A 55,713-nucleotide genomic window follows, 5' to 3' on the forward strand; every position below is an offset into this window, starting at 1 on the left:
AACTTCCTGACTTCCTCAAGCTCTTCCTCCGGAATATCGGCTATCTTCTTGTTCTTGGTCTTGTAGGTGAGCAACTTGAGGAGTGCGAGCCTTCCGAGGGCTGTCCTTGTGCTTATCTCACCGTTTTTCCAGTCGCGCCAGATTGCGTTCGCTATGCCGTAGAACTCGGGTATGCTGTCCAGTCCGGGGTCGCCGACGTCTATGACCTCCTTTCCTAGGTACTTGTAGCGCTTCTCCTTCTCCTCCTTCGAGAACTCCTTGGTCTTGCCCTTTATGTATTCGTGCACCATACCTATCACCTCCAGACTAATTTTAGCATAACTTTTTATTAACCTTTCGTTATCAAATCTCTTGACCCGGGAGAAGGGTTTCAAGGAGGAGTCTTAGGGGTTTATTGTCCACAGTCTCAAGGGACGTCATTACCTCCTCTATCGGCACCTTACCTCGCCTATACGAAACGTAGAGGTAGAGGGCATAGGCTGCAACCTTTGGATCCCCTTCCTTAGTGGCCTCCATGGCATTGGCCAGAAGAGGATCCTCCAGGAGCCTATCGGCAAGAGAGAGAAGCCCATCCAAGTCGTCATTTTCAAGTGCGTTTTCCAAAGGGGTGTAGAACTCCTTGATAAGCTTTTTAGCAGCTCTTCCCCTTTCACTAAGATCAAAAGTCTCCACTTTCTTGTTTCGGTTTAGGTAATAAACGACCACCATAAGGGCAAATCCCAGCGCCAGAACCGAGTATATGCCGATTGAAAGTCCTGAGAGTCCTCCGATGGTTCCCCCGTATTGAACCCTGATGTAATAGAGGATCACCAGCCCGCCGATAATCCAGGCTAGAGCGATCCAAACGTAAGTCATGGGAAAATGACTCCCAACTTCCGCGGGAGGCTTTTTTCTGCTCTCCTCATTAAGAAGGCTCTGTTCGGCTATGTCAACAAGAGCCTGAAGTCGCTTTTTCCTGAGCTGAATCTGGTCAAGCACACCCTTAAGGCCACTCCCGCTTGCTTCCAAGGTCACTCCCCCGTTCGTAAATGACCACGTTACTCATCCAATAAACTTTTCTGAGATGACAGAACCCGGTAGAACACGAACGCCCCTGGAATTATGTACACGTACTGGGTGAGGAATTTGTAAAGAAAGGCAACTCCAACGGCTTTCCCACTAATATCAAGTGCAAGCACGATGCCAAGCTCGTTTCCACCGACTCCCCCGGGCGTTCCAATCATCCCCAGAACAGTGGAATACAGGACGGCAACAAATGCACTGGTCAGCTTGAATTCCCATCCAAAAGCTCTTCCAGTTGAGATTAAAGCCAGAGACGAAAAGAAAACTTGGACGAGAGTTGAGATAAAAGCCGCCGGGAGGTTACCCTTTTTGGCCAGCTTCCAACCCGAATAGAATTCCTCTATGAACTTTTCCTGCCTCAGGAGTTCGAAGGGTTTGGCGATAACCCTGTAAAGGGAGTCCTCATGAAAAATCGCCCACAGAAACAGAACTACAACGGGAACAGCATACCATGATCCATTCAACAGAAGAACAAAAAGTCCGGGTAAGAGCTCAAAGACAGCGACCATGGCGGAAGTCCCAATTGAACGAACCCACCCAATCCCAAGGTATTTGCACTTGATGAGTGTCCCAAGGGCGGAGTTTACCGATATTGAAACGTAGCTGCCCATCAGGTTCAGGAGGAGCAGTTTTTTAAAGGACACTCCCGCGTGGCCCAGAATGAAATACCAAGAGGCAGTGTACAGGAGAAAGGCAAAAATTCCCGCGGCGAATGCAACCAGCAGATACCAGGGTTCCTCAAAGTGAAAATTGGAACTGCCGGTTTCATCCCCGATCCGGTAGAGAAAAAAGAGCACAATGAGAAGAGTTATCAAAAGGGAAAAGACCTTTCGTTTTCTCAATATTTACTCCCCCGATTCCAAAAGCTCCCTAACGTACTTGGGCATCTGGAAGAGTGTCTCATGCCTCTCCGGATCGTAGTAGTATAGTTTGAGCCCCTTTGCCCTTTCGAGATCTACCTTTCTAAAATCTACGTCACCTTTTACACCAACTAGGAAACTCCAGGGTGAGGCATAGCCTATCACTGGAAAGCTAAAGTAATAGACCCTGTCAAATACTTTTTTCATTGCCCTGTACGCATCTATGAGCTCGCTGGTGAAGAGATAAACGCTTCCCGCCTGGGTTATGTACAGACCTGGGTCGTTCAGTTTCTCGTAGGCATCACGGTAGAAGTCCTCGGAGAACAGAAGCTTTGCGGGACCAACGGGATCCGTGGAGTCCACGATTATCACGTCGAATCTCTCTCCAGTTTCCTTTAGATACTTGACCCCATCGCCGATTATGAGCTCGGCCCTGGGTTCTTCCTTTTTTATGAGCCTCTCAAGGAGGTCCTTTGCAACGTCGAGGTACAGGTAAGAGGCTTCAACAACCCCCTCGTCTATCTCAACCATTACGGCCCTTTCAACTTCTCCATGCTTCAAGACTTCTCTCAAAGTTCCCCCATCGCCCCCGCCTATAACCAGAACCCTACTTGGTTTTGGGTGAGCAAGCATTACGGGGTGAACCAAGACCTCGTGATAACTCTCTTCACCCACCTCCACGAGCTGGACAGTGCCGTCCAAAACTAAAAGCTTTCCAAAGCCCTCGGTTTCGTATATTTCAAGCCTCTGATACTGCGTTTGAGTTTCAAAGAGCCTCCTCTTAACCTTAAAACCGACACCGTATCCACGGGGGTACCATTCAATGAAAGCGTTATCTTCAGCGTTGAATCCCATAGCCACCACCACTAAAACAGGGGAGGTTGATGTTTTAAACCTAATGGCAACGGTCGGGACAAAAGTTATAAACCTCTACTATTGGGTATCAACCATGAGCATAAACATCGTCAGAAAAGAACTATTCAAGAAGGTAACCTACCTGGCGAGAGAGATAGAGGAGGGAATGAACTACGGAGTTCCTCATCTCGTCGGAGAGATAGAAGCAGGGGAGCTCCCTCAAGTTGAGCTCAGCGTTGTCGTTTTCAACGGGAGCTATCACAGGTTTCTCTTAAAAGATGAGGATGAGAGAAAGCTCTACTTCATGCTTCCCGTCGATTCCTCAAATCCAAGACGTGTTTTTATGGAAATATGGACGTTTCTTAACGGAAAAACCGATGGAAGTGTTCTAATACCTGGAACAAAAATCAGGGGTATTCTCAAGAGCGAACTTTCCAGGAGGGGATTTGAGACAATATGGATGAACGTCTACGAAGAGGGAGGCATAGGCTACGTGGAAGTACTTGCAGTAAAGGAAAACGCCAGATACCGCATGACCTTTGAGAAGACGGGGAATGAATTCACCCTTCTTGAAATTGAAAAAATATGAGTCAGTAAGGGAACATAACGACCGCCGCCACTACGGCAGCTGGCTTATCCTTAACCGTTATCTCGGCTGAAGCAACCCTGAATTCCTTGAGCTTCCAGCCCCTGACTCTAAATCCCTCTTCGACCATTTTCCTGACCATTTCCTCTGCCTCTTCCTTGGTGCAGTAGCCGGAATACTCGTAGATCAGGCCGCCTTCGTTCCCCTCGCTTATACCTACTCCAAGGGCCGCGCTGATGGTCATTCCAGGTTCGTCGCTCTCGATGTGGGCATAGACCGTCGGAAGGAGCATTCCTATGGGAACATCGTGAACTTTCTCCATCCACTCGATGTGGGCTGGAATTACGCTACTGAGCTTGACGAGGTTGACGTTACCTATCCCGAGCTTGAGAAGTGCGTTATCGAAAGCGTTAAGCTTTGTTCCCCCTTCAGCGGCTGCAGCACCTATGAAAGCCCTCTTAGGAGTCATCCAGCTCATCTTCACCACCTATCTCACTTTTGAACTACTCCTCACGAGGTCAATTGGTTAATAAACGTTTCGGAAAACATTGGGGGACAGAGAGGAAAGACCCACCAGAACGAAGGTTTAATCACGCAGGAAGGAGCTATCAATCGACACAAAAAGGTGGAAGGGAACCTACCTTACTATAACGTTGAGTTTTCTGAGCTTTATGGGGATGCTGTACTCTCTGGACACGTCCCGGATAACACGCAGAATAGTTTCCTTTGCATCGTTCTTGAGTTTTTCTTCATCAACGCCCAAGAAAGACCCAAAGAGACCAACACCTTCCTCCTTAAGGAAGGACACCTCGATGCTTACATAAACTGTGTTGTCTTTAACGTCCCAGCTTAGTTTGAGCCACTTAAACGTCACGCGGGAAATTAGTTTAAGCTCCGTGTGAAGCCTCGCCTTCAGGGTTTCCATGGCGGGTTCTATCCTACTCCTCAGGAGAGTCTGCTCACTCTCCTTCTTCTTCTCTTCGGTAAGGAAAGTGAGTTCATCGATACCGGCCTGTTTCAGGAGTTTTTCAACCTCTTTCTCTAGCTCCTTTTTCTTTTCTATTATCTGGGCCGCCTTGGCAGATTTTGGTTTAATTTGCACTGAAGGTGCTACCTTTTCAATGGTCTCCACTTCAATGTTGTGCACGGTTATATACCTGTTGAGAGTCTTTCCGAGCTCTTTGGAGTGTCTCGTAATAATACTCCTTATGAGATTTTCGACGCGGTCATTCGGTAAGTCCGTTTCAACCACGAGCTTCGCGTTCACCTCAAACTCTCTGCGGCCCTTGATGTCAAAGCTGGCAGCTGTAACGTTGATTCCAGCTTCCCGGATCTCCCCGATTACAGTCCTAGCCATCGCTCTGAAATAGGGCCACACATCTTCAAGAACGGAAAGGGTTATCCTGCCATCCTCGTCCACTTTTCCCGTCTTCTTCCTGTCTCTCTCCACTATCTGCTGGGGAGCAACTTCCTTCCCGTCTAGGATTACTTTTATATCCCGAAGTATAGGCTTTGTATCGGCCACCCTGAGTATAATCGGGGCGTGTTTGCTTATAGCGTGGAGCATTCTTTTCTCCGCAACTTCCCGCATCTGCCCTTCACTGTGTCCGTACATGTGGACGTTTAGATACAGAACACCTCCACTCACCTCTCCCGAGAATACAATCTTAGTCAGCTGAAGTGTTCTAACCCTATTGGCTTCAGATATCAGGTGCTTGGCGTACTCCCTGAGGGCATCGTTTAAGAAGTCTCCATTCGGAATCTCGTTTACTATTTCAACCTCTTCTACAGTTCCCGCGCTTACTGCTTTTTGGGTGGACTCTGGTTTTTTCTCTTCTGGGGACTTAGCCGGTCTCTGAACTGTCTGGGGAGCTACCTGGGCACCTTCTTGAGGAGAGTGTTTGGATTCCGGGTGGGAGAACAGATCAGCTATCGGAACTTTGGGGGTTTCGGCGTATGCCTCAAGGTTGTCGGCTATCGACAGCTTTACACCTATTTCGTCGAGGGCGTAGAAATCAACTATTACAGGCCCCTTAAGGAGTTCTTTGAGGAGCGAAAGTGCTTCCTCTCCAGAGATGTTCTTTCCAGAACCGACTTTCTGGCCCTCAATAGCCAGAATCTTTGAGCGATCCATCAGAATCTCCATGTAGTACCCCTGACCACTTTTTTTGCCGAAAAGCTTGACGAAGGCCCCCTCTGTCGTTGAGAGGATATTTTGAATCTCACTGAGCAAATCCTCCGATGATGTTATCACAATGTTTTCCTTAAGGGGAGTTAAGCTGGGCAGCTTCATATTCCCACCAGCTTGTTGTTTCTCATTCTGATTAGCAGCGACACCTATATATATCCGTTAATCCTAGACTCAAGCGACGCAAAGAGCTCCGGGTTTGAGTTAAGCAACGTACCTATTTAAACGTTGTTGATCATGGGTGGTGATTATGAGGATACTGATACTCGGTGGGGGCAGCATTGGTCGTCAGATAGCCGAGGCCCTCAAAGGGGAGTTTGAGATAACCATAATAGAGAAGGATGAAATACGTGCCAAATCTCTTTCCGAGGTAGGGTTCAACGTTGTACAGGGTGACTTCTCATACACGGCCACGCTCCTCAAAGCAGGCCTCGAGAAGGCTGACGCGGTTGTTATAACGACAAGAAACGTTGAGACTGTTAAAAAGGCGGTCTATATAATCCGGAGTAACAATTCCAACGTTCCAATAATAACACTTCTTCCCGATGATATGCCCAAAGAAACGCTAGAAGATATAATCCTCGAGGAGTTCGAAAAGGAGGCCAGAATAGACTACGGCATTTACCCGCAGAGGGCAATAACCGACGCATTTTTGAGAACCATACTAGATCTTGGAGAAAAGAAAAACGCCACCCTTTTGTTCAGAAAACTTCAAGAGCTGAAAAAAAGCGGGGACTCGCTCCTGATAATAACCCACGACAACCCGGATCCAGACTCACTCTCATCCGCGCTGGCCCTCTCCATGATCGCCCAGAACGCAGGATTAAAGACCACAATAGGCTACGGCGGGGAAATAACACACCACGAGAATCAGGCCTTCGTTAACCTTCTTGGAATCAATATAAGACGCCTTTCAAAGGGTTCCTACGAGCTCAGAAGACATCAGTTCATAGCCATTGTTGATGCTCAGCCAAACGGAAACATAACAGTCCTTGACAAGGAGGATCTTGACAGGGTAAAGGTGATAATAGACCACCACCAGATATTCCAGCACCTGTACGACTACCTGCCGGATGACGTTTTCATTGACATAAGGCCAGAAGTCAACTCATCAGCGGCGATATTAACGGAGTACATAAAATCCCTGAACATAGTCCCGCCCGAGAACGTTGCCACCGCCCTTTTCTACGGGATATACACAGACACAAAGAAGTTCTCAAAGCTTAGCCACGTGGATCTCAAGGCCATCGAGTTTCTCGCGGGCAAAGTCAACTACGAGATTCTGGACAGAATTGAACACCCGGATATTTCCACCGAGACAGCGGAGATACTGGCCAGGGCAATACTGAACAGAAGAACTTACAAAAACCTCCTCATTTCAAACGTTGGGTTCATAAACAACAGGGACGCCGTAGCGGAATCAGCAGACTTTCTTTTGAGACTAGAGGGGATAAGCACGGTTTTGGTATTCGGAATCGTCGACGATTACATAGAGATATCCGCCAGAACCCGGGACGTGAGGGTGAACATTGGGGCGGTTATGAAGGAAGCCTTCAGTGACATAGGGAGCGGAGGAGGACACCCAACCATGGGTGGTGCAAGAATCCCCCTCGGGATTTTCAAGCTGGCTAAGGACAAAAACTCCCTCCTACGGCTCGTTGAGGAGGCAATAACGGAAAAGTTCCTCGAAGCCCTGGGAATCAAAGAAAGCTGATGTGGGCCCGAGTGATCCCCCGCCTTCATGGTAAGCTTTTCTACTCTCTCCGGCGGTCCGGAGCTCGGGCCCTATGCGCCCGGCATCGTCGCACCCGCTCATCGCTGGCACAAGCCCGCTCCCGGGCCCGGGCCACCGGGCGCGACCGTCGTTGAAAATTTATCAGGGTGATATTTAAGGCTTTCAGCTCTAATAACCATTAGGAATATTCCTGTGGTTACTTCATGCCGAAAAGTATATAAGATGATGAACAGACCTGCTCATGCTCATCTGGAGGTGACGCTCATGGTTGAGAAAGTCAGGAACATAGTCGTTGAGGAGATGGTAAGGACTCCTGTTGAGATGCAGAAGGTCGAGCTCGTCGAGAGAAAGGGGATAGGCCACCCGGACAGCATTGCCGATGGCATTGCCGAGGCAGTAAGCAGAGCCCTCAGCAGGGAGTACATCAAGAGGTACGGCATAATCCTCCACCACAACACCGACCAGGTTGAAGTGGTTGGCGGAAGGGCCTATCCAAGGTTCGGCGGCGGTGAGGTCATAAAGCCTATCTACATCCTCCTCTCCGGAAGGGCCGTCGAGATGGTGGACAAGGAGTTCTTCCCGGTTCACGAGATAGCCATAAAGGCTGCAAAGGACTACCTCAGGAAAGCAGTCAGGCACCTCGACCTTGAGCACCACGTGGTCATAGACTCCCGCATCGGGCAGGGAAGCGTTGACCTCGTCGGTGTCTTTAACAAGGCCAAGGAGAACCCGATTCCGCTCGCCAACGACACTTCCTTTGGAGTTGGCTACGCCCCGCTCAGCGAGACCGAGAGGATTGTCCTCGAGACGGAAAAGCTCCTCAACAGCGACGAGTTCAAGAAGAAGTGGCCGGCAGTTGGAGAGGACATCAAGGTCATGGGTCTCAGGAAGGGGGACGAGATAGACCTCACCATCGCTGCGGCCATAGTGGACAGTGAAGTGGACAACCCGGACGACTACATGGCCGTCAAGGAGGCCATCTACGAAGCTGCCAAGGAAGTCGTTGAGTCCCACACCCAGAGGCCGACCAAGATCTACGTCAACACCGCCGACGACCCGAAGAACGACATCTACTACATCACCGTCACGGGAACGAGCGCAGAGGCCGGAGACGACGGTTCCGTCGGAAGAGGCAACCGCGTCAATGGCTTAATCACCCCGAACAGGCACATGAGCATGGAGGCTGCAGCCGGTAAGAACCCGGTCAGCCACGTTGGAAAGATCTACAACCTCCTCGCAATGCTGATAGCCAACGACATAGCCGAGCAGGTCGAGGGTGTGGAGGAGGTCTACGTCAGGATCCTGAGCCAGATCGGCAAGCCGATTGATGAACCACTCGTTGCAAGCGTTCAGATAATACCAAAGAAGGGCTACTCACTCGAGGTCATCGAGAGGCCGGCCTACGAGATAGCGGATGCATGGCTGGCAGACATAACCAAGATCCAGAAGATGATCCTCGAGGATAAGCTCAACGTCTTCTGAACTCTCAGCCTTTTTCTTCTATTATCGCCATTATTTTCCTGTGGAGTTGCTTTATCAGTTCCCTCCTGTCCTCCATGAGAACGACGTCGCTTGAGCCTATCGTTTCGAGATTGAATGCAAAGGGGCTGGGGAGCTCATGCCTTTCAAAGACCACCTTAACCTTTCCTTCCCTCACCCAGTTCAGAAAGAGCTCGGCGTTTTCCACGTCCATCTTGTCCTCCATTATCTCGCGGTAGACTTCCTTTAGGAGCGGAAAGTCCGGATAGTTCTCCTTCAGGACTTTGAGAAGGGAAACCGCTATTACCTGCTGTCTTCCCAATCTTTTGCTCCTTCCAACATAGCGTCTCAGTATCAGGAACCCGCGGTTGGCAACGTGGCGAAAACGCCTCTTCAAAAGCTCCGTGTTGTCCAGAGCCCTCTTGAGAACCTCACGGAGGTCTTCAATCCGGAAGAGCTCTCTTATCTCGGCCTCCGAAAGCCTGGCCTCCTTTGGAACCCTAAGGAGGAAGCCGTTGTCGTTTATGGCTATCCCAACGTTTACCCCTTTCCATCTGCCCACTGCGTAGGCAAAAGCCCTGCTTAAGGCGTCGTTGGCCTTCCTGCCAATGAGCGTGTGGAAGAAGTACTCGTAGGTGTTCTCCTTCTCAACCTCTTCAACCAGAACGGTTTCGTCATCCGGAACAATCGAATACTTCGCCTGCTCGCGGAAATAAGCAACTATTGCCCTCGCCGCTTTCTCATCTATGCCGTATTTTCGCATAAGTCTTTTTATCACGTCTTTTCTGTTAAGGATTCCCTTGAGCTCCCTCCTAAAACGCTGTATGTCGAGAGCTAAATCAAAGCTTAAAGGCAGCATCTCTGAGAACCAGGCGGGAATGGTTGGCTTGGCACCCTCTCTGGGAACCACGTATATCTTGTTTCCTCTACTCTTGACGAACTCGTAGGTTCTCCCAGCTAAAACGAAGATATCCCCCGGCATCAGCCTCTCGGCAAACTCCTCCTCAACGGTTCCAATCATCTGCTTGTCCATCGTGTAAACCCTGATCTTTGCTTCGTCTGGAATGGTTCCCACGTTCATGTAATAAATAGCCTTCGTCATCTTACCTCTTCTTCCAAACTTACCGCCCTCAAGCCAGATTTTGGCATAAACCTTCCTGTCCTCAAGACCCTCATAACCTCCAGAGAGATACTTGAGGATCGACATGAAGTCCTCGAAAGGCAGCTCGTGATACGGGTAGGCACGCCCCACCAGGCGATAGGCCTCATCAACGTCCCACACCTTGTAAAGCGCCATTCCAACGATGTGCTGAGCCAGGACATCGAGGGGGTTTTTGGGTATCTTAACCCTATCGAGCCTTCTGTTGCGGGCGTTGTGGGCTAAAACAGTAACTTCAACCAGATCGTCTCTATCCAGAGCCAAAATTACCCCCTTACTTACCTCGTGAAGCCTATGGCCGGCCCTTCCAATCCTCTGCAAAGCGCGATTGACGCTCTTTGGAGAACCAATGAGAACCACCAAATCTATTGTGCCGATGTCAATCCCTAACTCCAGGCTTGTTGAGCTGATTACCGCCCGGAGCTCCCCACGCTTCAGCTTCTCCTCAACATCCAGCCTAACTTCCCTAGATAGCGAGGAGTGGTGTGCCTCTATAAGCCCCTCAAACTCGGGAAAACGCTTTTTTAGGTTAAACGCGACCCTCTCGGCACCGCTTCTGGTGTTGGTGAAGATCAAAGTTGTCCTATGCTTTTTGATAAGCTCGGCCAGGCGGTTGTAGAGTGCATCGCTGAGTACATCCGAGGGGGTGTATATTAAGTCGTCCACAACGCTCTCAACACTTATCTCGGTCTGCTTGGCAAAGCTCACGTCAACTATAAGGCCTGACCTTGGCTCCCCGTTATCGTTGAAACCGAAAACGAACTTTGCTATCTCCTCAAGGGGGTGTATAGTAGCGCTCAGACCAATTCTAACGAACTCCCTGTCAGCCATCTCCTGGAGCCTCTCTATCGTGAGGGCAAGATGGGAACCGCGCTTGTTCTCGGCCAGGGCGTGGACTTCGTCAATGATAACGTACTTAACCGTCTTAAGCCTCTCACTGAATTTTGGAGCGTTTAAAGCTATCGCCAGACTTTCAGGAGTGGTTATAAGGATGTGCGGCGGCTTTTTAACCATCTTGCTCTTTTCATAGCTTGAAGTGTCGCTCGTCCTTATGCCGACGCGGATTTCAGGCAACTCGTAGCCGAGTTCCCTCGCGACCTCCGTTATCTCTGCCAGTGGGCCCTCAAGGTTCCTTTTGATGTCGTTGTTCAACGCTCTAAGCGGTGAGACGTAGAGGACGTAAATTTTGTCCTCAAGCTTTCCCTCATTCCCGAGGAGAATAAGCTCGTTTATTGCCGCCAGAAAAGCGGATAAAGTTTTTCCAGAACCGGTGGGTGAGGAAATCAAGACGTTCTCTCCCTTGTGTATCTCAAGGACGGCGTAGCGCTGGGGCGGTGTAAAGCTCCCGAACTTCCGCTTAAACCACACCTTTACGGGTTCGGTGAGAATGGACAATATCTCTTCGTCGCTGTACTCCCTTTCAGCCCAGCGTATCATGGTTCCCACTCCTTAGGTTCGATTAAAAACTTTTTGGTATCCAAAATCAAACCCGGCTGATTTTCCTCATAGCCTCTAGGAGTTTTCCCAGTTCCCCAAAGTCAAGGACCTCTCCACCAGCGGGAACCAGAATTCTAAGATTAAGGACATCGGTCTTTTTCAAAAACGGGGAAACAATCTCCCTCGTTACATCGTTCCCGTAGGCCCACGGGCTGAAAGCCGGAAGAACGACCAAATCCCGTCCCTTTAAAAAAGCGGGCACCTTTACGGCAGCACCCACCTCGTCCCTCAGCCTTATTGAAGGGTGTTCATGGCCGATGATGAAGCGCTCGCCCTCAACCAGTTTGTGTCCGTGTACAACTTTCCACCCTTTAAGATCCAGCTCGTCTACGATTTCAACGCCAAGCTCTCTGAGCCACAAAACCCCCACATCATGGTTTCCCCTGACGAGGATTACCTCATCGACCAATCCATCAATCCCCTCGAAAAATGCCCTAAGCTCGGCCTTTTCCCTCCTAATGGGAACGAACGAGTGCTTGAGGTCGCCATCTATTATGAGCCTTTTGGGTCTTTCCCTCTCAAGGACGGCCTTGAGAGAGGAAATAAGATTTCCCAAAAGCTTCGGCACGTAATGGCCCTCACTTACCAGGGCCTCCTCAAAACCCACGTGAAGATCAGCTACCAGCAGATTCTTTCCCACCATCAGGGCCTTTTCGGGGAGAAATTTAAAGACAGACAAGGGTGGCACCCTCACTCAAGGACTAGCTCCACCCAGTTTTCCCTGCCGAGTTTGTAAACCCTGACCAGGCCCTTTTCTTCGAGCCTCTTGAACATCCTCCAGGCGGTGGTCTTGGGAATCCCCAGAGCAGCCCTGACCTTGGACTGGGGCGCTTTACCCCCGTTTTCCACAAGGTAAATAAGGGCACCCTTTTCGTCATCGTTGAGGTCTTCCATGGATTCTATCTTCTCCCTGAACTTTCTCAGTGCCTCAGGGGCAGCCGTTTCCATTGAAGTTCCTGATTTCTTATCCCTGCTCAGGTAGGCGTATAGGCCCCCAAGGATCACCAGGCCGATTATCACAGCGGCCACAAGCTTTCCACCAATTCCAGAACCAGTACCTCCCGGGGAGGGGGTAGTAGAGCTTCCACCACCTCCACTTCCTGGAATAATAGAAGATGTCGTTGAGGACGATGTTACTGACCCCGTGCTGGTTTTTGCCTGGAGCACGTAAGAGACGCTGATGTTTCCGGGGGGCATCACCAGAAGGTTGTCCTGTATCTTCAGGGGAACTTCGCTGAGGTCAGTTATTATGGCATCCTCAGGGAGGATTATATAAACCTGAACAGGGCTCTCAAGGGACAGAGTCCAGACGGCACCTTCCTTAGTCGTTATATCCGGGGTGAAATACGAGATTTGAACAACCGAGACGTTTCCAAAGTAAATTGTCGCGTTTGAACCGGAGATCTCGTAGGGAAGGAGTTCGCCGTTTTCATCAACCGCTATGAAGCCCTCAACGTGCTGACCGAGCAGAGGGACGTCGAGAACTACGGTGTAGTTTGCGGTCAAGACTGTCTCGTTGACCAGTACGTAACCATCCTCGTAGACGGTCAGAGAAAGGGATGAAACAGTCTGACCCTTAACCGGAACCGGTGCCATTAGCAAGCCCGCGATGATCATGACCAAGACTGACAAAGACAGCCTCATGTGACCGTCCATTTTATCACCTCTAGTATTCATAAAAACTTGTCCCTTAAAAAGGTTTATTCAGGGAATTTAGCTTAAATAAAAAGGCAAAAACAAACAAAAGAGATCACGGACGCTTTCCGTGCTTTTCGTGTCCATCCCACATTCCAGACCACTGGCTGCTCCAGTTAATCACAAAACTCTGGTTCTGTTCTCCGGGGTTCCCCGGCCTCCAGACGGGCCAGCGCATTTCGTCCTTCTTGTGAATCCACCTGAGGTGGGCGGCTACGAGCTTGAGTCTCGGCGTGGCCTCCTTTATTATCTTGACGGCCTCCAGGTACTTGCCCTCTCTGACGAGCTGGGTTACGTTCTCCCTGAGCTGAACCAGCTGCTGCCTGAGCTCCTCAACAAGGGTCGCGTTTATTCCCTGGACGTTTCTAAGCCTCTCAAGGGCCCTAATCTCCATCTCTACCCTGAAGGTAAAGGCACTGGCTATGGAATTGCCTTTGACCTTAAGGAACTCCTTTCCAAGCTCTCTCAGGGCCTCATCCAGTTGCTTCTTCAGCTCCCTGGCCTTCTCAAGGTCCTCCGTGAGTGCGGTGCTGTTGCCGCTCATGGCGTCTTCCACCACTTTCCTGTAGGCTTCTCTGGTCTCGTTGTAGAGCTCCTCAACTTCCGTAACGTTTATTCCCCTCATCTTGGCAGCATTGATGATCAGCTCTGCGTGCCTGAAGTAGCCGTTCATCCTGAGGGCCTCGACCTTGGCGATGGTCTCGTTGCTGGGTCCCTTTCTCTCCGTCTCGTTGGTTTCTACAGAGGTTTCTTCTTTTATGACGATCTTGTAAGACCTCATTGCTTTAATAGCCGTCTCAAGGGCCCCTTTGTAGTCCCCGCTGTTGTAGAGGCTCCAGGCTTCCTTTCTGAGTTCCTCTGCCCTGTTAAACTGTTCCATGGTCTCATTGGTCAGGTTGCTCACGTTTGCAATGAGTCCACTGGTGTAGTTTGCCAGCCTGTCAACTATCTTCAGGAGGTTCTCTGCAGCCTTCTGAAGTCCAGTTGCATTAACAGTCACGTTGACAGAGGCATTGAAAGAGGCCTGCATCGAAGCCCCTTCAGTAACCTCTGCCGCTCCTGCCAAGGTGTAAGCGGGTACCATTGAAAGTACCAGCATTGCCATTACAAGTATGGCTTTTATCCCCTTCATGGTTCTTCACCTCGTTTTTGATTAGGGAACTTTCATTATATGAGGGATGCGCTGAAACGGAAAGTGAGAAAACGTTCCAGATCGTTCCACCATTTATTTACAAGTTTTAAACTGCTGTGCTAGCCCAACAAAACAATTCTTCCAGTTATTATCTTAACTAAAGCCTTGCTAGTTCGAGATCATGGATCTTGCATAAGCTTCATAAAGCTTCCCTCCAAAAACAGAGGCTGGATGGTGAGAATTATGCCACGTGGAATGGGCTGGGGCAGGGGAAGGAGAAGAAAGATGAGAATGATAGGATTCATCCCCCAGGTCAAACACTTCTATCCCGCTCTCCCCCCGATGGTTCCACCCAAACCTCCCGTATTCATGACCTATGAAGAGTTTGAGGCCCTTAGGCTCGTCGATTATGAGGGTTTAACCCAGGAGGAAGCGGGCCAGAGGATGGGTGTTTCCAGGGGCACCGTCTGGAGGGCCCTTAGTTCTGCCAGAAAGAAAGTTGCCCAGATGCTTGTAGAGGGGAGGGAACTGATAATCCTTCCGCAGGGAAACGAGGCGCCAAGAATGGAAATAAAGGAGGATTAGCCGAGTATCTCCTCGGCTATTCTCTCGGCAATCTCCTTAAGGGCCCTGCTTGCGGGACTCTCCGGGAAAGCCTCAACGACCGGCTTGAGGAGGCTCATGCTCTTAGGAATTGCCCTGTCGTAAGGAACTTCGCCGAGTATTGGAATCCCCTCGCTTTCGGCCCACTCCCTCAGCTTTGTAAAGCCGGGGTTTATATCGGCCTTGTTGATTATGAGATAAGCCGGCTCCCTGAAGTGCTGGACGACCTTGTAAGCCCTCTGAACGTCGCTAAGCGATGCTGGAGTGGGTTCGGCTATGAGTATGGCCACGTCCGCTCCTCCAAGGCTCGCTATAACCTGACAGCCGATTCCAGCGGCGGAATCAACTATCATATGCTCCAGGTTTAGCTCCTCCATTATCTTCTTCGCCCACTCTTTCTCCTCGGTGACGAGCTTACCGCTCTCCGGCCGGCCAACGTCGAGCTGGGCAGATATGATCGGAAAGCCGTACTTGGTTGTGGCCTTCCTTATAACCCCTGAGCGGACTTCTTCGAGGGTTATCGTTCCCGCAACTGGGCAGACCAATCCGCAGACGTTACAGCCCTCGCAGGTGAGTTCGTTGACGACGTAGTTGCCCTCATCGTCTATGTAGATGCATCCGTAGGGGCAACGCTCGTAACATATGCCGCACCTTATGCAGCTCTCGGTGTTTATCCTCGCTACCTTCGCACCTACGTGCTCTCTCTCCTCCTCCCACTCGGTAACCCCGAGGAGAAGGCCAAGGTTCGGTGCCTCTGCATCGGCATCCACGGCTATGAGCCTATACCTGTCTTTCAGGAAGTAGAGGAGCGAGGCCGTTATGCTGCTCTTCCCAACGCCGCCTTTACCGCTCGCTATAGCCAGCTGCATCACTCACCACCTCCAAAAGCGAGAACCCTCTCGGCAATTGCTTTGAATATCTCCGCCTCGGGAGAATCGCTCAGGACAATCGGCTTTCCGCTAACGTAGCTCCTCACTACCTTCTCGCTGTAGGGTATTTCAGCCACTACTTCGGCACCGTACTTTTTGGCCAACTCGTAGACCTTCCCCTTCTCGCCGAGGTCAGCCCTGTTTATCACTACCCACGTGGGAATTTCCATGAGCTTTCCCAGTTCGAGGATTAGCTCGGTGTCGTGAATTCCAAGCGGAGTTGGTTCCGTAACCGCTATGAGGAGATCCGAGAACTCGATGGCCTTTGAAACGGTGTTGCCGGTTCCAGCGGCAGTATCAACGAGGAAAATTCCGCCCGTCTTTTCATGTATTTCCATTGCCCTCCTCTTGGCGGCCACGACGAGGGGCATCGACCTCTCCTCGCCTTCCTTCAGTTTTCCGGTCACCAGAGTAAAGCCGTAGGGGGTTTCGGTTACGTAGATGTGCCCGATAAGTCTTGACCCCTCAAGGATTGCCCCCGGAACTGGACAAACTATTTCACAGGCCCTGCAACCGGAGCAGAGGGTCGGCATCAGGAAAGGAGTTCCATCCTTCAGGGTGATTATGGCGTGCTCCTCACATACTTCGGCGCATTTTCTGCACTTGGTACACTTCGAGTAGTCAAAGCGCGGCATGAACTGGTTCACCGGCTCCTCGTTGGCCAGGTCAACCCCGAGGAGAAGGTGGTCGTTTGGGGCCTCAACGTCCAAGTCTGCCATTGTGAGGTTAACTCCCAGATTCCTGAGCGCTACCGCAAGATTAATGGCGACGGTAGACTTCCCAGTTCCTCCCTTTCCACCGCTCACTGCTACCTGCAAGCTCTCACCTCCGGAATTAGGCCAACCTAAAAGCTTTTAAGCTTTGTGCATACGCTCAAAACGGTGATAGCATGAGGTGCCTTAAGGTCGCCTTTGGAATGGAGGACGATGAACACCTCATAGACGCCCACTACGGCGATTCTGAGTTCTTCGCAATTTATGAAGTCTGCGAAGATGGTAGCGTTAAACTCCTCGAAAAGAGGCACAACAAGGCCAAAGACTTCGAAGAGGAACATGACGAGGGCCACGGCGACCCGCGGAAGTTCAAAGCCGTTGTCAGCCAGCTCCTCGACGTTGACGTCCTTGCAGCCTTTAGAATGGGCCCGAACTTTTTGAGAATCCGCGACAAGACAAACAAGGTGGCCTTCTTTACCAGGACGAGGGACATAAAGCTCGCCCTCCAGAGGGTCGTTGAGAACTTCGACGAGCTTTGGGAACAGGTGCAGGAGAAGAAGAGAGCCATCGAAAAGCCGATCGTCGAGGAGTGACCTTTCACTTTATTTGACCCGTGCCAGAGGGGAAACTTCCCATCCCAAAGGTGCCGCCCATGAAGTTCTGGGGAATCGTGCCAAAGGTAGCTGTTCTCTCCGCCCCGTACGCGGCGGCCGCTTTTTATTTAAACGACCGATTTAACGTGACTTCTATTCAGCTTGTTAAGCCGGGTATCTTCCTGATGGCGATCGGCGTGGCCCTGTGGCTCTTCTGCTACTTCCAGGTTTCGAGGGCATACGCTAAGGGCGAGCTCCTAACCACGGGATGCTACTCCAAGGTTAGACACCCGATATACTCAATCTGGGGCTTCCTGATCCTTCCGGGCTTTTCGCTCGTAGTCGGTGGCTTCATGCTCGCTCTCCCGATCGTTTATTGGTTATCTGTTCTCGTCTTCATTGGCGAGGAGGAACAAGCGCTGGAGGAGAGGTTCGGCGATGAGTGGCGGAGATACGCGGAAAGAACGCCCCGCTTCATTCCAAGGCCTTGAGCTTTTACCTGTTCATCTCTACGTTTTAGCTCACCTCAGAAAAGCGGGCGTTGACTACGCCAAGATGATGGCGAAGATGAGCGAGCTACCCCTTTCCCTCATCGAGGACGCGATAAAAGACCTAATGGAAGCCGGACTGGTGGAGCGGGACTCTGGAAGCGCGATAAAGAGGAGCAAGGCGAGGTTTAAGAAGGCCTTCGAGGTTCACAAGCACCATACTTATTCTCGTCTCTCGCGCGAGGGAGAGCTTTTCGTCAGGTCAATCGATGAGAAGTGGCTGAAGAACTACTTTGACTCGCTTTTTCCAGGCGGATGGAAGGTTGTGAGGGCTTTGGCAGAGGCTAAAAACTTCAATGAGCTCCCAAAGGATCTCAGGGGCGACAAAATCAGAGAAGAACTCCTCCTGCACCGCTTCATAACGCCGAACGGCAGGAAAACAACGTTCTTTAAGCTGTTGGTGGAGTTTCTGAGTGTTTAAACTTTAAGAACACTCCCTGTCCTCACTTCCACGAACTTCTCAGAATACCCTTTTCTCACGTAGGCCTTTGCATCGTCGCCAGAGCAGTGGGCTGGAGCTATGAATTCGGTCATTCTGGCGAGTTTGTTAAGGGTTCTCCGTGAGGGATAATGGAAGCCGCCTATGACGAGGTGGGCTTTCTCGTAGCCCGAAACCTCGAGTATGGCTTTGGTAAGCCTGTCCACGCCAGGGTGGGAGCAACCGACGATGACGACGAGTCCTGAAGTTGTTTCCACTCCTATCGCGTGCTCAAAGCCATCCAAAGCCCCGGAAGTCCATATCCCGTCGATTATCTCGTCCGCGCTGCGGATCTCAACAACCCTAAGCCCCTCAATCCTCCCACCTGGAGGCGCGTAAAGCGTCAAGCCGGGGTTGAGTTTGGCTATCAGAGGGAAACCGCCGTAATGGTCGTAGTGCCAGTGGCTTAAAACGGCGAAGTCGAGGTTTTTGAGAGAAACGCCCAGAACTTTAGAGTTATGGATTAGAACCTCTCCCCTCGTGTCCGCATCGAAGAGAAAGCGATACTTTCCCTCAACCAATATGCTCCAGCCCCAATCGTTTAGGAAACCCTTCGAGGGCACGTTGTCGTTGAGGATTGTGAGCCTCATACAACTCTCACCACGTACTTCCTGTTCCCCTCCTCAAATCCCCTAAAGGAGCCAAGCTTCAGCCCCAAAAGGGCCTTTTCGATATCAACCACCTTCATAGCGGCGAGGTGCGTTACGCCAGTGCCTTTCAAAAACTCTGGCAAAAGCTGGCCCGTCGGGCCCGTAAGGACGAAGAGCTCGGCTTTTCTCGCCCTGTCGAGGAGCATATCTATCGTCCCGTTAACCAGACAGCTCGCGCTCGCTATAACGGCGTCCATCCCGGGCAGAAGGTGGTACTCGAGGGCATCGCTGTAAGTGTCTCTGTCCCAGAGCTTGGCGTTCCTCTCGAATACGTAGATTTCATAGCCCCTATTGCGGAGTTCCCTAACTAAAGGGGGCATGTTGCCTATTAGAGCCACTTTCCCAGCGTTCTCGGGCAAAAGCTCAAGCACGTCAACCCACTCGGCGTTGCTAAGGTCTATGTGGTACTGCGAGACCGCATTTATAGCCGCCAATCCCAAGGTGCGCTCGATCACGTTCAGGCTGTCGGCCCTCTCGATAAAGGCCTTAAGTGAAGGATCGCTTATCGAGTTTCTGTATCTCTGCACTTCCTCCGGAAGGGTCATGGCAACTCCTAAGGCCTTTCCCTCCGGCCCTTCAGCCAAAACCCACGTGTAGGGCAGTGCAAAGCCAAAATCCACCAGCTCAAGCCCCTCGGCCAGTTTCAAGGCCTTTTTCTTTATTCCTGAGAGTAACATACCCATCACTTCACGGCCTTTATAACCACGAAGCTCCCCTCACCGTAGCCGGGCTTAACGGGTTCGACTTCTTTTATCTCGTCTAGCTTGTGGAAGAGGGTCTGAACAATCTCAAACTTTTTGAAGCCGATCTTTTTGAGCAGTTCTAAGAGCTCTTCCGTAGAAAAGAACCTAGCGTCCCTGTAAAAGACGCTCTCCTCTCTGTGCTCTTCGTAGTATCTTCCTATCGGGCTGTTCCTATCAACGAAGCCTATTATCAGGGCCCCACCCGGCTTCAGCACGCGGTAAGCCTCGCGCAGGGCCTTTTCAGGGTCGTCAACGAAGCAGATCGTCGTGACCATCAGAAGGTAGTCAAGGCTCTCATCCGGGAAGGGAAGATTTTCCGCAACGCCTTCAATGACCTCTATCCCTCGCTTCCTCGCTATCTCTGCCATTGCTTTGGAGGGCTCGACTCCGAGCTTTATTCCGAGCGGTGCCGCAAAGCGACCAGTCCCCACGCCTATCTCGGCCCCTTTTCCCTCCTTTGGCAAAAGTTTTCTGACGGCCTCAAGCTCAGAGAGGTAAGCGTATTTGTGCCTCTCGAACCAGTTCTCATAGCGGTCGCGGTGCTTCTCGAAGGGCTCCACCTTGGGCATTACCATCCCCACCTCTCGATAGGCTTTGTCCCTTATCACCTTTGGGGCAGGAAACGTTTATACGCTTTTAGGCAGACCTAACGCCGGGTGGTGATATGATAGCCTTTGGGCCAGTTCCTTCTAGAAGGCTCGGGAGGAGCCTTGGGGTAAACAACATTCCCGATAAGGTCTGCTCCTTTGCCTGCGTCTACTGCCAGATAGGCAGAACCCTGAGGATGAAGCTTGAGAGGAGGCCCTTTTACGAGCCCGAGCTGATCTTTGAAGAAGTCAGGAAGAAGGTTGAGGAAGCAGAGGAGAGAGGTGAGAGGACAGACTACATAACCTTCGTCCCCGACGGTGAACCGACGCTTGATGCAAATCTCGGAAAGGAAGCTGAGCTGTTGAAAACGCTCGGAATTCCGCTCGCGATACTCACCAATTCCTCACTTATCTGGCGCGAGGACGTAAGGGAAGACCTCCTCAAGTTCGACTTTGTTTCCCTCAAGGTCGATGCCGTCAGCGAGAACCTCTGGAGGAGAGTAGACAGGCCCCACAAGAGCCTGAGCCTTGAGAGAATTCTCGAGGGAATGCTTGAGTTCAGGAAGGCCTTCAGGGGAAAAGTGGTCACCGAAACGATGCTGATTGATGGTGTAGACTACGGCGACGAGTTTGAGAGGATAGCGGACTTCTTAGCTGAACTTAAGCCCAATGTTGCTTACATAGCGATCCCGACGAGACCTCCAGCTGAGGAGTGGGTAAGGCCAGCCAAGGAAGAGGTGATAAACCGCGCCTTTCAGGTCTTCGCCGAGAAGCTTGGAGAAGACCGCGTTGAATACCTGATAGGCTATGAGGGCAACACCTTCGCCTTCACCGGAAACGTGGAAGAAGACTTGCTGAGCATAACGGCGGTTCACCCGATGCGTGAAGATGCTGTAAGAGAACTTTTGAAGAAAGCCAGCGCAGACTGGGGCGTCGTTGAGAGGCTTTTGAGGGAAGGAAAGCTCATAGAGCTGGAGTACAACGGGAAGCGCTTTTACATGCGCAGGCTGAAGAGCAGGGAACCCCCAGTTAGGTGAACCGAAAAGTTTAAATGTTGTGCATATGCACAAAATATTGGAGGTGATGGTTATGAAGATCGCGATCCCAACCAACGGTGGAGGAAGGAACGATACGGTTGCACCGGTGTTCGCCCGTGCTCCGGCTTTCTACATAGCAGAAGTAGATGAAAACGGAAACATTATCAGCGAGAAGGTTCTCCAGAATCCAGCTTCAACAGTCGGCGGTGGAGCCGGCCCGATGGCAGTTCAGACCCTCATCAACGAAGGGGTTGAGGCGATAATAGCCCCACAGGTCGGCCCGAACGCCCTCGGGGCCATACAGGCAGCGGGCATAAGGCTCTATCAGGTCGCGCCAGGAACTCCCGTTGAGGAGGCAATAAAGGCTGTCGTCAGTGGCACGGCCGGACAGTTTACGGCGCCAGTTGCCCCCACAACCCCAACAACTCCAGCTCCAGCGTACGGCCCGTATCCGACTACGCCAGTTTACCCGCCGTACCCGGCCTATGGCTACGGCCCCGGATGGGGCAGAGGCGGCTGGGGAAGAGGACGCGGCTGGGGCCGTGGATGGGGAAGAGGAGGCAGAGGCTGGGGAGCGAGGCTCGGATACTGTCCGTGGACCGGCCAGCCGAGCAGGAGGGCCTGGCTCGCCAGGTTCTTCGGCTGGTGGTGACTTTTCCCTCTCCTCTTTTGACTTTTAGGAGGTCAAAAAATGCCGAGGGGAATGGGAAAGGGCTACGGCAGGGGCTTCGGGAGAGGCTACCCTAGATACAGGTTCTTACCCTTCGGGGGACTTTACGGACTGATTGATTTAGTGTTCCTGCTCCTGATCCTCTACGTGCTCTTCAAGCTCTTCCTGGTCGCTGCTACCTATGTGGTGGCTCTGGTTGTGCTGTTCCTGCTCTGGAGCTTTCTCAGGCCCTACCGGAGACCTTTCTGGCCACTATGAGCCTAACTATTCCGCGGTAGTACGTTTCCTCTTTTTCCACCTCAAAGAGCTCCCTTACCAGTTTATGTGTTTCCCTCAACGGGTCATCGTCCAGTAGGGGCTTCAAAAGGGCTTTCATCGGCAGGAGAAAGAGGTAGTTCACGAGTTTATCATCACTCCTTGTGTGCTCAAGGAAGATGGCCTTTCCGCCGGGTTTTAGAACCCGCCTTATCTCTTCCATCGCCTTCTCTGGCTCTGGAACCGTGCAGAAAACGAAGGAAGAGATAACCGTGTCGAAGTAGTTATCAGGAAAAGGCAGCCTTTCGGCTTCGGCAAGTTTAAACTCCACGCGAATGCCGAGCTCTTTCGCCCTTTTCTTTGCTATTTCCAACATCTTCTCGGAACCGTCAACGGCGTAGAGTTCAAGGCCGGGAGGATAGTAAGCGAGCGTTTTCCCAGTGCCAACGCCTATTTCGAGCGTTCTACCCCGGGCGAGGGAAACCGCCCTCTCACGGAGGGGATTGAAGAACCTGTCAAGTGGCCTCTCAAGGAGCTCGTAAAAGTTAGCTATTCTGTCGTACTTCTCCCGGTACACAAAAATCACCGAGAGGGGGGGCTCACATGCCCCCGCTGACGGCAAGCTCGATTATCTTCCTTATCTCCACGAGGAACTCCATCGGGATGTCCTTGAGCATCGGCTCGAGGAAGCCCTTGACGATGAGCTGGGTCGCCTTCTCCTCGTCCAGTCCCCTGGACATTAGGTAGAACAGCTCTTCCTCGCGTATCTTGCCGATGGCAGCTTCGTGGCTGAGCTCAGCATCGTCGACCTTGCTCACCAGTCCCGGGTAGGTCTCCATTACCGCTTTGTCGCTCATTAACAGGGCGTCACAGCTTATGTGACCCTTTGTCTTTGGAGCTTCGGCGGTTATGACTCCGCGCGTTATGACCCTGCTCTCGTCCATTATTACAGCCTTGCTCGCGTTTATTCCCGCCGCACCTTTGCCCTGGAGGTACATCTCACCGCCGAGGTCAACGTACCAGTCCTTCTGGCCGAGGAGGATGCCGTTCAGCTCAACGTAGCCGTTCTCGTCCACCCAGTACTTCGGGTTGGCCGTGTTGCTCTTACCGCTCCCCAGGCTGACGGTCGTGTTTATGAAGCGCGCGCCCTTGCCTACCTTCGCCCTCGTCATCGGCCTCGTGTGCACGTATTCAGGCCAGTTCTGCAAGACCGTCAGCTGACCTTTCGCCCCCTCCGCGAAGTATGCTTCCGTCATGTCGAGGTGGAGGGAGTGCCTCACGAGTATCGGCGCGGTACAGCCCTCTATGAGGTGGAACTCGCTGTTAGGTTCGGCTATTATGATTATGTGCGGCGCCTGCGCCAGGGCGCTCTCCTGTATGAGGAAGAACAGGTGGAGCGGGAACGGAACCTTCAACCCTTCCTTGACGTAGAGGAAGATTCCCCCGTTCCATACGGCAGTGTGGTAGGCCGTCAGCTTGCTCTCGTCAACGCGGAAGAGCTTCAGGAAGTGCTGCTTAACTATATCCGGATACTTCCTCACCGCCTCCTCCGTCGGGAGGACTATCAATCCCTTCTTCGCCCACTCCTGGAGGAACTGGTTGTAGATGACGCCAGTATCAGTCTGGACGGCTAAACCGGCGATGTACTTCTGCTCGACCTCGCTTATGCCCAGCCTGTCCAGGAGAGCTTTCATCTCCGGTGGAAGGTCATCAAGGCTCTCGATCTTCTCAGGGAGTCCTTCTATCTCGGGCTTGGCTATGAAGTGGAGCAACTCCTCCTCGCTTATGACTGGATCCCTGTGGGGTGCCTTCTCAAAGGCTTCCAAGGCCTTGTAGCGAATCCTCGTCATCCACTCGGGTTCCCTGTTCCTCTTTGCGAGTTCTTCAATCTGGTTCTCGATTATGGCCTTGGCATCGCTCAGGGTTATCGTTTCAGTCATGCTCCCACCTCCTCAAAGAGTTTGGCGAATCCTTCTTTGTCTATCCTGTCGACAAGGTCACCGCTTCCGGTCTTGACGATCTTGCCGTCCTTCATGACGTGGACGGTGAGTTTTTCTCTGTCCAAATGGCCGAGAATCCTGCCGTAGTGGGTTATGAGGAGTATAGAGGTTCCTTTTTTGTGAAGCTCCTCTATCTTCCTGCTGATGATGCTCAGCGAGTCAACGTCTACGCCACTGTCCGGCTCATCCAGAATGAGCAGTTTAGGCTCGATGAGTAGAGCTTGAAGGAGCTCAAGCCTCTTTCTCTCGCCACCGGAGAAGCCGACGTTGACGTAGCGGTGTAAATCCTCCTCCTTGAACCAGAGCTCCTTGGCCTTATCGACGATCAGATCGTAGGCCTCGGCTGGATCCATTCCCTTTAGCTCCACCAGAACCTGCTGAAGGAACTCGATTATTTTAACTCCTTCGACCTCGGGCGGAACCTGGAAAGCCAATAGAATTCCCTTTTTGGCCCTCTCATCGGGGCCGAGTTCGTGAATCTCCTCACCCTCGAAGGTTATCCTACCATCGGTGACCCTGTACTTTGGATGTCCCGCTATCGTCAGGGCAAGGGTAGATTTTCCCGAGCCGTTGGGCCCCATAACCACGTGAAACTCGCCGGGTTTGACTTCGAGGTCAACACCCTTCAATATCTCCTTGTCCTCGACTGAAACGTGAAGGTTCTCAACTTTGAGCATTAGCTCACCTCCATGGGTAGCGTTTGTGGGACGTTTTTTAAGCATTTTGGAACAAACGTGGGTAATGAGCATATGCACAAGCCTTTTAACTTAGGCTTTCCTAACTCGGATGGAGGTGATAGGATGAGGATAATCGTGTCAACCGTCAACGGAGGTCTCGACGACAGGGTGAACCCGGCTTTCGGGAGGACTCCAACCTTCACGATAGTCGACGTTGAGAACGGGGAGATAGTGAACGTTCAGGTTGTCCCGAATCCCGGCTATTCCCAGCCGAGGGGTGCCGGAGTCACCGCGGCACAGTTCGTAATCGACCAGGGTGCTGATGTCGTCATAGCAGGCCAGTTCGGGCCTAACTCCTCCGGCGTCCTCCAGGCCGCGGGAATCAGGATGGTCTCCGCGCCAGCAACAATGACAGTTAGGGAGGCCGTTGAGGCCTTCCTCCGCGGAGAGCTTTCAGGCCCGGTCATGGGTCCCGAAGGGGGTGGAATGGGAGGTGGATACGGAGCCGGCTATGGCCCGGGTTACGGACGCGGTGGCGGCATGGGCAGAGGAATGGGCCGTGGAAGGGGAATGGGAAGAGGCCGCGGCGGTGGATACGGACGTGGAAGAGGGGGATGGTGAGCCACATCTTTATTCCCTTCTTAGTCCAGTCTCTTTTAATCTGGTCACATCTAACTAAGGAATTTGACACTACACCTTTTCACCCGCCAAGGTTATTGGAATGGAACGCTACCCATTGAACAACGTGGACAATACTTTAGACAACGTGTTCAAGGTGTTCAACGTGGACAAAAGCCTTGATGCTATTACCGGAACAAAGTCGCGTGAAAAACTCACGTAAGTTGCCGGAAAATTTAGGGAATGAGCTTTTCAGTTGCTGACATGGAAGTCATTATCTACCCCAACTTTATTTCTCTGGGCTCCTTATGGAGGTGTTGGATAACACCATCCATCTGTAGAATTATGATACAAGTGTCCCCTTAATTTTCATGGAACTTTATTTTTGTCCACGTTGAACATGCATCCAGAAAGTGACGTCCAACATTGTACATCAAGATGGATATTATAAAATTTAAAAGTAGTGGTAAACAAAAATGTTAACGAGGTGATGCTATGAAAGGAAGGACAAGCCAAGAAAAAGAGGCGAGCATGCCAGACGATCATGGCAAACAGGAAGGTACCACTACCCCAAAGAGGGTTATACATGAGGTTAACAAAAGGAAAGTCAAAGCATGGAGGGAACAGCTACCTCCTAAAGAAGTCTTTGAAAAGTTCACTCAACAAGGGGAGTTCACAGAGACACAGGTAAAAATTCTTAACGCTGTTTATTCCGACCCCACAGCCAGCATGACAAAAATAGCAAAACAAGTTGGAGTCGCCAAAAACTCCGTTAAACATGCTGTAGATAAGCTCATTAGCCTCTATAAGAATCGAGTAGCCCAAATACCAGAGTCCCAGAGATCTAACCCCTCTCGCATAGACAACGCAAGAAGGGAACAACAAAAACTCACTCCAAAAGAGGAGAAGCTCTCTGCCAAGACCACAACATTTAGGGAGGTTGATAAGGCTGTCGCCCAAGCCTTGGGGGTGGATTTTCACAATACAGCGATAAAAAAGGAAATTTATGCTCGTCTTGGGGAACTGTTAATCTATACCCTCTTGCAAGCTGGAATCACCGATAGAGACAAAATAGTTGAGTACAGTCAAAGAATTGTTGATAACCCAGAAGCCCTTTATTCCTACATAAAGAGGCAACTTGATGCTCTAATTAAAAGCGCCGATACTAAGACTATTGTAGCTCTGCAGGAGGAGAACCAAGAGCTCAAAGTAAAAGTGAAAACTTTAGAAAACGAATGCGCCCAATTAAAAAACAGGCTGAATGAGTGCATGGAAACTGCGGAGTACATTATTAGGACACTACTAACCGAAGACCAACTGAAGAGTCTCTATATATGGATAATAGAAAGAGACACAATAAAACGCAGAATGGATATACTCACTCAGCAGAAATTTGTAGCAATAATCAATAGCTTAATCTCCCAAAACAATGAGTTACATGAGCTTTAGCTCGATGAACGCATCCAGCTCAAATAATTCTAATGGTATGAGTTCAGAATCTCCTTCACTAAGATCCCTTAGGTACAACTTATCACCCCTGCGACTAATTGACCAAAATTCCACTGTGCCTGGGGGCAGGGCACTCCTTAGCAACCCGATATCAGCTGGGTAATCCCCGTCTGAGCCTCTCTTAGAGGAAAGTACTAGGACTAAACTCTTCTTTCCGTTGCTCAATATTACAGTGTCCAAGCAAACAAGTTCTGTTGAGAGCTTTTGGACAGCTTGTTTGATGGTAGCGGCCAATTTTGCCCGCTTAAAAATTGCATCAATCTCAACGTCATCTAGCATCGTCAACACCCCGTGTTTATTATCGTTTTATGATAATTATTATCGTATCAAGATATTTAAATTTTTCTGTCTTAACAATGGTTAAAAATTCCCGTGGCATATTTTGATAGGTGGTACCGTGGACGTCCTAGCAAAGTTCCATTCAGTAATCCACACATCATGGAGGATTATAATCCCCAAAGCCACAAGGGAATTTTATGAGATAGAACAGGGTGACGTAGTGGAGCTCCTTCTTATTAAATATCAAGATAAAAAGCCGCAGATAAAGAAACAATTCTTGGGAAAAGTGGGAGAGCATGGATCCGTGATAATACCCAAGACTGTCCGGGAGGTCATGGACTTAAAACCCAAGGAGATAGTGGAAGTAATAATGCTAGATCATCATAAACCGACCATGAGACAGGTTAAAGAGAATAAGTGAACATTTACTAAAGCTAGTGCTAGCACTTCCCTCTTAAACCTTATATCCTTCAATCCCCATAACTTCCCAGAGAGATAACAAAGGGTGGTAACCTTGGAGAAGAAGCTAACCGATTACGTTAAAGTCAGGGAGAGAAAGACCGTAACGAGGGAGGAAATCGAGAGGGTTCTGAAGAAGGGGGCCGATCTGATAAGAACCCGCGTCGATTACAAGTACCTTCTCCTTCTGCTGTTCCTGAAGAGGATAAGCGATGAGTGGGAGAAGGAGTTTGAGAGGTACGTTGATGAGCTTGTGAAGAGTGGATTAAGCAGAGAAGAGGCCGAGGAGATAGCGCTGAAGGACGAGAGCGCCTACACCGTGAGGTATCCCCCGGCCTACCTCTGGAGGAAGCTCCGCGAGAAGGACGTCGAAAAGCTTCCCCAGACCCTTTCTGAGGCTTTAAAAAAGCTCGCCGAGCTGAACCCCAACCTCAGGGGCGTTGTTGACCGCTTCGACTTCATGGAGTTCCTCCTCCACAGGGACAACGCCGAGATACTAAAGGGCCTCTTCGAGCTGTTCAGCGGGCTTGACCTCAGGGATGCTTCCCCCGACGTTCTTGGAGACGCATATGAGTGGATTCTGAGGTACTTCGCTCCCCAGAAGGCGAAGGAGGGCGAGGTCTACACGCCGAGGGAGGTTATCAGACTGCTCGTTGAAATCCTCGACCCCAAGCCAGGCGAGGAAGTCTACGACCCAGCCCTCGGTTCGGGCGGCATGCTCATAGGAAGCTACCTCCACGTGAAGGAGAAGTTCGGCGAGGCGGAGGCCAAAAAGCTCTTCCTCTACGGCCAGGAAGTCAATCCAACGACCTACGCTTTAGCCGAGATGAACATGATGATCCATGGCATTAAAGACGCCAAGCTGGCCGTGGGTGATACACTCCTCAGGCCCGCCTTCAAGGAGGGGGAGAAGTTAAAGCGCTTCGACGTCGTCATCGCCAACCCGCCCTGGAACCAAGACGGCTACGGCGAGGAGGTTCTCAAAAAGGCCGAGTTCACGGAGCGCTTCAGCTACGGCTACCCGCCGAACAACTCCGCCGACTGGGCTTGGATACAGCACATGCTGGCAAGTGCAAAGGAAGACGGAAGGGTCGGGATAGTCATAGACAACGGCGCCCTCTTCAGGGGCGGGAAGGAAAAGAAGATAAGGGCCAAAATCCTAAAGGAAGACCTTCTTGAGGCTGTCATCCTGCTCCCGGAAAAGCTGTTCTACAACACCGGAGCACCGGGGGCGATAATGATCTTCAACCGGGCGAAGCCTGAGGAGAGGAAGGGGAAAGTCCTCTTCATCAACGCCTCGCGGGAGTACGAGCAGCACCCAGAGGTCAGGAAGCTCAATCGCCTCGGGGGGAAGCACATCGAGAAGATAGTTAAAGCTTACAGGGAGTTCAAAGAGGTCGAGGGCTTTTCGAGGGTTGTGGGCGTAGACGAGATAAAGGAGAACGACTACAACCTCAACGTGACGCTCTACGTCTTCCCGATGGAGGAAGAGGAGGAGATCGACGTCAAAGCCGAGTGGGAAGAGCTGAGGAAGATCAACGAGGAGCTTGCTGAGGTAGATGAGAAGATAGAGGGGTATTTGAGGGAGCTGGGGTATTGAGGTGGTGATGAGTATGATAGATGTTGAAGGAGAGCAGATAGGTAAACAACACCCCCTTTTTGAGTACCTCCCTGAGTTACAGGGTATACTAAACAACAACAGTTTTCCGGTTTTGGTCTTTTATAGGCGGGTTAAGTCAAAGACTACGGAAGTATCACAAAGAATAGTCAAAGACGACACCAAGCAGCATGCTCTTGTTAACGTCTTACAAAAAATCCTCAGTAATGCTCATGAGATAAAGGAAATGGACACCCTTGATTTGACACCTAATAGAGAATTCTGGATAATCTCTCTATTAGATTCGTATCCCAACATTGACGTCACCCATGCCCAGTTCCTGTTAAATGACTTTACCTTTAGTATGACTTCAAGGATGAGAGAAGAGGAGAAGTATGGAATCCTAATTATTTCCAAAGATATGGTCATGCTCTGCCATAGCAAATTTGGAGAAGTGACAATAACTCCTGATTTTGAAGTATTGCCTCGCATGTTAGACTCTGATAACATAATCAGATTTGTTGCATTTATTAAAAAGAAAAATGGCAAAATTCATGTCAAATATCACGAAGATTATAAAACTAAATTCCTTATGGAATGGTTAGGAGTATCTAAAAAAGAGCTCTTCTCGTACATGGGAGGAAAATATAGATTTGAAAGTGAATTTGGTGGAATAAAAATAGCACTGGAATTTACAGAAGAGGATGTTTATAAATTAATTACTGGACGTTTCAAAGGAATATCTCTAAAAGATGGACAGTTAATGTTTGAATCTCCTATAGATGGAGTCCCTATAAACTTAATAAGAATCGGGAAAAAGCCCTATTCAGATTTTGAAGAATTTAAACAGGATTTCCTGGTAGAATACTTCACTGTAGACAAAATTGTTCAGAAATACAAGGAACTCCTCAATTCTCATTATACAACCTCAGGATTATACCAAGCTTTTGACGACTTAAAAGAGGTCACAATTCTATCCCGAAAAAGCGGGAAAACTGAGAAAACAATCCCTAAGAGAATAGATAACCTTATCCCAATTTTTGCAACAAGAAATAAAGTTGAGATTAAAGAGAACCTTCTAAAAAATATTGGGATGAAAGTCCTAAACGGGGAACATGTCCGGATATTCCATGTTGGTGATGAGTTTTCCAGCAAACCCACTATTATAAAGTCCCTTGAAATATACAATACTCTAAGCATATCAGAGGCACTATCTGAAATAATATCTGCAACTAATACATCAGAAACAGGTAGATCATACATTGATAAGCTACTACTTTATGTAGCACTAAAACTACTGGTATCAGAGAATCAGGACAAAAAACTCTCCTTTTTCTTAGATAGGCTTTCAGAGAAAATCCTGAGCTATATCCAAATATCCGAAACCAAAAAAGTACTGAGAAAAGAAGATGTAATAATCGAATACAAATCTCGTGAAGAACTAGATGGGAAAGATAAGGCTATAATTGATAGAGTATCCAAAGACTTGAAATCGAAACTAGAAAATGGCACCGTAGTAGTGTTTTATTTTGGATTTGATGAAAAATCAAGAAGTTTTGATCCAATTAGCATGGGTCGCATTAACGATAATCGCCTAAGAATTTGGGAGAACGGAGTAAAAACAAAGACCAAAGCAAGTAAAGTGTATTTCCATGCAATACCAAAAGAGGACTCAAGGAAAGGTATGGTATTAATGGTAGCAATCAAGTAGGGTGAGTATTATGCAAACAAAAAAGACTCCAATCGGCGAGATTCCTGAGGATTGGGAAATTACAAAGCTTGGAGAGGTCGTAGAGATTTACGATAATCTAAGGGTTCCACTTAGTGAAATTGAAAGAGCAAATAGAAAAGGGCCTTACCCGTATTGTGGAGCAAATGGAGTCATCGATTACATCGATGAGTACATCTTTGATGGGGAATACATCCTCTTGGCTGAAGATGGTGGATATTATGGTTCCTTCGAATCCTCCGCATATATCATGACTGGAAAATTCTGGGTTAATAATCACGCCCACGTATTGAAAGCAAAAGAAGGAGTTGCTGATAACTGGTTTATCCTTTATGTTCTAAATTTTCTAGATTTAACCCCCTATGTAGTTGGTTCAACAAGAAAGAAACTTAATCAAAAGCACATGAAACAAATTTTAATCCCCCTCCCACCCCTCTCCGAGCAGAGGAAAATCGCCGAGATACTGAGGACGATTGACGAGGCGATTGAAAAGACCGACTTAGCTATCGAGCGGACGGAGCGGCTCAAAAAGGGCCTTATGCAGAGGCTTTTGACCAGAGGGATCAGGCACGAGCGGTTCAAGAAGACCGAGCTGGGCGAGATCCCGGAGGAGTGGCGGGTTGTTAGGTTGGGAGAAGTAGCTGAGATAAGGAGGGGTGCTTCACCTCGTCCAAAGGGAGACCCAAGATACTTTGGTGGAGAAATACCTTGGATAAAAATATCAGACATTTCTAAGTATAAAAAAGGATTGTACTTGATAAAAACAGAGGATACTGTTACAGAGGAAGGCAAAAGCAAAAGTGTGTACTGCACAGATGGAACTTTGATAGTCTCAAACAGTGGTACCATCGGAGAGCCAGCGATAATAAAAACTGGAAAAGGTGGCTGCATACATGACGGCTTTATAATGATAAACCCTCGTGATGGAGTAGATAAGATTTTCCTGTACTATTTCTTTGAAGCAAAAAAGGAAGAATTCCATGCAAAAGCCCAAAAAGGAACTCAGGGGAATATGAATACAAAATTATGGAAAACAACAAAACTCCCCCTCCCACCCCTCTCCGAACAAAAGCAAATCGCCGAAATCCTCTCGACCGTTGACAGGAAGCTCGAACTCCTGAGGCAGAGAAGGGAGAAGCTTGAGGGGATAAAGAGGGGCCTGATGAAGGACTTGCTGACCGGAAGGAGGAGGGTAAGAGTTGAGTAGCGCGCTTCAAAAATTACGGGAATTCGTCGAATACGTTGAAAAGAAGGCCAAAGAAGCCCCTTATGGCCTTGACCCTCAGGAGGTTACTTTGATTTGGCTAAACTTTGAGCAGTTAAAGGCGCTTGCCGAGAATGATATGAATGACATAAACATTTCTGATTTAATTTCCCTCGAAGCTAAATTTAACACAATCCTAGCTGAGGCCCAGAGTAGGTTTAAAATTCATAAAAAGCAAGTTGAATGCAGGTGGTTAAAATACCTATGTGCCCTCCTCATCGGTGGGGGCCTGCTGGGGCTGGTGATAAAACTGCTGGGTTAACGCCTGTTAACAGATTAACAACCAAGGAGTTAAAGGTCTTCTCCGTTAATCCATTAACCACAACCCTTTTATAGGGCTTTGATGTTAATCCGTTAACGTGATAGCATGGGCAGGCTCGAAGACCTGAAGGCCAATGTGGAGGAATACTTCCAGAGCGCCGAGCTTTTATTCAAGCAAGGACTGAACAACGCGGCGTTTATGATGTACTTCAAGGCCCTCGTGGCGATAACCGATTACATACTCTGGCGCGACCTCAGGGTGTTGCCCGAGAACCACAGAGAGAGGTTTAGAATCGTAAAACCCCGTTATCCGGAGCTTTACAACGTCTTGAGTTATTACTTCCCCTATTACCGCGACACCTACACGAAGAGGGTTGACGACAGAGTTCTGGTGGCGATAAGGAATGACGTCATCAGGCTTAAGGAGAAAATTGAGTGAACTGGCAAGGGACTTTAAGGAGAAAAACCCGGACGTCTGGGATATCCTGCTCTACGGCTCCTCGGTTAAGGGTAAGGAGAGGCCAAACGACGTTGACATTGCGGTGATTCTAGAGGAGGGCGATCCCTTTAAGATGGCCTTCCACTTCAAAACTGCCCTTGAAGAGGCCGGCTTTTCTCCCGAGGAGCTTGACGTTAAGGGTTTCCTCCTCAAAGAGCTGTTCGACGAGAACAACCTCGTTAGCTTAGCCCTTCTCGTCGAGGGTTACTCCCTCCTTAAAGGCAGGTTCCTCTACGAAAGTCTAAACGCAAGGGGCTACACCCTCTTCAGGTTCTCGTACTCATCCCTCCCCCAGAACGAGAAGGTTCGCTTTATCTACAGCCTCCGCGGAAGGAGGAAGGAGGGAGGAATACTCAAGAGGCTCAACGCCCTTGAGCTCGCTCCCGGGATTGTCCTCGTCCCGATCAGCGCCACCTTCGAGTTCGCGGAGTTCCTCAGGCGCTGGGGACTGGATTACGAACGTGCTCCCGTGCTGATGGGCGAGCTTACCGGGGTGGTGGTAGGGAATGAATGAGACGCCCGAATACCTCCAGTGTGAGGGGCCGATCATCGAGCGGCTCAAAAACCTCGGCTGGGAATACAGGAAAGGAGCCGAGGTTCTCAAAGACGAAAAAGAGCCCCTTCTCGTCACCCGCCTAAAGAGGGCCATCGCGAGGATAAACGGGGTTTCGGAGAGCGAGGCTGAGAGGGTTATTAACCTCCTCAAAACGACCCCCTTCGGCGTCGAAGGTCACAGGAGGGTTTTGGAGTACCTAAAGGAAGGCGTCCCCCTGAGGGACGAGGAGACTGGCGAGCCGAAGCGCGTTCTTCTTATTGACTACGAAAACATCGAGAACAACGAGTTTTTAGTTGCCAACCAGGTGGGCTACCCCTTCAGAACAAAGATCCCTGACCTCGTTCTCTACGTTAATGGGATCCCCCTCGTGGTAATTGAGTGCAAGCGCCTCAAGAGGGACTGGAAAAGGGCCTACAGGCAGGTCAAGGGCTACGAAAAGGAGATGCCCGAACTCTTCAAGTACGTCCAGTTCAGCGTGGCCGTTGGGGATAGGGTCGTTTACTTCCCCAACGTCCCGTGGCTCGATGACGTTCCAGTATACGAGTGGAGGGGAGAGAGCTTCGACGAGCTGGACAACATAATGGAGCCCCTCACACCGAGCAACCTCCTCGACATCCTGAGGTACTTCATATTCTACCGAGAGGACAAGGGGACGATTACGAAAGTCCTTCCGAGGTACATGCAGTTCAGAGCGACGAACAAAATAGTTGAGCGGGCCGTTGGCTACGCGAGGGGAGAGAACGAGAGAAACAGGGGACTAATATGGCACTGGCAGGGGAGCGGAAAGACGCTCACGATGATATTCTCGGCCTACAAGATAAAGCGCCTCCTCGGCAATCCAACGATCTTCTTCATCGTGGACAGGCAGGAGCTTGAGGAACAGCTGGCCGGGGAGCTTAAGTCCATAGGCCTTAGCTTTGAGGTTGTGGAATCTATAAACCACCTCAAAGAGGTCCTGACCCACTCAGACGGCAAGAGGGGTATATTCGTCACGCTGATTCACAAGTTCAGGGAGGAAGAGCTCAATAGCCTTCGGGAGGAGCTTAAGAGGGAGAGCAGAAGAAGAAAGACGATAATGAACAGGCGGGACGTTATAGCGTTCATAGACGAGGGTCACAGAACCCAGTACGGCGAGCTTGCCGCAACAATGCGCTCCATCCTGAAGAATGCCTCCTTCTTTGCCTTCACGGGGACGCCGATAGCCAAAAAGCACAGGGACACCTACGCGACCTTCGGCTACCGCGACGAGCCCTACCTCGACAGGTACTTCATACTCGACTCCATAAGGGACGGCTTCACGGTAAAAATCGCCTACCAAGCGAGGCTCGAAGAGGACGTCCACCTGAGGAAGGAAGACCTTGAGGCTTTCCTCACCTCAAGGCTTGAGGAGATACCGGAGGAGTACCGCGGAAAGGTCAAGGAGAGGCTGAAGAAGAGGCTCAACGCCATCAAGGTCTTTCTGAAGAACCCGAAGAGAATAGAGACCATAGCCGAAGACATCGCGAGGCACTACAGGGAGAACGTTGAACCCTTCAAGGCCATGGTTGTTGCCGTTGACAGGGAGGCCTGTGTCCTCTACAAGAGGGCGCTGGACAAGTTCTTGCCCCCGGAATACAGCGAGGTCGTGATGACATTCAACCGAGATGATCCAGAGATAATCGGGGAATACTTCAACGAGCTGGTAGAGAGATACAAAACGAAGGACCAGGGCGAGATAAGGGAGGAGATCGTGAAGAGGTTCAAGACAGGGGAGACCCCCAAGATACTCATCGTCACGGACATGCTGCTCACGGGCTTTGACGCGCCGATACTCCAGACAATGTACCTTGATAAACCACTCAAGGAACATCGCCTCCTCCAAGCGATAGCAAGGACTAACAGGCCCTTCATCAAGAACGGTGAAAACGTCAAGGCCTTCGGTCTCATCGTTGACTACGTTGGAATCTTCAAGGAGCTCAAAAAGGCGCTCGCGATATACGACGAGGTGGACATCAAAGGCGTCGCCTACGACGTGGAGAAGATTAAGAGGGAACTCAGGGAGAAGATAAGCCAGGCTCTAAGCTTCTTCGACGGCCTTGAACTCGGAAAGGACAGGGAAACGATCATGAAGGCCGTCCTCATCCTCTTCCAGAAAGAGAAGGGTGAGGAGTTTCAGAAACTTTACAGGGAGATAAGGTCGTACTACAAGCTCCTGAGGGAGGACAAAACCGAGTTCAAGGAGGCCTTCTCGTGGCTCACGGAGGTTTACTACGCCTATAACGCGAAGGTCAACGGCCTCGACCCAGAGATCGAGCAAAAGATGGACAGGTTCTTCGAAGAGGCCCTGAGGTTCATCCACGAGACCGTGGACATTGGAAAGCTGAAGAGAGACTTCCCAATAGTTGAGCTTGACGAGGAGTTCCTCAGGAAGATTATGAAAGCCAGAAACAGAGAAAGGGCTTTCTACGACCTCCTCTTTGCCGTCAGGCACTACGTGAACACCCACAGGGGGCCGTTAACGGACGACTTGGTTGAGAGGGTTGAGAGCATAGTGGAGCGGTGGAAGAGCAGAAAAGAAGAGATTGAGAAGCTTTATCAGGAACTCTTTGAGATAGCCGAGAAAATACAGAGGAGAAACAGGGAGCGGAGAGAACTAGGCCTGAGTGAGCTGGAGTACGCCCTCGTCATGGTGTTCAAGAGGCACGTCAAGGGAAACACTCACGAGCTGATAAGAGATGTAAAGGAACTCCTGCGTGAAACTGAGCCCCTCAGGTTCCCGCGCTGGCAGGAAAAGGCAGAGGTCGTCAGCGAGCTTTCGAGGACGGTTATGAAGTTCATCGTCCGCAAGTACAGGGGAAGATACGACGACCTAATGAAGACGAGGGAAGACATCCTCGAGGTGCTCAAGCGGTGGGGCTGAAATACACGACTATAATCCGGAACGTTAAGTACCCGAGGATCGAGATAAAGCCCAGCGGAGAGGTAAAGGTGATTGTGCCCCCGAACCAAGATCCCGCTGAGCTGGTTCGACTAAAGAGTGAGTGGATAAACAAAAAGCTCAGAGAAATTGATGAAATCAGAAACCAGTTCAAGGGTCTTTCGGACAAGCTGTTGCTGAACGGGGAATTTTATGAGGTTATACGGGGCGAAGAGTTCTCAGTGAACCCAAAGTTCAAATTTATACTCCTCCCTGAAAACGACCTTAAAGTCCTGAAGGGGTGGCTCAGGAATCAGCTCAGGAAAGAACTTGACTTCAAAGTCAGGCTCTTCGCATCAATACTCGACGTCAAATACAGGAAGATATACATCAGATTCCAGAAGACTAAATGGGCGAGTTGTTCAAAAAAGGGAAACCTGAGCTTCAATCTGATGCTAATGGCTCTCCCCGAGAGCCTCAGGGACTACGTTATAATCCACGAGCTCGCCCACCTCAGGGAGTCCCGGCACACTGGGAGGTTTTGGGAGATTGTAGGGACTTATTATCCCGATTACAAAAAGGCTGAAATAGAACTTAGGAAATACTGGCTTCTCCTTGAGTGGAACGAAGTGTGGAAAAATTTAAGGAAAGTTTGAATTTTCTAGGCTTGGTGATACCTATGAAGCTCACAATCCTTTTCGAGAACCATGCTGGCTACAGAAAAGGCCTCCTCGGCTACCACGGCTTTTCTGCTCTGGTGGAGCACAACGGGAGGAAGGTTCTGGTCGATACCGGAACGGACGGAGAAGTTCTCCTCAGGAACATGGAGGCCCTTGAGGTTTCTCCTGGGGAGATAGACGCGCTCTTCATAACCCACGGTCACTACGACCATACGGGTGGCTCGAAGGCCTTTCTTGAGGCAAGGGGCGGGAAGATTGATGTCTACGCCCATCCGGGCATCTTCCAGCGCAGAGTTGCGCTTAAGCCGAAGCTCAGGGAGATAGGGATTCCCTTCACGAGGGAGGAGCTTGAGGGCCTTGGTGCCAGATTTCACCTGAGCCCGAAACCTTTGGAGTTTTTACCGGGCTTTCTGAGCTCGGGTGAGATAGAGAGAAGGCACTGGGACAGAGCTGTGGGCTACCTTGTGGAGAACGGTGAATACATCAAAGACCCGGTTAAAGACGACATGGCCCTCCTCGTGGATCTGGGGGAAGAGATTGCAGTAATAACAGGCTGCGGCCACAGCGGGATCATCAACATAGCGGAGCACGCTGTAAGACTCACGGGAAAACCGATTAAGGCCCTCATTGGAGGTTTCCACCTGAGGGGGGCCAAACCGGAGATGCTCAAAGAGGCAGTAGTCAAGCTGAAGACCCTCGGAGTGAAGAAACTCTACGCTGGCCACTGCACGGGGATTGAGGAGTACGCGTATTTGAAGACGGGCTTCGGAGAAGTCGAGCCGCTGTACGTGGGGAAAGTGGTGGAGATATGAGCTAAACCACCCCTTTCTCCTCAAGCTCCTTCACGAGGAGCGCTATGTTGCAGATGCCCTCCAAAACGCTTCCAAAGTTCGGGGTCTCGCCGAACTGGGCGAATAATGACCCGAAGGAGGGGTGCCATGCATCGACCTGCTCACGTCCCTTGGCGGTGATAATGTAAACCACCCAGCCCTTCTCCTTGAGGGCCTCAACCAGCTTCCAGGCGTTAGTCATATCGTTCTCATCGTGTATCTCAACGCCGTACTCTTCCTTCACCCTTTCGAACAGCTCGTTCATCCTCTCACCGGTTGAACTTGGGTGTCGCCTTTTAAACTCCTTCGCTCAGAGGAGCATCTTAAGAGCTATTATCACGAGCAGAACCGCAAACAGGCGCCTTATTAGAGACGGTTCAACCCTGTGGACGGTTAGGGCACCATAGTGCGCCCCCACGATGAGGCCAGGGGCCAGGAGGAGGGCCATGTGGATGTCAACCTGTCCGAGGCGGTAGTGGGCGATAGTGCCAGCTAAGGCCGTGAAGAAGAGCGAAAGGCTCGAGGTTCCGACGGCGTAGCGCATCGGAATGCCCACAAAGGTATGAAAGAGCGGAACGTTCAGAACGCCACCACTTATCCCAAGCAAGCCACTGGTTAAACCAGCGAGAATTCCGACGATTGGAACGCGGAGGTAGTTTACATCTCCAGCGGTTTCTCCGTGGCACTTCCCCCTGCTCCGTATGAGGGTGTATGCTAAGTAGAGGAGAAGAACCGCGAAAATAAGTCGAAGCGCCCGCTCGGGCGTTACCGCGGAAAGGTAGGCCCCAATTATGGCAAAGGGTACCGAAAAGGCCTCCTTTATGAGGACGACCTTGAAGAGAACCGCCCCCCTTCGGAGGTGAGTGTAAGCTGATGCAAGGGCGCTGATCGTGATGCAGGCTAAGCTCGTGCCTATCGCCAGGTGTATCGGCTCCCCAAGGAGGACTAATGTCGGAACTATGAGGAAGCCACCGCCGACACCTAGCAGGCCAGCGATGAAGCCAATGCCAAGGCCGATAAAGAAGTCCAGCAGGTAATTCAACATGAAGGGAAATCAAAAAAGGTAACTTAAAAAGCTCACGGAACCGCAAAGCCAAGCCCCTTGAGCACCATCCTGATGGCCAGAAAGGCCAGAACAACGGCGAAGGCCTTGCCGAGTGAAGATGCTTTAGTTCTCTTCGCTATCCTCGCCCCGAGCTGGGCGCCGATTATGAGACCCGGCACGAGGAGGAGAAGCCACTCCACCTCAACGTTGCCCATCATGTAGTGCTTCAAAGCCCCGCTCGTTGCCGTGAAGACGATGGCAAAGCTTGAGGTCGCCACCGCGTAGTGGATTGGCAGTCCCATCGCCGTCAGAAACGGCACGTTTATCGCTCCTCCCCCGATGCCTAAAAGCCCGCTGGCTATTCCCGCTATGAAGCCGCCAAGGGGGATGAGCCTGTAGTCGAGATTCACATCTTCAAGCCTGACCTCGTGCGGCTCGGCGCTCTTCTTCCTGTAAATCCTTATCGCGACGAGGAAGAGGACTATACCGAAGATAACCTTTAGCTGGGAGGCGCTTATGTAGCTCGTCGCCCATGCGCCTATATATGCTCCGGGTACGGCGGTTGAAGCGAGCAAAAGACCAGCTTTGTAGTGGATTCTGCGCTGCCTGTGGTAGGCTATGGCCGAGCTGAGCGACGTGAAGACCACAGCTGCACTCGAAGTTCCAACGGCGTGGTGTATCTCGACGCCGAGGAAGTTGAGGGTAGGCACTACCAAGAATCCCCCGCCGAGGCCAAACATCGCCGCAAGGATTCCGATGAAGACTCCAACGCTGAAGTAACCCAGGTATTTGAGTATGAGCTTGAGCAAACGACCACCTCCACTGTTCTCGTTGTTTCATCTCCATCTAAGCATGAAATTGAAGGGGGTTAAAAGACTAAAGCTCAAACGCTATCGCCTCGATGAGCTTTATCAGCGCCTCAAGGTCAGCTAAGTGGAGCGTCTCGACCTCGCTGTGGAGGTACTTGATGGGCACGCTCAAAGCCAGGACCTCGCTCTTGTGCTGGAAGACCGAAGCATCGGTTCCACCCCCGGTAACGCCGACCTGGAGAGGAATCTCGTTCCTGCGGGCGATTTCGGCGACCTTTCTTGCGAGAGCTCTGGTGTAGATGGCCGAGTTGTCAACGGCCCTTATCACCGCACCCCCGCCGAGCCTGACGTCGCCAGTTAAGTCCCCGCAGCAGGCGAAAGAATCCACGGCAAAGGCGTACTTGGGCGAGTACTTCTCCGCCAGAAAGCGCGCGCCCTTGAGGCCTATCTCCTCCTGGACGGTGAAGGCAAAGATGTATCTGCCATCGAGGTCGTGGTCAACGAGGTCTTTGATGGCCTCAACGAGGGCAACCACTCCAAAGCGGTCATCCAGCGAGCGGGTCGAGACGTAGCGGTTGTTCAAAACCGCGAAGTGCTTCTTGAAGACGGCATAGTCAAGAACCTTAACGCCGAGCTTCTCCGCTTCCTCCCTGCTCTTCGCACCTATGTCTATGACGAGCTTGGTCCACGGAACCGTGTCGAACTTCCGCTCAAGGTTGAGGTGCACCGGAAGTGCCCCGATAACGCCGTCGAGCTTCCCGTTCTCGGTGATGACATCCAAATGCCTCCCGTACAGAAGGCGGTCGTCTATCCCCCCGATTTTTCTGAAGGTCAGCTTTCCGTCGGGCCTTATTCCCGTAATGAGCAGACCTATCTCGTCCATGTGGGCCATGAAGATGGCCTTAAGATCGCCCTCACCGAGCTCGACGACGAGGTTTCCGATGGAGTCAACGGTGTAGTCCGCGTAGGGCTCTATCCACTCGATAAGCTTTTCCCTGACCTTCTCCTCATAGCCGGAGATGCCCGGTATGGAAGTTATCTCCCTGAGTTCCTCAACTAGCATCTCAACCACCTCAGAGCATCTTAACTTTTTCAGGCGGGCGGATTTTGAGGACTTCCCGGTTCACGAGGTCCTTTGGAACCTCACCACGCAGAACCGCGAGGAGGTTCTTCACTGCTTGGAAGCCCATGTCCTCCATCGCCTCCCTTGAGAGACCAGCGTGGTGGGGCGTTAAGACGGTTTCCCACTCGTACTTGAAGAGCTCGTGCTCCTGAACTGGCTCTTTCTCGAAGACATCGGTGGCGTAACCCTTGAGTTTGCCCTCCTCGATGGCCTTAACGACCGCTTTCTCGTCCACGAGGGTTCCCCTCCCAATGTTCACCAGATACTTGCCCTCAAGGAGCTTTATCCGCTCCTCGTTGATGATGTGGTAGGTCTCGGGAGTTGCGGGAAGCGCTAAGATCACTATGTCGCTTTCCCTCAGGACGTTCTCCAGCGGTTTGTAAACTGCACCAACCTCCTTCTCGATGTCCTCCTTCCTTGAGCGCGACCAGTAGAGGATTTCCGTTCCCATAGCTTTCATTCTCCTCGCTATCGCCTTCCCTATTGCTCCCATGCCGAGGATTCCCACCTTCTTGCCGTAGACCGTCTCTATGTCCTTGAAAGAGCTCCATATCATGGCGTGGCTCTCCCACTTGCCGGAACGGATGAGCCTGTCGGTGTATGCTATCTTCCTGAGAAGAGCGATGGTCAGGCCAACGGCAAACTCAGCGACTGCCTCACTCAGAACGCCGGAGACTTTGGTAACGTAGATTCCGCGCTCTGTTGCCGCTTTCACGTCAACGTGGTCGTAGCCAGCTGAATGACAGCTTATCACCTTCAGCCTCTCGGCTTTCTCGATGACTTCCTTTGGGAAGGGGTTCAAAGGTGATATTATCACGCCGTCAAATTCACCAATCCTCTTCTTGAGCTCTTCAACAGTCGGATAAAGGATGAACTCGACGTCAGCGTACTTTTTGAGCTCTTCCACGGGTTTGCTCTTCATCTTAAAAAGAACCGCCACCTTCGGCCTCATGGTACCACCGTTAAGATATCCGTCGAAATGGTTAATAAACCTGTCGGGAGAATTAGACGGCAGTAAAAACATTCACACAAAGTGGAAAGGCTTATATCCTCTTTTTCAAATCCACATCTGAAAGAGAAGAGGTGATGGATATGGGAAAGCTCGATATTATCCAGGCTAAGGGAACGGAGAGGCTGAAGAGAGGCTTCGCCAAGATGGTGAAGGGCGGAGTCATAATGGACGTTACCAACGCCGAGCAGGCGAGAATTGCTGAAGAAGCGGGTGCAGTGGCCGTTATGGCCCTCCACCGCGTTCCGGCCGACATTAGAAAGGCCGGCGGAGTAGCCAGAATGGCACCGATAGAGAAGATCCAGGAGATAATGGACGCGGTAACTATTCCCGTGATGGCCAAGGTCAGGATTGGCCACGTCGCCGAGGCGAGGATCCTTGAGGCCCTAGGCGTTGACATGATAGACGAGAGCGAGGTTCTCACTCCGTCAGACCCGTACTTCCACATTGACAAGCGCGAGTTCAAGGTCCCGTTCGTCTGCGGCAACAGGAACCTCGGCGAGGCCGTCAGGAGGATATGGGAAGGCGCGGCCATGATGAGGACGAAGGGTGAAGCTGGAACCGGAAACATCATCGAAGCGGTCAGGCACGTCCGCCTTCTCAAGGACAACATCGCCCTAATCCAGCGCATGACGGACGAGCAGATCTACGGTGTTGCCGAGAAGTTCGCCGAACCCTACCTCAGGCTCGCCTTTGAGGTTAGAGAGATAAGCGGCCTCCCGAAGCAGGTTCTTGAGAACGAGCCGGTCTACGGCCACTACACCTACCGCGAGATCGTGGAGGGACTCTATAAGATCCTTCTGGAGATCAAAAAGCTCGGAAGACTACCGGTCGTCAACTTCGCGGCTGGTGGCGTTGCCACACCGGCGGATGCCGCCCTGATGATGCAGATGGGCATGGACGGTGTCTTCGTCGGTTCCGGAATCTTCAAGAGCTCCAACCCGCCGAAGATGGCAAGAGCTATAGTCGAGGCCGTAAACCACTGGGACGAGCCCGACGTTCTTGTGGAGATAAGCAAGGAGATCGGCGAGCCCATGCGCGGCCAGGACATTGAGGAGCTTGAAGTCCGCCTAGAGGAGAGGGGCGTCTGACCTCTCTTTTCTGTTTAATTTGGGGTGGTCGGAATGGTCAAGGTAGGAGTTATTGGCCTCCAGGGCGACGTGAGCGAGCACATTGATGCGACCAAAAAAGCCCTCGAAAACCTCGGCGTTTCCGGCGAGGTCATCTGGCTCAAAAAGCCGGAGCAGCTTGAGGGAGTCTCCGCGATAATAATCCCCGGCGGCGAGAGCACCACAATATCGAGGCTCATGGTGAAGAACGGCCTCTTTGAGCCGGTCAAAAAGCTCGGCGAGGAAGGCCTGCCAATAATGGGCACCTGTGCTGGCTTGATAATGCTCTCAAAGGAAGTTATAGGGGCAACGCCAGAGCAGAAGTTCCTTGGGTTACTCGACGTTAAGGTGAACAGGAACGCATACGGCAGACAGGTGGACAGCTTTGAGGCTCCAGTTAGGCTTGCCTTCAGCGACGAGCCCTTCACTGGAGTCTTCATCCGCGCCCCGAGGATAGTGGAGCTCCTTAGCGACAGGGTAAAGCCAATAGCCTGGCTTGGGGACAGGGTTGTGGGAGTTGAACAGGACAACATAATCGGCCTGGAGTTCCACCCCGAGCTGACAGACGACACGAGAGTTCACGAATACTTTTTGAGGAAGGCCCTTTGATTTTATCATTTCTTCTATGAAAGTTCAAAGGCAAAGAAGCCGGATTCACCCAAGCAGACGCGTTAGATATGTGAGCTCTCTCGTCCCAGGTGTTTCTATCCAGTACAACGACAGGAGAAAAATAAGGGGCTGAAAAGCAGGGAATAAACTGGGATGGGTCTCTTCACTATCTTCTCGCTTCAGTCGAGCATGGCCAGGACTTTGTCCACCTCGTTTGAGACCTCGACGTCGAAGAGGTGTATCGTAGGCAGGAGCCACCAGAGGCGGTACTGGTGGGCCTTGTCCTCCTCGCCGAAGTACTGGAAGACGAACCTTCCAAAGCCCGTCATGTCGCGGTGTATGTCCCTGACCTCCCTTAGAACCCTTCTGACCTTCGGCGGATACTCCTCGTAAGGCAGGGGCAGGCTCTTCACGAAAACCCTGTCCTTGAAGAAGTCAGTAGTCAAGCCCACGCTTCCGACGTGCTTCTCCAGCTGGTTGAACTTCTTCTCGGTCCAGAAGCGGTGGAGGATTAGTCTTGGATCCTCCTTCGCCAGCGGGAAGTTGCCCTCCTCTGTGTCGAGCCAGAACTCGAGGTAGGGCTGACCCCTCTCTATGACTATCCTCGCCAGAAGCCTGGCGTCCTTTGGTATCTCCCTCTGGGTTTCGCTAATGTGATATTCCTTGCCGTCCTGCGTGTAGGTTTCGCCTTCCTCCCTGGTTCCGGCCTTTGAGACAAAGTAGGCCTCCTTGCCGTCAATAGTTCCGAGGTGAAGGTCGTAGCCCCAGGCCTTCAGGTCTTTAAACTTGAACCTCCTCTCGGCGGGGACAACTCCTGTGTTCTCGACTATGTAGTAGCCTTCGAGCATTTTTTCTCACCACATGTAAATAAAATTGCGGCCTTATAAAGTTTTTCGGGAACAGTGTTGGTCAATCAGGTTTTTAAAGCACCCGACGAAAACACAACAAAGATTGGAGTTAGGTGAGACTAATGGCGATAGTTGTGAGATCAAACCCAAACATGCCTGAGGAAATCGCTCTCCTCTTCAGGAAACAGCACTACGAACTCGTTGGGAGGCACAGCGGGGTAAAGCTCTGCCACTGGCTCAAGGAGAGCCTTACCAGGGGTAGGTTCTGCTACAAGCAGAAGTTCTACGGCATAGCGAGCCACCGCTGCCTCCAGATGACACCGGTTTTGGCCTGGTGCACCCACAACTGCATATTCTGCTGGCGCCCTATGGAGGGCTTCCTTGGGACTGAACTACCGGAACCGTGGGACGACCCGGCTTTCATCGTAGAGGAGAGCATAAAGGCCCAGAGAAAGCTCTTGGTTGGCTACAAGGGCAACCCGAAGGTTCCGAAGGAGAAGTTTGAAGAGGCCTGGAATCCGAAGCACGCTGCCATAAGCCTCTCCGGCGAGCCGATGCTGTATCCTTACATGGGGGACCTTGTTGAGGAGTTCCACAAGAGGGGCTTTACCACTTTCATAGTCACGAACGGAACCGTTCCCGAGAGGCTTGAGGAGATGATAAGGGAGGACAAGCTCCCAACCCAGTTCTACGTCTCGCTCACCGCTCCCGACCTGGAGACGTACAACAGGGTTAACGTTCCCATGATCCCCGACGGCTGGGACAGGATAAAGGAAACTCTTAAGCTGATGAAAGACGCTCAGACGAGGACGGTAATAAGGCTGACCCTTGTTAAAGGCGAGAACATGCACAACCCGGAAGGCTATGCCAAACTGATAAAGCTCGCGAACCCAATGTTCGTCGAGGCAAAGGCCTACATGTTTGTGGGCTTCTCAAGGAACAGGCTTACCATCAACAACATGCCCAAGCACGAGGAGATCAAGGCCTTCGCGGAGGAGCTGGTTAAGCACCTCCCCGGCTATCACATCGAGGACGAATACGAACCCAGCAGGGTCGTTCTCATAATGCGCGACGACGTTGATTCCAATGGAAGGGGCCTGAACGGAAGGTTCATAAAGGACTGATTCGGCTTAGACAATCTAGCTCTCTTCTTTTTCCAAAAACTCACTTAAAATGGTGAAGCAACATCCAGAAAACTTTATGTATTCCTGGAGGGAGTTATTACGGTTAAGGTCACGGGATCTTTCAACCGTTGAGATTGGGTGATGTGGCGTGAGAGCTTTGATAATAGGGATTGGACAGTGCGGGACTAAAATAGCAGACATCTTTTCCCTCGTGGATTTTGAGAGCCTGGCCATAAACACTTCAAGGGGCGACCTAGACTATCTAAAGCACATTCCGCCGGAGAGAAGAATACTGATAGGCGAGAGCCTAACCGGGGGGAAGGGAGTAAACGCCAACCCCGTTCTGGGGAGAGAGGCCATGAAGCGCGATCTCCCCATGGTCATGAAAAAGATCTCCTCGATCGTGGGTTATGAAGACGTTGATATATTCTTTCTCACATTCGGATTTGGCGGTGGAACCGGAGCCGGTGGAACGCCCGTTCTTGCCGAGGCCCTGAAAGAAGAATATCCGGATTCGCTGGTAGTTGCGATAGGGGCACTACCCCTAAAGGAAGAAGGGATAAGACCAACGATAAACGCGGCGATAACCATAGATAAGCTTTCAAAAGTTGCCGATTCAATAATCGCCATAGACAACAACAAGCTCAAGGAAGGAGATCTGGATATAAGTCAAGCGTACGAGAGGATAAACTACACAATAGTCGAGAGAATAGCATCACTTCTGGCGCTTATAGACGTCCCGGGAGAACAAACCCTTGACGCAAGCGATCTTAAGTTCGTTCTCAAGGCCTTCGGAAGCTTTGCCACGGTTGGCTATGCCAAGGCCCGGGCCGATCAGGTGAAAAGCCTCTCAAGGCTTATAACAAGGTCTTTCGAAAGCGAGGGACTCTACCTGGAAGCTAACGTTGAATCCGCCCTCTACGGTCTTGTGGCAATTCACGGCCCGCCGGAAGTGCTGAAGGCTAGGGACATATTCGAGGCCCTGGACGAGCTGACCGGGAGGATAAAAGGCAAGCAGATCTTCAGGGGTTTCTACCCGGATCCTCGGGAGAGGGATGTTGAGGTTGTGACCCTCTTGAGCGGGATTTACGAGAGCAAAAGCATAGAGGACATAATAATCACGGCAAAGAGGTACGCCAAGTCCTTCATGAAAGCAAAAGCTGAAGCAGAAGAAAAGAAAAAGACCCTCCTGAATGGACTCCCGGACTTCGATGACATTTACCCGACGGAGGAGGGGATCGATGGGTGAAATAAGGGACTCCGTGGAAGTTGCCCTAGAGCTGGACGAGAAGGGAGTTTATTCCCACATAGCCGAGGAGAGCGCCGAGGACATCAGGAGAATAATATCTTCCATAGACGCCGAGAGGGCCATGAAAAAAGGCTTTAAGGTCTACTACAAAGACGACTGGGACGAACTCATAAGAGAGAGGATAAGGAAAGGAAAAAGGCACACCGCATTCGACTTCTACAACCCAGCACTCCTGGACATATGGGAAGCAAAGGTCAAGGAGCTCAAGAATGTAAAAAAGGCCGAATATTTCCTTTACGCATTAATAGGAGCCACGTCCTTATCGTTAATCCTCGCCGGCCTGTACCTCTGGCGGCCCCTGGTGTTAGTGAGCTTAATCCCGCTGCCCCTGGTGGTGTGGGTCTACGACAGGACGAGGGAAAAAAGGGATCTTATATACCACCAGCTCGCACAGTTCTTCATAGACGAGATGAAAGCCCTCCTAACAAGACATTCCCTCGCCCCGGAGAAGTTCAGCTTTAAAGTCTTCAACGACGACTACTTTGAAGTTAAGACGGTGAAGAAGGGCCTAGAGACAGTTGCGGTTGTCGATACATCCAAGTAATGAATTTTCATCATGGACAAGTGTTAAATACACCTAACCTCAAAAACAATGTGAGGGGGAGAGATGAGCAGGAAGGGACAGGTCTCACTGGAATTCCTCTTTGTGTTCACGATAATGATTGTTCTTCTAGCTTATTCAATCAACAACGTAACGTTTAGAGAGGGTTCAGCATCTGTTGAAAACCTGAAGATACAAGTGGCACTTGAGGAGAAGAACCTGGCCAATGCAATCTCAAACACGATAAGCCAGGTCTACGCCCAGGGGCCGGGTTCAAAGGCCACCAGTTACATCCACGTAAATTATCTCAAAGATCCGCAGATGCTGGAAAAGGCGACAGGAGTAAAAAGCCCCAGAGTATTTATAACCTACAGAAACGGCACGTTCATAACGATTACCGGAACGGGATCTGCCGTGGTCCTCGCAGGGCCGAATAAGAACACCTTCTGGAGTGAATCCATGTATAGGAAGATACTGTCATCCAATAGCTCAATCTGGTCCCCAAGTGGAAGCGTTAACATGGATTCCACAACGGCATACGGCCTGGAGATAAACCCGAACGACCTGCCCCCAACCCTCAGGATAGTGGTAGAGTGGAATCCCGATGTACCCGACAGCTGGGAATTCAACTCAACAGCTGGAGAGATCAGGATAAATATAAATCCCGGTGGGTGAAATGAAGAGGGCGCAGATTACATTCGATTTCCTCATAGCCGTAATGCTCATAACCGTCACAGTTGCGGGGATTGTCTCAATAGCATCCGGTGAGATAGGGAGCGCAAGAATACTCGACACCACGGCAAAGTTGAAGGCCTTTGCCGTTGATCTGAGGGACACGGCGGTTAAATCGTATTCGGTGGGGACAAACTTCACGATAATCAAGAGCTCCCCAATCAGACTTTCAAACGGCGACAAAATAACCGTAAAACTCTATTCCAGGAATTCCACAATACTCATCACGGCCGAACTCGGCGGAAAAACTTTCGTTGTCGGACAGAACGTGCCGGTTCCACTATGTGACTCAAATGTTGAGCTAACGCCCGGGGACGAAAGCTTTAACGTGACTGCAGTCAGCGTTGGGGGGCGGAGCTGTGTCACAGTTAAGAAATAAAGCCAGGGCTCAGACCGCCCTTGAGGTGCTGTTCCTGACGGGGATAATCCTCCTGGGGGCGGCGTTAGTGGTGAGGCCGTACCTTAAGAACAACAGCAGCTCAGAGCTCATACTTCACGTTAGAGGGGCCGCCGAGAGCGCCTGCGCTTATTTAAACACCGGAGTGGTCTTAAAAGACGAGAAATACACGTCGTTAAACGATGTGATAGTCTCGGCCAACTACTCCTCAATCGGATGCATCGTGAGAGGCGTTGGAATAACACAGGAAGATGAGGGCTCAGTGTCCATTAAAGTGTCCGTGGAATATCACAAAAACCTTGATCGAGACCAACTCAAAGACGCGATATCTGACTTCATAAAAAGGGAGCTGAAGTCGAGGAGCGGGTTCACGGAGAAGGATGGGGAACTGTATCACTGGAAGAGGAGAGTTAAGATAGACCTTGAGGTGAGAAAAGAATGAGCGCGAGACGTGCCCAGCTTCTCTCCCTTGACGCTATGGTTTCCCTCGTGATCGTCATATTTGTGTTCACCACAGTAATAAACACTTCATCCGCCCTAAAGGGAGAGATAACCTCAATGCTCGGCTGGTACGAGAGGGCCAACATAGCGGACAACATGCTCGACGTTATGGTAAAGACCCCAGGCGAGCCCACCAACTGGTATCAGAACCCTGATTCCGTTAAAATCGTTGGAATCGGGAGTAACTACTCTCCAACCGGTGCCGACTACAGGCGGGTTAAGGCTTTGGCCCTGAATTTTGATAAACCAGCCGTTTTGAGCGCTTTAAATAACATGAGCATGGGCAAAGACTTCCTCCTCGAGTTCTACCTCTCGTCCTTCAATGTGAGCATCGATGGTAGATTTCCGATAGTTTACATACCAAACATCACGTTCGCAGATAGAAGAGGTACTGGGCTTAGGTTTGACCTTCAGGGGAGCCCCGATGGCAACGACTACTTCTCCGTGAGTTACATTAAGATCACTAAAGCAAACGGCAGCGTCTACATAAATGAGAACATAACAGCGCTCAGCAACAATGGACAAAACATCGAAGTAAACCATGGAGACATAATTGAAATCGTCACTGCTTCAACCACGTACCTAACGACCACGAGTGCAGATATTCCTCAGGAGCTTTGCAACGAGAAGTATTCCAATAATTCCAATAATAACTGTGTAATCGGACCTCTCCCTGAAAACACAAGGATTATAATTTATCTCACGAACCCAGAAAGTAACTTACAGATACAGCTGGAGACAAAGTGGGATTGGAAGCGCATCCGCCTGGCTCCCGGACAAGGAAACGTCATCGTCACAGCTTCCGCCTATGACAATGTCACTCCCGAGATCCCCTCCAGCTACACCTTCTACACGAACCTCATGGAAAAGAAGACGCCCACCTACTGGTTCGCTGTCATCAACGGAACTCCCACCCAGAATAGAAACCTCATCCTCGCCTCCATGGACAGATCACCTTGGGTAGAGCCCGTTGAGAGAAGGATAACGATAGCTCGCCTCGAGTACAACCTATCCGCAGGGCCGTCAGCAACGGACCCAATGGTTTACGGCCTGCTCACCAGTCCACTACCTCAGGGTGCTTACCTCTCGGTCAGCACTACCTCCAATACCACTGGAAACGTCACGTTCGTTGCGGTATCAGGTTCACGTTTCCTTGGGCTGATGGTCTACAGAGACGAGCAGGGGGGCTATCTTAAAGGAGTTCTGATAGGGAACACGACCCCAGGTGTTGTTCGTAGGTTCTACTCTGGAACAAATTCCTCTATTTTAATACCACTCAAGGACATCTTTGGTGAGGAGAGCAACGTAGTAATAGGTCTGTGGCTCTATTCCCTCGATGGATGGGATAGAAGTGAGGTTTCCATCGACATCATGCCAAGCATAGAGTGGAGCCTTGAGCCGAAGGCCGAGCAGGCCTTTGTAAAACTAACGGTGTGGGATGACTCATGAGAAGGGGGTTTGTTTTCACGCTCGATGCAATGCTCTCGCTCGTCCTGGTAACCCTGTTCATAACCAGTATAGTCGCAATAACCAGCAGTACCTCTCAGGTTTACTCCACTTACATGAGGTCGCAATCCGAGTACATAGCCACAGACACCCTTGAGACCCTCAGAACGGTCTCACTGAACCAGCTGGTTCCCCCGGAAAAGGTAGATGAGTGGTTGAATGATGGAACCCTCGATGAAGAACTCGTGAGCCCGGAAATGACCCCCCTTGATATAGTCGCAACCTACTGGGCCACCGAACCCCTGTATCCCTCCAAAAACCTCAGCCACAAGGCGGAAGTAATCCTCGGCTACATCCTTAATCAGAGGTTGAAAGGATACAACTACGAGCTCCTCATAAACAACTACACGAGCCCCTACCTGAGGAAAGTTGGTTCTAACTATTCAGAGGCCCCCGACGTCTCCCCGGCCACACTGGTTATGAGCGGCTACGCCTACAACCAGACGCCGAGGGGATACATGGCGAGGGCTTATTTGACGAAGGCCACAACGACCCAGGAGAAGCTCTATGGCTGGATGTGGGTTTTAGCTTCTGGAGCCTTATCAAATACCCTAACAATCACGAGGATTATAAACTTCCCCTGGGATGCTCAGATACTCGAAGCCGATGGAAAGTTCGTTGCTCGACAGGGAGAAATGGTAACCTTGTATATAAATGGTGCGAACGTCAGTAGTTGGCCCGGGCAGATAAACCTGAACAACCTCGCAAACTACCTTGGGCCCGGTCCAAACAACATAACCCTCGTCTATTCAAATGCCCAAGGGGATGAAATAGGTTCCGGCAGCGGCACTACCATGTACGTTAAATATAAAACTGACAGCCCTCTGGTTGAGGATCCGGGTTTGTTTGAGGTTTATGACGTTACATCAGAGAGAACAGGCTTTATGTACCTCTTTGAGCTCTTTGTCCCGGGAAACATAAGTAGCATCAATATGAAGTTTAAGATCCGTAACGTTAGTACCGTTAGGCTTTACTATGGTCTGGGAGGCAATTTGACCCTTCTGCTGACCAAATCCGCCAACTCCAGCGGGGATGCAGTTGTCAGTTTTACCGACCAGGAGATAAAAGGTGCCCTCAGCAACCTCGGCGTTTCGTACTCAAATTTAAGTAAGATGGTCTTTGATTTCGTGGTTGGCTTCGATGCATATTACGAGAATGAAAAGTGGTATTACGAAGGTGGTGACTACTACAACGACGGTGCTGATCGTGAGAGAAGATTGTACGGGTATCCGGACTCGTACGTCCGCATAACCTATACAACCCCCGTTTCCGTTACTCTCTATTCGATTCCTCTCTCGGTGTATTTCCCCTACGGCGACAACAGAGTGACATATGATGGCAATGGACTGCAGGTCAGGTATAGCCTTCCTCCCCGCGTTCAGCCGTGGTACGCCGACTGGTGGGTTGGATACATCTTTGAGGGTTCCACTACTCAGGTTTTATCTGAGAACGGAAGGGAATTCTACAGGGGGCCCCTCGGTAGGTACGCTATCCGCGTTGCCTACACCAGACTCTACGACTGGATGATGGTTCCGGGGCAGGAGAACTCCTTTGAGATAAGCATGGAGAACGGAAATTCCTACATCAGAGATTATGAAACCCGCGGGATTATCTACTACTTCCTCAAGGCCTATGCAGGTTACGGAGATGTCTTCAAAAAGTTCATGCGTCCCGGGTGCAAGGGATACAACATAACTTACTACTGGCAGGACAGTTCAGTGGCCACGCCACAGCAGGCTTACATCCTTGCTGGAGACGCACCCTACTGTGATGTTACCACTGAACAACTCTTGGCCAACAGGAGTACTTACGCCGTTGATGACGCAATAATAAGGCTTTTCAACAACCTCGGCGGCGATGGCACCCGGAGCAGTCCCATACTCGTAAAGCTCCCAAATGAGGGGAATATAGACTTCGCCTCGATGGGCAACATACCAGGCCTCTTCCAGCCCATCCAGATAACGTTAAGGGTGTGGAGGGAAGGATAATGAAAAGGAGGGGCTTTTTACTGAATTCGGCCACTCTTATTCTTATTATTCCGCTCCTTCTCCTTCTGGCGACGTACGAGGACATTTCATCCCAGATCATGACTGCCCAGAGCGAGAGGAGCCAGCTGGAGAGAACATACGATGTGGTATCGTTTCTCAATCTTGAGTTCCAGAAAGCCCTCGAGATTTCAGGAAAGAGGGCCGTAGTTGCGGCCGTTGATTACGTTGCAACGACGAGGAACTTCATAACAGACGACATGGCAAACAACACGATAGCCGATTTAATACTCAACGGTAATTCTCCTTCAATAAGAAACTACGACCTGGATAGAATTATGAAAGGCCAAACCCTCAGAACATGGTTCTCCAACCTTAGCCCCCTCCTGCTGGAGCAGGGCTACATTCTGTCCGGGGATATCTCAAAAGCGGACATCACAGTTGCACTGCTTGACGCGTTTACAATTGTCATTAAGGCGAAGATCCCCCAGGTGACAGTTAAGGACTTATCGGGTAAAGTCGTTTACAACGGCCAGATTCCTTCAAACGGCGGCTACATTTACTCAACCGTTGACCTCCGCGGCCTTGAGGACCCGATGTTTTCGGCAGTTACCGGAGGGGAATATCAGAGATCACTCCAGGCATGCCAGTATCCCTATCCCGAATTCGGTATGAGGCCCGTCATATGGGCCAACGGCTCGGGGTCTTCAAACGTTAACTATTTAGTGGGAAGATTTGGCACGGACTTCTGGTACAGCTCCACACATATCTGGGACAAGAATGATCCAAAAAATTACATAACCAACCTAACAATGGATGGAGTTCCGGTTAAAACAGATTCACTCATCTTCCACAACGGTGATCTCGGAGTGCTCCTGTTCCCGGAGGTTTCACGTGGCTCCAATACAGGTTCAACTGCCCCGAAGGCCAGTGCCTACAACATCGAACCCCTTATGCTCTGCATCAACGAGATGGAGCGCGTTGGGGACATTGCCGGGGACATACGGTACATAGCAGTTCCATGGGGAATGTCTTTCTTTGAGAGACTTGAGGGCAGTGATCGGAACCATGACACCTACGTACAGCTTGCCGAGAAGATGCAGGACGAGATGGGTATCAGCTACGGCGATAAGCACTATCCCATCGGACTTGTCAGTTTTATGGTGCCAACACATAGTGGACAGGCCTTCGATGAAAAGCTCAACAAGCTGTTCTCAGTGGTTCTCCAAAGGCGTCCAGATGAAAACGTGAACAGCGTAGACTATTGCTTCCTCGCTCACTATTTCCCAGAAAAACTCACAATTACCCAGAACTTGTGCAACAAGGAAGTTTACAGGGTGTACGGCATTTCCGATTCTCCCGACAGGAAGAACGTGTACTTCTTCTTGGACGAGCAAACCGCCGAATACATAATGGGCACATCAGACCTCCTCCAGATAGGGTGAAGAGGTGAAATCATGGCGCTTGATGAAGTTCTTTACTCACTGGGGGAAGCTACGGAGGCACTCGTTTCAAGGATAGGTAATACGATAAAGGACATAGCGTTTCCGGAGAAAACAGAAAGACCACCAGAATTCAAATTCCTGAAAAAGCTCGTAAAAAAAGACTTCACCCCACACGAGTTCATTAGCCTCAAACTTCAGCTCGTTTTCCTGACTTATCTCGTCCTCTCACTACTTACAGCCGTTTCACTGAAGAGCCACGCATACCTTTCCCTCCTGTTCATCGTGGAGCTCCTTTATATACGGTACATCATAAGGAAGACCTGGGACTTCATAATAAACCCCGGGGCATACCGCTTTTTCTATTACGGGATATCCACCCTGGCTTTCCTCTCCTTTGAGGGGTACCTGGTTCTCAGAGAGCTGAAACCCGAGGTCTATTATTACTATGCATACCTGATGGTAATCCTGGCAATCGTCCTAATCTTCCGCTGGTACTTCAAGAGAAAATTCGGCAGGGACTACACTTACGGCGTTGTGGAGGAGGTGAAGAATGACCTCGTCAGGGTTTTCATCCACGACGACATAGCGGCCAACGTCAAGCCCGGTTATTACTGGCTCCCTGAAGTAGAGGATGCCAAACCCGGGCGCGTCGTCAAAATTCTCATCGAGGATAGGGCATTTAGAAGCGCGAAGCCTCTCAGAATCCTCGAGGTGTATTTAGAGGACACGGGTCAGTCCTCCCAGACGGAGACGGAACCAAAGGAAGAAATCGAGTAGAGGATGAGGAGATAAACCGAGTGGTGGGGTTCTATCAGGTTCGTCTTGGCAAAGCTTTCGCCTTTTCTCGGTATTTTCAACGATTCCACCGCACTGCAATGGGGAGAGACAAAGGCTACCTCCCGCTGAAACTCAACATCGTAGCCCAGACCCCGGCAGATCCGCCGGAGGAACGACTTAAATTCCTTCCATTTTGAAATGTTCGTTTTATAATAAATCGTGTGCCCCAAAGTATCACCGGAAAAAGTAATCAGGAAATCTTTAAAAGTTTTTCGCCTATGAATTCCGGGCGATGATGACTAAACCCGTTGCAGAAAGATGAAGAGAGGATCGACTAGCTGAGCTCCCCACAGAGCTCCGCGAAGTTGCGGTAGATTTCCGCACCACGCTCGGTGTGGGCCACCTCGGGATGGAACTGCACGCCGTAGATTGGCAAATCCTTGTGCTTCATTGCCTCAACCGGGCAGGTCTCGCTCCTCGCGAGCAGCTTGAAGCCCGGGGGAAGCTCCTTAACCTCGTCCATGTGGCTCTCCCACACCTTTAACTTTCTGGGGAGGCCTCTGAAGATGTCGTTCTCCTCAAGGATTTCGATCTCAACTAAACTGTACTCCGCCTTATCGCCCCTTCCGGCCTTCCCGCCGAAGTGCCTCGCTATCAGCTGGTGGCCGAGGCAGATACCGAGGATAGGCACGTTGAACTCGTCGTAGTGCTCCAGGATTGCCTCACAGTTGCCTGTTTTGTTTATGTCCGGCCCGCCCGAGAAGATTATGCCCTTCGGCTTCATCGCCTTTATATCCTCAAGCGGCGTCGTGTTGGGAATTATCTTCGCCTCGACGCCGAGATAGCGGAGCGTTCTCCAAATCCTGTGGACGTATTGCCCGCCGTTGTCCATAATCACTATCATGAACTCACCCCCAGGGCTTTGAAAAACTCGTC

The 55,713-nt window shown here is 50.8% G+C and carries 61 protein-coding genes (2 of these 61 running past the window's edge); 34 read left to right on the forward strand and 27 right to left on the reverse strand.

The features are described from left to right. The 4 genes in view from A3K92_RS06410 to speE are tightly spaced (at most 52 nt apart) and all read right to left on the reverse strand, a layout consistent with a single transcriptional unit that may run on beyond the window. Window positions 1-290, reverse strand: the 5' portion of a protein-coding gene (locus A3K92_RS06410) for a hypothetical protein (RefSeq protein ID WP_088885474.1). Its footprint begins 85 nt before the window's first position; only the first 290 of its 375 coding nucleotides appear in the window; it begins with the start codon at window positions 288-290; the stop codon falls past the left edge of the window. A 52-nt stretch (window positions 291-342) separates the two neighbouring features. Then, window positions 343-1,008, reverse strand: a complete 666-nt coding sequence (locus tag A3K92_RS06415; protein ID WP_088885475.1) for a hypothetical protein — start codon at window positions 1,006-1,008, stop codon at window positions 343-345. A 29-nt stretch (window positions 1,009-1,037) separates the two neighbouring features. Continuing rightward, complete coding sequence (locus A3K92_RS06420) at window positions 1,038-1,904, reverse strand: lysylphosphatidylglycerol synthase domain-containing protein (protein ID WP_157722434.1); 867 nt, start codon at window positions 1,902-1,904, stop codon at window positions 1,038-1,040. 3 nt (window positions 1,905-1,907) lie between these two features. Continuing rightward, window positions 1,908-2,777 carry a polyamine aminopropyltransferase gene (gene speE, locus A3K92_RS06425; RefSeq protein ID WP_088885477.1) on the reverse strand — a complete coding sequence of 290 codons (870 nt, stop codon included), beginning with the start codon at window positions 2,775-2,777 and terminating at the stop codon, window positions 1,908-1,910. 94 nt (window positions 2,778-2,871) lie between these two features. Between speE and A3K92_RS06430 the strand changes: the two genes are divergently transcribed. Further along, on the forward strand, window positions 2,872-3,366 hold the full coding sequence (locus A3K92_RS06430; protein WP_232460847.1) for a hypothetical protein: 495 nt from the start codon (window positions 2,872-2,874) through the stop codon (window positions 3,364-3,366). Between the two features lies 1 nt (window position 3,367). Here the strand turns inward: A3K92_RS06430 and A3K92_RS06435 are convergent, their stop codons facing one another. Further along, complete coding sequence (locus A3K92_RS06435; protein WP_088885478.1) at window positions 3,368-3,841, reverse strand: pyruvoyl-dependent arginine decarboxylase; 474 nt, start codon at window positions 3,839-3,841, stop codon at window positions 3,368-3,370. Window positions 3,842-4,000: 159 nt separating this feature from the next. Then, the gene (locus A3K92_RS06440; protein ID WP_088885479.1) at window positions 4,001-5,656 is read right to left on the reverse strand and encodes a DUF2226 domain-containing protein; all 1,656 of its coding nucleotides are present in this window, start codon (window positions 5,654-5,656) and stop codon (window positions 4,001-4,003) included. A 145-nt stretch (window positions 5,657-5,801) separates the two neighbouring features. Between A3K92_RS06440 and A3K92_RS06445 the strand changes: the two genes are divergently transcribed. Further along, window positions 5,802-7,265 carry a DHH family phosphoesterase gene (locus A3K92_RS06445; RefSeq protein ID WP_088885480.1) on the forward strand — a complete coding sequence of 488 codons (1,464 nt, stop codon included), beginning with the start codon at window positions 5,802-5,804 and terminating at the stop codon, window positions 7,263-7,265. Between the two features lie 285 nt (window positions 7,266-7,550). After that, on the forward strand, window positions 7,551-8,768 hold the full coding sequence (locus A3K92_RS06450) for a methionine adenosyltransferase (RefSeq protein ID WP_088885481.1): 1,218 nt from the start codon (window positions 7,551-7,553) through the stop codon (window positions 8,766-8,768). Window positions 8,769-8,772: 4 nt separating this feature from the next. Here A3K92_RS06450 and A3K92_RS06455 read toward each other — a convergent pair whose 3' ends face one another. The 4 genes from A3K92_RS06455 to A3K92_RS06470 all read right to left on the reverse strand — a co-directional run bounded on the left by A3K92_RS06455 (window position 8,773) and on the right by A3K92_RS06470 (window position 14,248). After that, window positions 8,773-11,361: an ATP-dependent helicase gene (locus A3K92_RS06455; RefSeq protein WP_088885482.1), complete on the reverse strand. Its 2,589-nt coding sequence runs from the start codon at window positions 11,359-11,361 to the stop codon at window positions 8,773-8,775. 46 nt (window positions 11,362-11,407) lie between these two features. Beyond that, a complete protein-coding gene (locus tag A3K92_RS06460) occupies window positions 11,408-12,100 on the reverse strand; it encodes a metallophosphoesterase (RefSeq protein WP_088885483.1) in 693 nt (230 codons plus the stop codon). Between the two features lie 11 nt (window positions 12,101-12,111). Further along, complete coding sequence (locus tag A3K92_RS06465; protein ID WP_232460848.1) at window positions 12,112-13,077, reverse strand: helix-turn-helix transcriptional regulator; 966 nt, start codon at window positions 13,075-13,077, stop codon at window positions 12,112-12,114. A 94-nt stretch (window positions 13,078-13,171) separates the two neighbouring features. Next, the gene (locus A3K92_RS06470) at window positions 13,172-14,248 is read right to left on the reverse strand and encodes a hypothetical protein (RefSeq protein ID WP_088885484.1); all 1,077 of its coding nucleotides are present in this window, start codon (window positions 14,246-14,248) and stop codon (window positions 13,172-13,174) included. A gap of 243 nt (window positions 14,249-14,491) precedes the next feature. Here A3K92_RS06470 and A3K92_RS06475 point away from each other — a divergent pair, with 243 nt between their 5' ends. Continuing rightward, a complete protein-coding gene (locus tag A3K92_RS06475; protein ID WP_088885485.1) occupies window positions 14,492-14,833 on the forward strand; it encodes a DUF134 domain-containing protein in 342 nt (113 codons plus the stop codon). Here the strand turns inward: A3K92_RS06475 and A3K92_RS06480 are convergent. Then, entirely contained in the window at window positions 14,830-15,720 is an 891-nt protein-coding gene (locus A3K92_RS06480) for a nucleotide-binding protein (RefSeq protein WP_088885486.1), read from the reverse strand. The two genes, A3K92_RS06475 and A3K92_RS06480, sit on opposite strands and share 4 nt — an antisense overlap. After that, complete coding sequence (locus tag A3K92_RS06485; RefSeq protein WP_088885487.1) at window positions 15,720-16,598, reverse strand: P-loop NTPase; 879 nt, start codon at window positions 16,596-16,598, stop codon at window positions 15,720-15,722. Before A3K92_RS06485 ends, A3K92_RS06480 begins: the two co-directional genes overlap by 1 nt. Before the next feature lie 71 nt (window positions 16,599-16,669). Between A3K92_RS06485 and A3K92_RS06490 the strand changes: the two genes are divergently transcribed. Genes A3K92_RS06490 through A3K92_RS06500 form a run of 3 tightly spaced genes read left to right on the forward strand, consistent with a single transcriptional unit; the run spans window position 16,670 to window position 18,055 of the window. Then, window positions 16,670-17,086 (forward strand): NifB/NifX family molybdenum-iron cluster-binding protein, encoded by a 417-nt coding sequence (locus A3K92_RS06490; protein WP_088885488.1) that lies wholly within the window; start codon window positions 16,670-16,672, stop codon window positions 17,084-17,086. A 59-nt stretch (window positions 17,087-17,145) separates the two neighbouring features. Then, window positions 17,146-17,577 carry a methyltransferase family protein gene (locus A3K92_RS06495; RefSeq protein ID WP_088885489.1) on the forward strand — a complete coding sequence of 144 codons (432 nt, stop codon included), beginning with the start codon at window positions 17,146-17,148 and terminating at the stop codon, window positions 17,575-17,577. After that, window positions 17,525-18,055, forward strand: a complete 531-nt coding sequence (locus tag A3K92_RS06500; protein WP_088885490.1) for a DUF2250 domain-containing protein — start codon at window positions 17,525-17,527, stop codon at window positions 18,053-18,055. The genes A3K92_RS06495 and A3K92_RS06500 overlap by 53 nt, the downstream gene beginning before the upstream one ends. Here the strand turns inward: A3K92_RS06500 and A3K92_RS06505 are convergent. The 3 genes from A3K92_RS06505 to A3K92_RS06515 are packed head-to-tail and all read right to left on the reverse strand — an operon-like array spanning window position 18,052 to window position 20,113. Then, on the reverse strand, window positions 18,052-18,702 hold the full coding sequence (locus A3K92_RS06505; RefSeq protein WP_088885491.1) for an MBL fold metallo-hydrolase: 651 nt from the start codon (window positions 18,700-18,702) through the stop codon (window positions 18,052-18,054). The two genes, A3K92_RS06500 and A3K92_RS06505, sit on opposite strands and share 4 nt — an antisense overlap. Continuing rightward, window positions 18,699-19,439 carry a Rossmann-like domain-containing protein gene (locus A3K92_RS06510; RefSeq protein ID WP_088885492.1) on the reverse strand — a complete coding sequence of 247 codons (741 nt, stop codon included), beginning with the start codon at window positions 19,437-19,439 and terminating at the stop codon, window positions 18,699-18,701. Before A3K92_RS06510 ends, A3K92_RS06505 begins: the two co-directional genes overlap by 4 nt. A gap of 5 nt (window positions 19,440-19,444) precedes the next feature. After that, window positions 19,445-20,113, reverse strand: coding sequence for a class I SAM-dependent methyltransferase (locus A3K92_RS06515; RefSeq protein ID WP_232460849.1), 669 nt, complete (start codon window positions 20,111-20,113; stop codon window positions 19,445-19,447). A 56-nt stretch (window positions 20,114-20,169) separates the two neighbouring features. On the opposite strand from A3K92_RS06515, the gene A3K92_RS06520 reads away from it, so the two are divergent. The 3 genes from A3K92_RS06520 to A3K92_RS06530 are packed head-to-tail and all read left to right on the forward strand — an operon-like array spanning window position 20,170 to window position 22,057. Beyond that, window positions 20,170-21,129: a radical SAM protein gene (locus A3K92_RS06520; protein ID WP_088885494.1), complete on the forward strand. Its 960-nt coding sequence runs from the start codon at window positions 20,170-20,172 to the stop codon at window positions 21,127-21,129. A gap of 52 nt (window positions 21,130-21,181) precedes the next feature. Then, the gene (locus A3K92_RS06525) at window positions 21,182-21,781 is read left to right on the forward strand and encodes a NifB/NifX family molybdenum-iron cluster-binding protein (RefSeq protein WP_088885495.1); all 600 of its coding nucleotides are present in this window, start codon (window positions 21,182-21,184) and stop codon (window positions 21,779-21,781) included. Window positions 21,782-21,820: 39 nt separating this feature from the next. Then, window positions 21,821-22,057 carry a hypothetical protein gene (locus A3K92_RS06530; RefSeq protein WP_088885496.1) on the forward strand — a complete coding sequence of 79 codons (237 nt, stop codon included), beginning with the start codon at window positions 21,821-21,823 and terminating at the stop codon, window positions 22,055-22,057. On the opposite strand, the gene A3K92_RS06535 is transcribed toward A3K92_RS06530, so the two are convergent. The 3 genes from A3K92_RS06535 to sufC are packed head-to-tail and all read right to left on the reverse strand — an operon-like array spanning window position 22,023 to window position 24,731. Continuing rightward, the gene (locus A3K92_RS06535; RefSeq protein ID WP_088885497.1) at window positions 22,023-22,631 is read right to left on the reverse strand and encodes a class I SAM-dependent methyltransferase; all 609 of its coding nucleotides are present in this window, start codon (window positions 22,629-22,631) and stop codon (window positions 22,023-22,025) included. The genes A3K92_RS06530 and A3K92_RS06535 overlap by 35 nt on opposite strands. Before the next feature lie 22 nt (window positions 22,632-22,653). Further along, entirely contained in the window at window positions 22,654-23,994 is a 1,341-nt protein-coding gene (locus tag A3K92_RS06540) for an SUF-like minimal system protein SmsB (protein WP_088885498.1), read from the reverse strand. Then, window positions 23,991-24,731, reverse strand: a complete 741-nt coding sequence (gene sufC, locus A3K92_RS06545) for a Fe-S cluster assembly ATPase SufC (RefSeq protein WP_088885499.1) — start codon at window positions 24,729-24,731, stop codon at window positions 23,991-23,993. The genes A3K92_RS06540 and sufC overlap by 4 nt, the downstream gene beginning before the upstream one ends. 123 nt (window positions 24,732-24,854) lie before the next feature. Here sufC and A3K92_RS06550 point away from each other — a divergent pair, with 123 nt between their 5' ends. Further along, complete coding sequence (locus A3K92_RS06550; protein WP_088885500.1) at window positions 24,855-25,352, forward strand: NifB/NifX family molybdenum-iron cluster-binding protein; 498 nt, start codon at window positions 24,855-24,857, stop codon at window positions 25,350-25,352. 492 nt (window positions 25,353-25,844) lie between these two features. Continuing rightward, window positions 25,845-26,798 (forward strand): winged helix-turn-helix transcriptional regulator, encoded by a 954-nt coding sequence (locus A3K92_RS06555; RefSeq protein ID WP_088885501.1) that lies wholly within the window; start codon window positions 25,845-25,847, stop codon window positions 26,796-26,798. Here A3K92_RS06555 and A3K92_RS06560 read toward each other — a convergent pair. Then, the gene (locus A3K92_RS06560; RefSeq protein WP_088885502.1) at window positions 26,784-27,137 is read right to left on the reverse strand and encodes a hypothetical protein; all 354 of its coding nucleotides are present in this window, start codon (window positions 27,135-27,137) and stop codon (window positions 26,784-26,786) included. The genes A3K92_RS06555 and A3K92_RS06560 overlap by 15 nt on opposite strands. Window positions 27,138-27,255: 118 nt before the next feature. Between A3K92_RS06560 and A3K92_RS06565 the strand changes: the two genes are divergently transcribed. The 10 genes from A3K92_RS06565 (at window position 27,256) to A3K92_RS06610 (ending at window position 37,890) form a co-directional block, all read left to right on the forward strand. Then, window positions 27,256-27,558 carry an AbrB/MazE/SpoVT family DNA-binding domain-containing protein gene (locus A3K92_RS06565; RefSeq protein ID WP_088885503.1) on the forward strand — a complete coding sequence of 101 codons (303 nt, stop codon included), beginning with the start codon at window positions 27,256-27,258 and terminating at the stop codon, window positions 27,556-27,558. A gap of 84 nt (window positions 27,559-27,642) precedes the next feature. Next, complete coding sequence (locus tag A3K92_RS06570) at window positions 27,643-29,196, forward strand: HsdM family class I SAM-dependent methyltransferase (RefSeq protein ID WP_232460850.1); 1,554 nt, start codon at window positions 27,643-27,645, stop codon at window positions 29,194-29,196. Window positions 29,197-29,200: 4 nt separating this feature from the next. Further along, window positions 29,201-30,904, forward strand: a complete 1,704-nt coding sequence (locus A3K92_RS06575; protein WP_157722435.1) for a hypothetical protein — start codon at window positions 29,201-29,203, stop codon at window positions 30,902-30,904. Window positions 30,905-30,914: 10 nt separating this feature from the next. Further along, window positions 30,915-32,129: a restriction endonuclease subunit S gene (locus tag A3K92_RS06580; protein WP_088885506.1), complete on the forward strand. Its 1,215-nt coding sequence runs from the start codon at window positions 30,915-30,917 to the stop codon at window positions 32,127-32,129. Continuing rightward, a complete protein-coding gene (locus A3K92_RS06585; RefSeq protein ID WP_088885507.1) occupies window positions 32,122-32,448 on the forward strand; it encodes a hypothetical protein in 327 nt (108 codons plus the stop codon). The genes A3K92_RS06580 and A3K92_RS06585 overlap by 8 nt, the downstream gene beginning before the upstream one ends. Window positions 32,449-32,553: 105 nt before the next feature. After that, window positions 32,554-32,886: a hypothetical protein gene (locus tag A3K92_RS06590; protein WP_198361928.1), complete on the forward strand. Its 333-nt coding sequence runs from the start codon at window positions 32,554-32,556 to the stop codon at window positions 32,884-32,886. After that, window positions 32,879-33,460 carry a nucleotidyltransferase domain-containing protein gene (locus tag A3K92_RS06595; protein ID WP_088885508.1) on the forward strand — a complete coding sequence of 194 codons (582 nt, stop codon included), beginning with the start codon at window positions 32,879-32,881 and terminating at the stop codon, window positions 33,458-33,460. Before A3K92_RS06590 ends, A3K92_RS06595 begins: the two co-directional genes overlap by 8 nt. Beyond that, window positions 33,453-36,401, forward strand: coding sequence for a type I restriction endonuclease subunit R (locus tag A3K92_RS06600; RefSeq protein ID WP_088885509.1), 2,949 nt, complete (start codon window positions 33,453-33,455; stop codon window positions 36,399-36,401). Before A3K92_RS06595 ends, A3K92_RS06600 begins: the two co-directional genes overlap by 8 nt. Beyond that, on the forward strand, window positions 36,392-37,054 hold the full coding sequence (locus tag A3K92_RS06605; protein WP_088885510.1) for a M48 family metallopeptidase: 663 nt from the start codon (window positions 36,392-36,394) through the stop codon (window positions 37,052-37,054). Before A3K92_RS06600 ends, A3K92_RS06605 begins: the two co-directional genes overlap by 10 nt. A gap of 23 nt (window positions 37,055-37,077) precedes the next feature. Further along, window positions 37,078-37,890: an MBL fold metallo-hydrolase gene (locus A3K92_RS06610; protein WP_088885511.1), complete on the forward strand. Its 813-nt coding sequence runs from the start codon at window positions 37,078-37,080 to the stop codon at window positions 37,888-37,890. A gap of 1 nt (window position 37,891) precedes the next feature. Here A3K92_RS06610 and A3K92_RS06615 read toward each other — a convergent pair whose 3' ends face one another. The 5 genes from A3K92_RS06615 to A3K92_RS06635 all read right to left on the reverse strand — a co-directional run bounded on the left by A3K92_RS06615 (window position 37,892) and on the right by A3K92_RS06635 (window position 41,837). Next, the gene (locus A3K92_RS06615) at window positions 37,892-38,173 is read right to left on the reverse strand and encodes a hypothetical protein (protein WP_088885512.1); all 282 of its coding nucleotides are present in this window, start codon (window positions 38,171-38,173) and stop codon (window positions 37,892-37,894) included. A gap of 45 nt (window positions 38,174-38,218) precedes the next feature. Beyond that, complete coding sequence (locus tag A3K92_RS06620; protein WP_088885513.1) at window positions 38,219-38,953, reverse strand: sulfite exporter TauE/SafE family protein; 735 nt, start codon at window positions 38,951-38,953, stop codon at window positions 38,219-38,221. A gap of 32 nt (window positions 38,954-38,985) precedes the next feature. Continuing rightward, window positions 38,986-39,750, reverse strand: coding sequence for a sulfite exporter TauE/SafE family protein (locus tag A3K92_RS06625; protein WP_088886057.1), 765 nt, complete (start codon window positions 39,748-39,750; stop codon window positions 38,986-38,988). Between the two features lie 79 nt (window positions 39,751-39,829). Then, a complete protein-coding gene (locus A3K92_RS06630; RefSeq protein WP_088885514.1) occupies window positions 39,830-40,825 on the reverse strand; it encodes a M42 family metallopeptidase in 996 nt (331 codons plus the stop codon). Between the two features lie 10 nt (window positions 40,826-40,835). Continuing rightward, entirely contained in the window at window positions 40,836-41,837 is a 1,002-nt protein-coding gene (locus tag A3K92_RS06635) for a 2-hydroxyacid dehydrogenase (protein ID WP_088885515.1), read from the reverse strand. A gap of 140 nt (window positions 41,838-41,977) precedes the next feature. Between A3K92_RS06635 and pdxS the strand changes: the two genes are divergently transcribed. Then, entirely contained in the window at window positions 41,978-42,985 is a 1,008-nt protein-coding gene (pdxS, locus tag A3K92_RS06640) for a pyridoxal 5'-phosphate synthase lyase subunit PdxS (protein WP_088885516.1), read from the forward strand. 33 nt (window positions 42,986-43,018) lie between these two features. Then, a complete protein-coding gene (pdxT, locus tag A3K92_RS06645; RefSeq protein WP_088885517.1) occupies window positions 43,019-43,612 on the forward strand; it encodes a pyridoxal 5'-phosphate synthase glutaminase subunit PdxT in 594 nt (197 codons plus the stop codon). Window positions 43,613-43,791: 179 nt separating this feature from the next. Here pdxT and A3K92_RS06650 read toward each other — a convergent pair whose 3' ends face one another. Then, window positions 43,792-44,460: a TIGR00703 family protein gene (locus A3K92_RS06650; protein ID WP_088885518.1), complete on the reverse strand. Its 669-nt coding sequence runs from the start codon at window positions 44,458-44,460 to the stop codon at window positions 43,792-43,794. Between the two features lie 122 nt (window positions 44,461-44,582). Between A3K92_RS06650 and twy1 the strand changes: the two genes are divergently transcribed. The 10 genes from twy1 to A3K92_RS06700 all read left to right on the forward strand — a co-directional run bounded on the left by twy1 (window position 44,583) and on the right by A3K92_RS06700 (window position 54,777). After that, entirely contained in the window at window positions 44,583-45,584 is a 1,002-nt protein-coding gene (gene twy1 / locus A3K92_RS06655) for a 4-demethylwyosine synthase TYW1 (protein ID WP_088885519.1), read from the forward strand. Window positions 45,585-45,732: 148 nt separating this feature from the next. Then, entirely contained in the window at window positions 45,733-46,833 is a 1,101-nt protein-coding gene (locus A3K92_RS06660) for an FtsZ/tubulin family protein (protein WP_088885520.1), read from the forward strand. Continuing rightward, window positions 46,826-47,437 carry a hypothetical protein gene (locus tag A3K92_RS06665; protein WP_088885521.1) on the forward strand — a complete coding sequence of 204 codons (612 nt, stop codon included), beginning with the start codon at window positions 46,826-46,828 and terminating at the stop codon, window positions 47,435-47,437. The genes A3K92_RS06660 and A3K92_RS06665 overlap by 8 nt, the downstream gene beginning before the upstream one ends. A gap of 63 nt (window positions 47,438-47,500) precedes the next feature. Further along, a complete protein-coding gene (locus tag A3K92_RS06670) occupies window positions 47,501-48,109 on the forward strand; it encodes a class III signal peptide-containing protein (RefSeq protein ID WP_088885522.1) in 609 nt (202 codons plus the stop codon). 1 nt (window position 48,110) lies between these two features. Further along, window positions 48,111-48,545 (forward strand): hypothetical protein, encoded by a 435-nt coding sequence (locus A3K92_RS06675; protein WP_088885523.1) that lies wholly within the window; start codon window positions 48,111-48,113, stop codon window positions 48,543-48,545. After that, entirely contained in the window at window positions 48,526-49,005 is a 480-nt protein-coding gene (locus tag A3K92_RS06680) for a hypothetical protein (RefSeq protein WP_088885524.1), read from the forward strand. The genes A3K92_RS06675 and A3K92_RS06680 overlap by 20 nt, the downstream gene beginning before the upstream one ends. After that, a complete protein-coding gene (locus A3K92_RS06685; RefSeq protein ID WP_088885525.1) occupies window positions 49,002-50,513 on the forward strand; it encodes a hypothetical protein in 1,512 nt (503 codons plus the stop codon). Before A3K92_RS06680 ends, A3K92_RS06685 begins: the two co-directional genes overlap by 4 nt. Next, the gene (locus tag A3K92_RS06690) at window positions 50,510-52,558 is read left to right on the forward strand and encodes a hypothetical protein (RefSeq protein WP_088885526.1); all 2,049 of its coding nucleotides are present in this window, start codon (window positions 50,510-50,512) and stop codon (window positions 52,556-52,558) included. Before A3K92_RS06685 ends, A3K92_RS06690 begins: the two co-directional genes overlap by 4 nt. Beyond that, window positions 52,558-54,000, forward strand: a complete 1,443-nt coding sequence (locus A3K92_RS06695; RefSeq protein WP_088885527.1) for a hypothetical protein — start codon at window positions 52,558-52,560, stop codon at window positions 53,998-54,000. The genes A3K92_RS06690 and A3K92_RS06695 overlap by 1 nt, the downstream gene beginning before the upstream one ends. 12 nt (window positions 54,001-54,012) lie before the next feature. After that, entirely contained in the window at window positions 54,013-54,777 is a 765-nt protein-coding gene (locus tag A3K92_RS06700; RefSeq protein ID WP_088885528.1) for a DUF2101 family protein, read from the forward strand. A gap of 334 nt (window positions 54,778-55,111) precedes the next feature. Here A3K92_RS06700 and A3K92_RS06710 read toward each other — a convergent pair whose 3' ends face one another. Together A3K92_RS06710 and A3K92_RS06715 are read right to left on the reverse strand one after the other, a co-directional pair. Continuing rightward, window positions 55,112-55,681, reverse strand: coding sequence for a GMP synthase subunit A (locus A3K92_RS06710; protein WP_088885530.1), 570 nt, complete (start codon window positions 55,679-55,681; stop codon window positions 55,112-55,114). Further along, a protein-coding gene (locus A3K92_RS06715) for a type II toxin-antitoxin system VapC family toxin (protein ID WP_088885531.1) crosses the window boundary here: on the reverse strand, window positions 55,678-55,713 show its end. It continues 414 nt past the right edge of the window; only the last 36 of its 450 coding nucleotides appear in the window; its start codon lies beyond the right edge, outside the window — the gene reads right to left on this strand; it ends in the stop codon at window positions 55,678-55,680. Before A3K92_RS06715 ends, A3K92_RS06710 begins: the two co-directional genes overlap by 4 nt.

It is taken from the genome of Thermococcus gorgonarius, from assembly GCF_002214385.1.
Classification (GTDB): Archaea; Methanobacteriota_B; Thermococci; order Thermococcales; family Thermococcaceae; genus Thermococcus; species Thermococcus gorgonarius.

Coding starts and splice junctions, on each gene's coding strand:
- speE (WP_088885477.1), bottom strand. CDS start 2,777: ATGGGATTCAACGCTGAAGATAACGCTTTCATTGAATGGTACCCCCGT.
- A3K92_RS06430 (WP_232460847.1), top strand. CDS start 2,872: ATGAGCATAAACATCGTCAGAAAAGAACTATTCAAGAAGGTAACCTAC.
- A3K92_RS06435 (WP_088885478.1), bottom strand. CDS start 3,841: ATGAGCTGGATGACTCCTAAGAGGGCTTTCATAGGTGCTGCAGCCGCT.
- A3K92_RS06440 (WP_088885479.1), bottom strand. CDS start 5,656: ATGAAGCTGCCCAGCTTAACTCCCCTTAAGGAAAACATTGTGATAACA.
- A3K92_RS06445 (WP_088885480.1), top strand. CDS start 5,802: ATGAGGATACTGATACTCGGTGGGGGCAGCATTGGTCGTCAGATAGCC.
- A3K92_RS06450 (WP_088885481.1), top strand. CDS start 7,551: ATGGTTGAGAAAGTCAGGAACATAGTCGTTGAGGAGATGGTAAGGACT.
- A3K92_RS06455 (WP_088885482.1), bottom strand. CDS start 11,361: ATGATACGCTGGGCTGAAAGGGAGTACAGCGACGAAGAGATATTGTCC.
- A3K92_RS06465 (WP_232460848.1), bottom strand. CDS start 13,077: ATGGACGGTCACATGAGGCTGTCTTTGTCAGTCTTGGTCATGATCATC.
- A3K92_RS06470 (WP_088885484.1), bottom strand. CDS start 14,248: ATGAAGGGGATAAAAGCCATACTTGTAATGGCAATGCTGGTACTTTCA.
- A3K92_RS06475 (WP_088885485.1), top strand. CDS start 14,492: ATGCCACGTGGAATGGGCTGGGGCAGGGGAAGGAGAAGAAAGATGAGA.
- A3K92_RS06480 (WP_088885486.1), bottom strand. CDS start 15,720: ATGCAGCTGGCTATAGCGAGCGGTAAAGGCGGCGTTGGGAAGAGCAGC.
- A3K92_RS06490 (WP_088885488.1), top strand. CDS start 16,670: ATGAGGTGCCTTAAGGTCGCCTTTGGAATGGAGGACGATGAACACCTC.
- A3K92_RS06495 (WP_088885489.1), top strand. CDS start 17,146: ATGAAGTTCTGGGGAATCGTGCCAAAGGTAGCTGTTCTCTCCGCCCCG.
- A3K92_RS06500 (WP_088885490.1), top strand. CDS start 17,525: ATGAGTGGCGGAGATACGCGGAAAGAACGCCCCGCTTCATTCCAAGGC.
- A3K92_RS06505 (WP_088885491.1), bottom strand. CDS start 18,702: ATGAGGCTCACAATCCTCAACGACAACGTGCCCTCGAAGGGTTTCCTA.
- A3K92_RS06510 (WP_088885492.1), bottom strand. CDS start 19,439: ATGTTACTCTCAGGAATAAAGAAAAAGGCCTTGAAACTGGCCGAGGGG.
- A3K92_RS06520 (WP_088885494.1), top strand. CDS start 20,170: ATGATAGCCTTTGGGCCAGTTCCTTCTAGAAGGCTCGGGAGGAGCCTT.
- A3K92_RS06525 (WP_088885495.1), top strand. CDS start 21,182: ATGAAGATCGCGATCCCAACCAACGGTGGAGGAAGGAACGATACGGTT.
- A3K92_RS06530 (WP_088885496.1), top strand. CDS start 21,821: ATGCCGAGGGGAATGGGAAAGGGCTACGGCAGGGGCTTCGGGAGAGGC.
- A3K92_RS06540 (WP_088885498.1), bottom strand. CDS start 23,994: ATGACTGAAACGATAACCCTGAGCGATGCCAAGGCCATAATCGAGAAC.
- sufC (WP_088885499.1), bottom strand. CDS start 24,731: ATGCTCAAAGTTGAGAACCTTCACGTTTCAGTCGAGGACAAGGAGATA.
- A3K92_RS06550 (WP_088885500.1), top strand. CDS start 24,855: ATGAGGATAATCGTGTCAACCGTCAACGGAGGTCTCGACGACAGGGTG.
- A3K92_RS06555 (WP_088885501.1), top strand. CDS start 25,845: ATGAAAGGAAGGACAAGCCAAGAAAAAGAGGCGAGCATGCCAGACGAT.
- A3K92_RS06560 (WP_088885502.1), bottom strand. CDS start 27,137: ATGCTAGATGACGTTGAGATTGATGCAATTTTTAAGCGGGCAAAATTG.
- A3K92_RS06580 (WP_088885506.1), top strand. CDS start 30,915: ATGCAAACAAAAAAGACTCCAATCGGCGAGATTCCTGAGGATTGGGAA.
- A3K92_RS06590 (WP_198361928.1), top strand. CDS start 32,554: ATGGGCAGGCTCGAAGACCTGAAGGCCAATGTGGAGGAATACTTCCAG.
- A3K92_RS06600 (WP_088885509.1), top strand. CDS start 33,453: ATGAATGAGACGCCCGAATACCTCCAGTGTGAGGGGCCGATCATCGAG.
- A3K92_RS06610 (WP_088885511.1), top strand. CDS start 37,078: ATGAAGCTCACAATCCTTTTCGAGAACCATGCTGGCTACAGAAAAGGC.
- A3K92_RS06615 (WP_088885512.1), bottom strand. CDS start 38,173: ATGAACGAGCTGTTCGAAAGGGTGAAGGAAGAGTACGGCGTTGAGATA.
- A3K92_RS06620 (WP_088885513.1), bottom strand. CDS start 38,953: ATGTTGAATTACCTGCTGGACTTCTTTATCGGCCTTGGCATTGGCTTC.
- A3K92_RS06630 (WP_088885514.1), bottom strand. CDS start 40,825: ATGCTAGTTGAGGAACTCAGGGAGATAACTTCCATACCGGGCATCTCC.
- A3K92_RS06635 (WP_088885515.1), bottom strand. CDS start 41,837: ATGAGGCCGAAGGTGGCGGTTCTTTTTAAGATGAAGAGCAAACCCGTG.
- pdxS (WP_088885516.1), top strand. CDS start 41,978: ATGGGAAAGCTCGATATTATCCAGGCTAAGGGAACGGAGAGGCTGAAG.
- pdxT (WP_088885517.1), top strand. CDS start 43,019: ATGGTCAAGGTAGGAGTTATTGGCCTCCAGGGCGACGTGAGCGAGCAC.
- A3K92_RS06650 (WP_088885518.1), bottom strand. CDS start 44,460: ATGCTCGAAGGCTACTACATAGTCGAGAACACAGGAGTTGTCCCCGCC.
- twy1 (WP_088885519.1), top strand. CDS start 44,583: ATGGCGATAGTTGTGAGATCAAACCCAAACATGCCTGAGGAAATCGCT.
- A3K92_RS06665 (WP_088885521.1), top strand. CDS start 46,826: ATGGGTGAAATAAGGGACTCCGTGGAAGTTGCCCTAGAGCTGGACGAG.
- A3K92_RS06670 (WP_088885522.1), top strand. CDS start 47,501: ATGAGCAGGAAGGGACAGGTCTCACTGGAATTCCTCTTTGTGTTCACG.
- A3K92_RS06675 (WP_088885523.1), top strand. CDS start 48,111: ATGAAGAGGGCGCAGATTACATTCGATTTCCTCATAGCCGTAATGCTC.
- A3K92_RS06685 (WP_088885525.1), top strand. CDS start 49,002: ATGAGCGCGAGACGTGCCCAGCTTCTCTCCCTTGACGCTATGGTTTCC.
- A3K92_RS06690 (WP_088885526.1), top strand. CDS start 50,510: ATGAGAAGGGGGTTTGTTTTCACGCTCGATGCAATGCTCTCGCTCGTC.
- A3K92_RS06695 (WP_088885527.1), top strand. CDS start 52,558: ATGAAAAGGAGGGGCTTTTTACTGAATTCGGCCACTCTTATTCTTATT.
- A3K92_RS06700 (WP_088885528.1), top strand. CDS start 54,013: ATGGCGCTTGATGAAGTTCTTTACTCACTGGGGGAAGCTACGGAGGCA.
- A3K92_RS06710 (WP_088885530.1), bottom strand. CDS start 55,681: ATGATAGTGATTATGGACAACGGCGGGCAATACGTCCACAGGATTTGG.